The sequence below is a fragment of the uncultured Photobacterium sp. genome, assembly GCF_947039875.1.
GTDB lineage: Bacteria > Pseudomonadota > Gammaproteobacteria > Enterobacterales > Vibrionaceae > Photobacterium.
The window spans coordinates 115,344-167,063 of record NZ_CAMRAN010000002.1 but is presented as its reverse complement, the minus strand read 5'-3'; the positions used below and the strand labels follow the sequence as shown (position 1 = coordinate 167,063).

The window sequence follows — 51,720 nt, the reverse complement described above, 5'->3', positions numbered from 1 at the left end:
AGCTTAGTTATCGTGAAATTGAAGAAATTCTGGCTGAGCGAGGCATTAATGTTGATCATTCCACATTAAATCGTTTGGGTGATTAGATTTGCTCCTTTGTTAGAAATAAGAGCAAGGCAATTGAAACGTCCGGTATCTCCTTCATGGAGAATGGATGAAACATATATCAATATTAAAGGGGAATGGTGGTATTACTACCGTGCCGTTGGGCTGGAAGTCTGTAGAAGGAGCAACTGCCACTATGTCGGGCCAAGAAGTTTGGACTCAGATAAAACGGGGGCAAGTTGGTAATTTAAGTTTGCCGTTTGGAAGCGATTTATCGCGTTCGCTGCATAATGGTATCTGCAATTTGACACGTCTGTATCTAACGAAAACTTTGCGACAGAAGCATTTATCTTAATGTTGAGAGGGCTAAGACTTGATAATACACAAGGATAATGAACAATATAATTATCAAGACTTTTCTTTTTTGAGTGGCTGGTTATACTCGCGCCATCTTTGTACCGTAAAGGCGTTATTTGCATTATGTTTGATCTTGTTTACCTGCACTCTGATTTCTTAGTTATTAATAAACACCCTGGGATCAGTGTTCATAAAGATGATAATGATCAGCCATTACTGGCCGCTGTTGCTGAGCAAACAGGTGATAAAAAACTGTATCTCATTCATCGACTTGATAAAATGACGTCAGGGTTGCTATTACTTGGGCGTAATAAAACGGCAGCTGCTGCATTATGTGCTAATTTTTCGGAGCGTCGAGTTGAAAAGTTTTATGTAGCGATTGCGACGAAAAAGCCAAAGAAAAAACAAGGTGTTGTGATTGGTGATATGACCCGTTCACGTCGAAGTAGTTGGAAATTAGAAACCACTAAAGTTAACCCTGCGATTACTCAGTTTTTTTCTACTGCTGGTGGTGAAGGACGGCGCATCTTTTTATGTAAACCCCATACAGGTAAAACCCATCAAATTCGCGTGGCATTGCGCAGCGTTGGTTCTGGTATTACAGGTGATGATATTTATGGTAATGAAGCGGCAGATCGCGGCTATTTACATGCTTATGGCTTACGTTTTCCTTATCTAGGTGAGCTGCAACAATTTTTATGTCCACCTACTATCGGAGAGTTATGGTCAACCGCTGAAGCTGAGCTAGCATTAACTGAATGGCAGCAACCTTGGGCGTTATCATGGCCAGTATTAGCCTGTAAAAAATAGTAGAGTGAGTTAAATATCAATCGTTGACCTGTAACTGATGATATTATCAGCAATCGATTGGTAAAACGTGGATGTGCATTTATTTTTGGTATTGATAATTTATACTATATTGCAGAATGTATTAGTTAGAGGTTTACAATGCGCAGTGCTCATTCACGTACGCTGAAAATGCGAGTTTCTCAACAAAAACGTCAATCCCATCATCGTCGAAATCGTGCTCAACAATATTTGATATTACCTGAAACTACCCCACGTCATTTCCTTTCATCATCAGCAACATTGGCACTACATTCCACGAGTTTACTTGATTATTCGGCTGAATATGTTTTACGCGCTAAACCTGAGTAAATGATTCTATTTTATCCTGCAGTTGGTATTCTGGAGCGCAACGTATAGAATAGCCCGCCTTAATTGACCACTTTGAATGATGTTATGGAAATTAGCGCGTTACCTACTTTAGAAGTCCATTTATTAACAGCTTTAGCAACACCACCGTCAGAAGTTCGCCGATTGTTTCATGGCCGCGGTCGCTGTTGGCTAGGGTTGGAACAAATTACGGTTGATTGGCTTCAAGGGCAAGTACTGGTTTCCTTATTTAAAGAGCCTGATGCTGATTTTATGCAAGCATTGACGGATTTGTTGGCTGCATTAACGCAAACAGAAGTTTGGCAAGCAAGCGGTGCGCGTTCTTTATTACTGCAACATCGAGATCGTCAAGGTTCGCCAATGGACGTTTTGTGGGGACAAAGCTCCGATTATCAAGATGTCATTGAAAGTGGGTTAACCTATAAATTAGATTTAGGTCGTAATCAAAATAACGGTCTATTTCTTGATATGCGTTATGGCCGTGACTGGGTGCGTGAGCATGCTGCTGGCAAACGAGTACTGAATTTATTTGCTTATACTTGTGGCTTTTCTGTGGCAGCCATTGCTGGTGGCGCAGAATTTGTGGTTAATCTTGATATGGCAAAAGCGGCATTAAGTCGTGGTCGTGATAACCATCATTTAAACAACCATGATTTAAAGAAAGTGAGTTTCTTAGGCCATGAGTTATTTAAGTCATGGGGTAAAGTACGCAAGATGGGTCCTTATGATTTAATCATTATTGATCCGCCTTCGTTTCAGAAAGGCAGTTTTGCACTAACTAAAGATTACCAAAAGATTTTACGTCGTTTGCCTGAATTATTAACTGCCGAAGGTGTTGTTTTAGCCTGTGTTAATGATCCGACGTTAACCAGTCAATTTTTAATTGATGGCATGGCTGCTGAAGCGCCAGATATGGTGTTCTCTCATCGTTTAGAAAACCCTACTGAATTTAAAGATATTGAGTTAGAAGCAGGGCTTAAAGCTTTAGTTTTTACGCGCCAAAGTTAAGTTTTTAGTATCATAAATAGATTGCTAAAATAAGAGTCCCTTATCGATTATACTATTTTTAGTTAAGCGTAAATGAGGGATTTTTTGTCTGAAATTAACCGTAATTTGTTTATTATAATAAATGATATTGCCTTTATTGTGGTGAGTGTGTTGCGTTTTCTTGTTTGGTGACAAATACTACAACAAGTGATTAACGATAAAATTAATCGATTCTATTCGTAGTGCAAGGGGTGCACTCAATCTAAATACATTAAGGATGTGTAGTTATGTTTAAATCGTTCTTTCTTGATCGTCGCTGGTTTTTATGGTCGATTTTGGGTAGTGCCATTATTTTATACGTTACTTGGTATAAAGTGCAGATAGACGTAGAAGTGAATGAATGGTTTGGTAGTTTTTATGATCTTATTCAAAAGGCATTAGCTAAGCCCAATAGTGTGACATTTGATGAATTTTTGTCAGGTTGTATTGAGTTTTTCAATATCGTGTCTGTGTATATTATTATTGCCGTTATTCTTGATTTCTTCGTTCGCCATTATGTCTTTCGTTGGCGTACCGCAATGAATGATTATTATATGAAGCATTGGAGTAAAATTAGCCACATTGAGGGAGCATCACAGCGGGTACAAGAAGATACGATGCGTTTTGCTCGTATAGTTGAAAGCCTTGGGGTGAGCTTTATGCGATCCTTAATGACGCTAGTTGCGTTTTTACCTATTCTGTGGACGTTAAGTGAGAATGTTACTGAGTTACCATGGATAGGGAGTGTTGATCGATCATTGGTTTATTTAGCTATTATTTCAGCACTGTTTGGTACGGTATTATTGGCGATTGTTGGTATTCGCTTACCTGGCTTAGAGTTTAAAAATCAAAAAGTAGAAGCCGCTTATCGTAAAGAGTTAGTCTTTGGGGAAGATAATCCACAGCGAGCAAAGCCAGAAACAGTGAAAGACCTCTTTTTTAATGTTCGTAAAAATTACTTTAATCTTTATCGTCATTATTTGTATTTTGATATCGCAAAATGGTCATATATTCAATATACCGTGATCGTGCCTTATATTGCACTGGGCCCAGCCATTATTTCAGGCGCATTAACACTGGGTGTATTACAACAGATACTCAGAGCGTTTGGAAAAGTAGAAGAGTCTTTTCAATTTCTGGTTCACTCATGGAGTACAATTGTTGAATTAATGTCGATTTATAAGCGATTGCGCGCATTTGAAGTGCAGATTAATGATGCGATTGATGTGGAAAGTATCCCTGTAGAGTAGCTATGGTGGGATGAAAAAATAAAAAGCCCTAACCAGCAATGCTCAATTATATCGGAGCAATTCATTGGTTAGGGATTTTTTATAGTATACGGTGCAGATTATTTTAGTGATTCACAATATTCTTCTGAGATAGTTTGTGAGACTAACTGTCGACCGCTGACATCACGGATAGTAATGAGATAATTAACCCCCTGTTTAAACAATGGCATTAATTCATTGTTATTACAGTAATTGACACTGGCTGTTTTTATTGCGGTTGTGGGTTTTACTCGTCCATTACCACCATAGATAATGTTGATTTTTACCGTGTTTTTACTCGCATAAGCTTGAGTGATTTGGTAAGCATCTATTTGTGGGTAGGGTGCTTTATTACCAATAGCTGCTGCTCGTGATTGTGCTAGCGATTCTGCAACCATTTGTTGGTCGTGCGAAGCACAGCCACCTAGAATAAACAGACAGACAGCGGCGACTAGCCATTTTTTTGTTGTAGTTAGATTCACAAGTTGATCCTGAATATATTTATGGTAAGACTTTTTTAAAGGGTTTAACAATAACATTAGCGTAGACACCCGCATCAATATACGGATCAGCATTTGCCCATTGCTGTGCTTGTTCTAGTGATTCAAATTTAGCAATGACCGTTGAACCAGTAAAACCTGCCTCGCCTGGGTTTTCATTATCAATAGCTGGCATTGGCCCTGCGACTAATAGACGTTCTTGTTGTTGAAGTTCTTTTAAGCGTGCTAAGTGTTGTTCACGTACGCTCATGCGACGTTCTAAACTGTTTTCAATATCTTGAGAAAAAATTACATACCACATTATTGTCGGCACTCCCTATTTAGTTATGGCTTAAACAACGAATTATTCTTCGCGTTGTTTTTAGTATTCCACCATACTAACTAAAAATTGAGCATGGACAAGTACATTTGAGCAAATAATAAAAAGCACCAACCGTAGTTAGTGCTTAGTGTTCATTAAGTGTTTTTTATTGATAAGGATTATTGAGTAATTTCAATCTTACGCGGACGGCCTTCACTGTTAATAGCAACATAATTAAATGTCGCTTCACAGACGCGGTAACGTTCACCTATGCCATCAATAGCAACGGGTTTTACCCATACTTCTAAGCCTATACTCATGGATGTATTACCGATGCGCTTACATTCACCGTGACAACAAACCACATCACCAACACCAACGGGGGCTTTAAATTCTATTTTATCAACCGAAACGGTAACGACACGGCCGCGAGAAATTTCTTTGGCTAAAATCGCACCAGCAAGATCTAGTTGCGACATGATCCAACCACCAAAAATATCACCATTTGCATTGGTATCGGCAGGCATCGCTAATGTTCGCAGTAACAGCTGTCCACGAGGGATATTGTTTTCAGTAGTCATCGATTATACAACTTTATTTATCATCAGGGCTTTTAGGTAAGTGGCGATAAATATAGCCACCTGTCGCGAAGGTAAATAGCAGTGTTAACGCCAATAAACCAAATACTTTGAAATTCACCCAGACATCAAGCGGAAAATTGAATGCAATATAAATGTTTACAATAGCACAAACAACAAAAAAGATGGTCCATGCTAGATTGATACGCAACCAAACGTTCTCTGGCAGTGTCATTTCTTTGCCGAGCATCGATTTAATTAATGGCTTATTCATCAGTTGGCTTATAAGTAATGCGAGAGCAAATAGGCCATAAATGATGGTTACTTTCCATTTAATGAAGTTTTCATCATGTAAAAACAGCGTTAAACCACCAAATATTGTGACCATTGTAAAAGTGATTAACTGCATTTTTTCTATTTTTTTATAGATAAACCACGTAACGATCAATTGGATTGCCGTCGTGATAATTAATGCGCCTGTCGCGACAAAAATACCATTCGTTTTAAATAATACAAAAAAGATCAGTAACGGAATAAATTCTATAATTTGTTTCATTGGTTCCAACTCATTAAAGATAATTAACAGGAGTATACCTGTTCCACTGAATTAATGAAAAAATCGATTTCGATGGGGGGTTGGGATGCCGCTGTCATCAATATTTTATCAATGACAGCGATTAATAGCTGATTGCAGGTTATTGACGTGTTGCAGCTTTCATATCGGTTATAAATGCACTTAATGTATTGAGTAGTGTTGAATGCTCATCCACATGGTTCTCAATAATTTTAACGATAGCTGAGCCTGAAATGGCCCCCGCCGCCCCTGCTGTAATGGCTTTACTCACTTGCTCTGGGGTTGAAATACCAAAACCGAGTAATGCTGGTGGCGCATTATGGGCTTTTAATGCGGCTAACAATGGCTCAATTGGCATTTCTGCTTTCGTTTCTGCACCAGTGACACCTGCGCGTGAAAGGAGATAAGTGTAACCACCGCTAAGCTCTGAAACTGCTTTTAAGGTTGCAGCGTCAGCATTAGGTGGTGCAATAAAAATAGGATGAATACCATGTGCTTCTGCTGCTTCTCTAAATTCAAGTGAAGCATTTACAGGCACATCTGCAATTAATACTGAATCAATACCAGCATTCGCACAGCGACGATAAAAATGATCGATACCTGTAGCAAAAACCAAATTAGCGTACATCAGTAGTCCAATTGGCAATTGAGGATATTTCGCACGAATTTGAGTTAGCATTTCAAAACAAATGGTCGGGGTAGTGTCTGCGGCAAGAGCACGAATATTGGCTCCTTGAATCGTTGGACCATCAGCCAATGGATCTGAAAAAGGGATCCCTAGCTCTAAGGCATCAGCGCCAGCGGCAACTAAAGTATCAATAATATCCATTGAACGTTGCGGGGTTGGATCACCAAGAGTAACAAAAGGGACAAATGCACCTTCATTACGGGCACTAAGTTGAGTAAATAAATTGTAGTAGCGATCCATTATAAAATTCCTTTTTCCGTTAAAATATCATGCACCGTGAAAATGTCTTTATCGCCTCGACCAGAAAGATTGACTACCAGTAATTGTTCTTTTTCGGGGTCATCAGCAATCATTTTTAATGCGTAAGCCAATGCATGCGCAGATTCAAGAGCCGGAATAATACCTTCTTTTCGAGCTAATAGTTGAAACGCTTCTAATGCTTCATCATCGGTAACTGCGCCATATTCTGCGCGACCAATCGCATTAAGGTGAGCATGTTGAGGTCCGACAGAAGGGAAATCCAACCCTGCAGAAATCGAATATGACTCTTCAACTTGACCATGTTCATCTTGCATTAGTGGTGCTTTCATACCAAAGAAAATACCGAGCTTGCCGTGTTTCAATGGCGCGCCATGCATATCGGTATCGAGTCCTTTACCCGCAGGCTCAACGCCAATTAAACGGACACGACTTTCTTTGATAAAGTCAGCGAACATACCAATTGCATTAGAGCCACCGCCAACACAAGCAATAACCGCATCAGGCAACCGGCCTTCTTTAGCCATAATTTGAGTTTTCGTTTCTTCACCAATGATTTTTTGAAATTCACGCACGATGGTTGGGAACGGGTGAGGGCCTGCAGCGGTTCCTAATAGGTAATGGGCTTTGTCATAGCTAGCAGACCAATCGCGCATCGCTTCATTACACGCATCTTTTAATGTTGCTGAGCCAGAGGTTACAGGGATAACTGTCGCGCCCATTAATTTCATTCTAAAAACATTAGGGCTTTGGCGTTCAATATCTTTCGCGCCCATATAAATGCGGCACTTTAACCCGAGTAAAGCACATGCTAGTGCTGTTGCAACACCGTGTTGACCTGCACCAGTTTCTGCAATGATTTCAGTTTTTCCCATGCGTTGTGCAAGTAAAGCTTGGCCTAATACTTGGTTAGTTTTGTGTGCGCCACCATGAAGAAGATCTTCACGCTTTAAATAAAGCTTGGTTTTTGTGCCTTGAGTTAAGTTTTGGCATAACGTTAACGCCGTTGGTCGCCCCGCATATTCTTTTAATAACGTTATAAATTGCAGCTGAAAGTCGGGGTCTTGTTGAGCTTCAATAAAAGCATTTTCAAGTTGATCTAAGGCTGGTACTAGAATTTGAGGAACATATTGACCACCAAATTCACCAAAGTAGGCATTCAATTTACTCATGATTATTTATCGTCCTTAATATGTTTGATTGCCGCAAAGGCTGCCGCTAATTTATGATGATCTTTTTTACCCGGTGCGCTTTCTACACCGGAATTTAAATCTAAACCACCAAAACCGAGAGAGGCTGCATGGTGTACATTATCTGGGTTTAGTCCACCAGCAAGTAAACTGTTTGATCTGTTTTCGGATGTAATTAAAGACCAATCAAAGGTGACGCCTGTACCGCCACTTTTGCCTTCGACTTTACTGTCAAACAGGTGTTTGTCGACCGACCATTGGGTAAGATCCGGTACGCTATCGGTAATGGCGTGGGCCTTCCAGATTTGGCAGTTAGCAGGCAGTTCTTCACGCAATTGCTCTATATATTGTGGTGATTCATTACCGTGTAATTGTACTGCAACTAAGGCTAAAGTTGTTGCTGTAGTCACAATGTCTGTCAACGGGCTGTTCTGAAATACGCCGACAAAATTAAGTGGTACTGATGCGGTAACGGCCAATGCTTGGTCGAGGTTAATAGCTCGCGGTGATGATGGTACGAAAATCAAACCACCATAGGTTGCTCCTTGCAGGTAAGCTTGGTGGGCATCTTCATTTGAGGTTAATCCGCAAACTTTATGTTCACCAAATAAGACTTTTCGAACCGCTAAATCAAGGTTGTCGGCCGCCATTAATGAACTACCAATTAAAAAACCATTAGCATAAGGTGAGAGTTCACGTACTTGCTGGTGGGTATAAATCCCTGACTCAGAAATAATAATCGTACCTTCAGGTAAATCAGGTGCAAGCTGTTTGGTACGGTTTAAATCAATACTCAAATCACGTAAATTACGGTTGTTAATCCCGACAACTTTTGCTTTGAGTTTGATGGCGCGCGTGAGTTCGGCTTCATTACTCACTTCGGTTAAAATGCCAAGTTGAAGTGATTCAGCCACTGCGGCAAGTGTTTGGTATTGTTCATCATCCAGTACCGACAGCATCAATAAAATCGCATCTGCCTGATAATGACGCGCCAAATAGACTTGGTAGCTATCAATCATAAAGTCTTTGCATAATATTGGTTGGGTAACTTGGCTACGTACCTTAGGTAAGAACTCAACATTGCCTTGAAAATATTTCTCATCGGTTAACACTGAAATTGCACTGGCGTATTGGTTATAAATCGCTGCAATATCATCTAAATTGAAATCTTCTCTAATTAAGCCTTTTGACGGTGATGCCTTTTTACATTCAAGAATGAAAGCTGGGCGATGGCATCCATGTCGGTCAGTATTGGCGAGTGCGTGGTAGAAATCACGATCACTTGGTGTAAGCTGGTGACGAAAACTGGCGAGAGGTTGCGCTTCTTTACGTGCATCGACCCAGATTTTTTTATCTGCGATAATTTTAGCAAGGACTGTTTCCATGATTAACCTCGTGCTGCCAGTTGTTCTACAAGTTGATATGCGTTACCTGAACGCATGGTGGTGATTGCGCGTTGAGTATTGGCTTTAAGATCGTGATGACCAAAAAGGCGCAATAAAAGTGCAACATTGACGGCAACGGCACCTTCTTGAGCGGGTGTTCCTTTACCCGTCAGAATATGTTCAATGATGGTACGGTTTTCATCTGGCTCACCGCCACGAATGGCTTCTAAAGGGTAGCTTTGAAGTCCAAAATCAGCCGGAGTAAGCGTATATTCACTAATGACCCCATCAATAATTTCTGCCACATGGGTTTCACCATGAATGGCAACTTCATCAAGTCCGCTACCATGTACCACCGCAGCACGTTTTAATCCCATTGTTGCTAAGGTTTCAGCAATAGGGCGAACTAGAGCGAGATCATAAACCCCCATTAATTGAATATTAGGTTTGGCTGGGTTAATTAATGGTCCTAACACATTGAAAATCGTGCGAGTTTGTAATGTTTGTCGTACTGGCATCGCATGACGTACGCCTCCGTGATATTCCGGCGCAAATAAAAAACAGACCCCAAGATCATCTAACGCTTGGCGTGCCGTTTGAGCTGGCATGGCTAAATTAATCCCAAACTTATCTAATAAATCTGATGAGCCTGATTTGCTTGATACACCACGATTACCATGTTTAGCCACTTTGACCCCACAGGCGGCAGCGACAAAAGCGGCGGTAGTAGAAATGTTGATGGTATTCGCGCCATCGCCACCCGTGCCAACAATATCTGCGAAATCATAATTTGGACGTGGAAACGGGTTGGCATTTTTAACCAATGCTTTGGCGGCACCTGCAATTTCTGCGGGGGTTTCGCCTTTAATTTTTAATGCTGTTAATACGGCTGATAATACAATCGGTTCAACTTCACCGTTGATGATTGCATCAAAGAGAAAATGGCTTTCTTCTTCGCTCAAGGGGTGTTGGGCGTAGAGTTTATCGGCAAGTTTAGCAATAGTAGCGTTCATCATCTTCCTTAATGGGTATTTAGGCATGTAGTGGGTGCTTTCATAACCCAAGCCAGTGTATGAGTAAGTAGTTCTGCGCCTTGAGTAGTAAGGATAGATTCTGGGTGAAATTGAAAGCCACAGACTTTGTCGTGTTCATTAACTACCGCCATCACTAATCCATTTACATCAGCAATCGTTTCAAGACTCGTTGGAACATGAGTTGCGACCAAAGAATGATAACGGGCAACAGCGAGTGGGCTGGCAAGTTGACCAAAAACGGGGTGTTGATTGTGAGTTATCATCGCAGCTTTGCCATGGACGATATCGCCAGCGCCAGCGACGGTACCACCATAAGCTTCAACAATGGCTTGATGTCCTAAGCAAATACCCAACATTGGGATTTTGCCTTTTACTCGTTGAATAAGTTCAGGCATGCATCCGGCATCAGCTGGTGCGCCAGGGCCTGGTGATAACACTAATACCGGATTTTTATGTTCAAGCAATGCGTGTTCGATTTGTTGCGCTGATAAATGATTACGATAAATCGTGACCGGAAAACCCAGACTTCGAAATTGATCAACAAGGTTGTAAGTAAAAGAATCAAAGTTATCTAATAGCACAATATGGGCATTATGGTGATTTTTCGTGATGGTCATCTTGTGCTCCTTAACCTTGATGGGCGTGACGAATGGCATTGATTACCGCTTGTGCTTTTGATTTTGTTTCATCTGTTTCGGCTTGTGGTATGGAGTCATAAACCACCCCCGCACCCGCTTGAACACTGGCGATACCGTTTTCGACATAAGCGGAACGGATCACAATGCAGGTATCCATATCCCCATGTCCGGTGATATAGCCGACAGCGCCGCCATAACTGCCACGGCGACGTTGCTCAACTTCACGAATAAGTTGCATGGCTCTAATTTTAGGTGCGCCCGTTAAGGTGCCCATGTTCATGCAAGCTTGATAAGCGTGCAGGGCATCAAGATCATGGCGTAATTGACCCACGACTCGCGACACTAAATGCATCACATGGCTATAACGATCAACATGTAATAAATCAGCTACGTGGCGGCTTCCTGCTTGGCTAATACGGGCAACATCATTACGGGCTAAATCAACCAGCATCATATGTTCAGCATTTTCTTTGGTGTCACAACGAAGTTCTAGTTCGATACGAGTATCAAGGTCGAGATTAATTGAACCATCCTTGTTTTTACCGCGTTGACGTGTACCTGCAATCGGATAAATCTCAACTTGGTTAGACTGGGTACAATATTTCAATGCACTCTCTGGTGAGGCACCAAATAAGGTAAACTCAGTATCATGTAGATAAAACATATACGGACTTGGGTTACCAATCTTCAATGCTTTATATGCGTTAAGCGGCGAGGGGCACGGCAGCTTAAATTGTCGAGATGGCACGACTTGAAATACATCACCTCGAATAACAAATTGCTTCAAAGCGGCAACGGTTTGATTGAAATCATGATCGGTGATTGTTGGAACGGGGACACAAGTAGTGATAGCGGGTGCAACGGGTAATGACTGAGGCTTAAGACAACGGGTTTTAAGTGTGACTAAGCGTTGTTGAAGATCATCAGCAATTGCCGGGGTATTATGCTCAAACAGGGTCGCTTGTAAGTGTGCTTGTTGATGTTGATGATCGATAATCAATAATGTTTCAGCAACATAGAAAATATAATCAGGACAGCTATTATCCGCATCAACGGCGATAAGCGGTTCAAAGTCAGCCACTAAATCATAAGCAAATAAACCACCAATGAATAAAGCATCACGAGGATGATTTTCGGTATCAAAGGCATGTTGAATCAGTCGTAATGCATCAAAAGATGAGGTTTGGCGTAAGCGAGAGTCTTCATCTAATGCTTCAATATGGGTTGGAAAATGTAACCGCAGCGTATCAGTATTATAGGTCGCTTTAATATCGGATTTGAGATGGCTGTTTAGAATATGGAGGATGCGTTGACCATTATCAGATTGAGCTTCTAATACCACCTCTTTGCCACGACAAACAATACGTACGGCAGCATCAATCAATAATAAGCTTTTAAGATCTTGTTTCGAATCGACTTCGGCTGATTCTAATAGTAGATGGCAAGGGCTATCACCACACAGTGTAAAATAGGCGTCAGTAGGGTCTGCCAGATAGGGTACATCCAGGTTCAATACCTTAATTGGATGTTGGTTTTCAGGTGTTGTGTTATAGATATGCGATCCAATAGAGTGAGTTATCACAGCGTTCTCCCTGCCGTTTGTACAAATGCGATCCTGCTTTCATTGTTCGATAGTGGCGTAAACTGAGTCTTTGAGCAAGACTAGTTTTTTACTTTTATCGATAATTATTAACAAAGTATGTTGCGATGTTTTGTTTTGGTCTAATTTATAATAATCAATGTATTGGGGTGTTATTAGTAATCTTAGAATGACCCAAAAAAAGCCTTCTATAACGGTAGGCTTGAGTAAAAACACAGAATGTTACTGTATTTTACCGTTGCCATAACATTACTTGCCACTCATAAATAATCAAGAAAGGCGGTCGTTGCGTACTAATTTGCTGTAACATGGCGCTATCCTATTTGTCTGCTGCTATAGCCAAAGTTTACCAAGGTGTATAGCGGTGAATTGGTTTAAACTAGCTAAAGGTTGTGGTGATAAGAGCAATATCATCCTTAGTAATTGCGTACTAGTAAACTAGTTCATAAAAACAAAGTCAAGAAGTAAAGTTATGTTGTTTGATTTACATTGTCATACTACAGCGTCAGACGGCCGCTTATCGCCGCAAGATCTTGTTCGACGCGCCGTGGATATGCGAGTTGATGTGTTGGCAATTACCGATCACGATACGATTGATGGGCTCGCACAAGCGCATGCCGTTATTGAACAAGAACAATTACCGATTACATTAATTAATGGTATTGAGATATCAACGGTGTGGCATAACTTTGATATTCATATCGTTGGGCTTAATATAGATCCCAATCATCCTGAGTTAGTTTCATTTATTAACGCCCAAGCCGAACATCGACTTGAACGTGCAAAAGAGATTGGTGCTCGGTTAGAAAAAAATAAAATGCCAGGTGCTTTTGAAGGCGCGATGGCATTAGCGGGCGACGCGTCGATTACGCGTGCGCATTTTGCTCGTTGGTTGGTTGAACAAGGTTATGCCAAAACTATGCAAGCGGTGTTTAAGAAATTCTTAACCCGTGGTAATCCTGGTTATGTGCCACCAAGTTGGTGCTCAATTGCTGATGCTGTAGCCGTAATTCATGCCGCTGGTGGCCAAGCTGTTATTGCTCACCCCGGTCGTTATCAAATGACGGCTAAATGGATAAAGCGCTTAATTCAGCACTTTATTGATGCGAAAGGCGACGGTATTGAAGTTGCTCAACCTCAACAAGCACCGCAAGAACGACGTACTTTTGGGGATTACGCCATCCAATATAATTTACTCGCTTCACAAGGGTCTGATTTTCATTATCCATCCCCATGGACCGAATTAGGCCGCAATTTGTGGTTACCGAAAGATGTAGTGCCGTTATGGCAGGATTGGACGGTAGAGAAAAAGCGAGTAGAGGTAGAAATAACCACTGTGTTATCTGCCTCGAAGGAGGAAAAATGAGTCAGTTTTTTTATGTTCATCCAGAAACACCTCAAACGCGTTTAATTAATCAAGCGGTTGATATTATTAAAAATGGTGGGGTTGTGGTTTATCCTACCGACTCAGGTTATGCCCTGGGTTGTCAAATGGAAAACAAACAAGCGCTGGAGCGTATTTGTCAAATACGACGTTTAAACGATAAGCATAATTTTACCTTGTTATGCCGTGATTTATCTGAGCTATCGCTTTATACCCGAGTTGACAATATTGCGTTTCGTTTATTGCGAAATAATACCCCTGGTGCTTATACCTTTATCTTTAAAGGCACCAAGGAAGTCCCACGTCGATTAATGAACGCTAAGCGTAAAACGATTGGTATTCGTGTTCCTGATAATAATATTGCTTTAGCGCTGCTTGAAGCTTTGGGTGAACCGATGATGTCGACCAGTTTGATTTTACCGGGTAAAGAGACCACAGAAGCGGATCCTGATGAGATTCGTGACCAATTAGAGCATGCTGTCGATCTTATCATGCACGGTGGTTATCTCAGTGAGCAACCGACGACTGTTATTGATTTCAGCGACGGCAATATTGAGATTGTACGTGTCGGTGCTGGTGATATTACGCCGTTTGAATAAAATCGTTTAATTTCCGCAGTAAATGCATTGCTGTTATATGCATTTTTATAAACGTATCATATTGTTTATGATGCGTTTTTTTTATCGCTATTTTTATGGTAAATAACCGTTATATTTGCGATAATAATCGGCTACATATCTAGCATGATAGATAATTGATTATCGCGCTAGAATCCAAATTATTGCTATTCGCGTTATTTCCCCTCACTTTCTTTTTTTGCGCAATCATTGCAACAATAAAAAGAGTCGAGTTAAGGGAGTTTGATGAGAATTTCGACGCCTGTGAAGGCGACAAAGGTTTGTTTACAATGAGCGAAAAATTACAAAAAGTATTAGCGCGTGCAGGACAAGGATCTCGTCGTGAAATCGAATTGATGATCCAAAACGGCCGTGTGAGCGTTGATGGTGTTGTTGCTAAACTTGGTGATCGTCTTGACGATCTTAGTGTTAGCGTACGTATTGACGGCCACAATATTGCATTAATTTCGTCAGATGAAGAAATCTGCCGTATCTTGGCCTATAACAAGCCAGAAGGTGAGTTATGTACTCGTCATGATCCTGAAGGTCGTCGTACTGTTTTTGATCGTTTACCACGTCTAACAACGGGCCGTTGGGTTTCTGTTGGTCGTCTAGATGCTAACACCTCTGGTTTATTACTTTTCACTACTGATGGTGAATTAGCTAACCGGTTAATGCATCCAAGCCGTACTGTTGAACGTGAGTACATGGTGCGTGTATTTGGTGAAGTAAACGAGCAGATGATTAAGAATGTCGTTAAAGGCGTTGAGCTGGAAGATGGCGTAGCACGCTTTGAAGATGTTGTTTATTCTGGTGGTGAAGGTATGAACCATACTTTCTACGTAGTAATCACTGAAGGTCGTAACCGTGAAGTTCGTCGTTTATGGGATTCTCAGGGTGTAACGGTTAGCCGTCTGAAACGTGTTCGTTATGGTGATGTTTACTTAACGAAAGACATGCCTCGTGGCGGTTGGAGCGAGCTAGAACTAAAAGAAGTGAATGAACTTCGTGCTACCGTTGAGTTACCACCTGAAACTGAAACAGTATTAACCGTTGAAGGTCAGAAGCGTAAAAAAGGTATTCGTCAAATTCGTCGTGCTGTTCGTCGTCATGAAGAGCGTGTAGAAACAACAGGTACTGGTGGTCGTCGCGGTCGTAATAATGATCGTCGCGCACCATCAAGCTCAAGTCGTAATGCTGAAGTTGATTCACAACAACAAGAGCAACGTGGTGGTCGTGGCCGAGCTAAACCAGCACCAACTGGTCGCGATAACGCTAAACCTCGTTCAGATCGTGCTCAAGGTAAACCTGTACATATTGCAGGTAAGCCAAGAGATGATGAGAAGAAGCCTTATAATTCATCAGAGAAGCCACAAAATGGTTCTGGCAAGCGTAAGCCTTCTGGTAATGCGGCAAATCGTCGTAACCCATTAGCAAATAAGCCAGCTAAGCCTCGTACTCGTAAGTAAGTGTGCAAACAACTGCCACTAACGTGTAAAGTACGCTACTGATATTAAAAAGCCGACAGCGATGTCGGCTTTTTTATAACATATATTTATTGTTCGTTGCTAATACCAGGCTTACGCTTGGGTTGAGCATCAATACATTGCCCTGAAACATGGCGGCTTTCAGGTCCCATGAGATATAAGTAAAGAGGCATAATATCTAACGGTGTTTTGAGTAAACGGGCATCTTCCGCAGGAAAGGCTTGTGCTCGCATGCCAGTACGGGTTCCACCTGGATTGATGGCATTGACCTTAACTGGTGTAGCACTTAGTTCATCAGCTAAGACTTGCATCATGCCTTCTGTGGCAAATTTAGATATTGCGTAGGTTCCCCAAAAAGCACGGCCACTGTGACCTACGGTGGACGAGGTAAAGATAATTCTTCCATCTGTTGATTGTTTGATTAATGGTAAAATTGCTTGGGTAAGTAAGAGCTGTGCTTTTACGTTAACTTGCATCACATCGTCAAAAACAGATTCTTCAATATGATCAAGTGGGCTTAATGAACCTAATAATCCCGCATTATGTAGTACGCCATCTAAGCGTCCAAATTGCTGCTGAATAGTGTTTGCCATATCAATATAGTGCTGTTTAGTTGCTCCCATTAAATCTAACGGGATAATCGCGGCTTGCTTACTGCCATTTTTTTCTATTTGATCATAAACCGCTTCAAGCTTAGCGACAGTTCTGCCTAACAGGATCACGGTTGCACCGTGAGCGGCATATTGAATTGCCGCTTCACGGCCGATACCATCACCAGCCCCAGTTACTAATATCACGCGATCTTTTAAATTATCCGCAGCAATTTGATAATCCACAGTAGCTTCCTTTTAAATAGTGTTTTTTGTCGTTATTTGAGCGTTTTTTCATCTAAGAACGCATCAAGTCTTGAGCTTGACTGTAATATCGATTACTACTAAAACATATCAGAATTTATATTCTGAGAGAATGTCGTTTTATGTGAATATCGTGTCGATGATATTGATTTATTCTAACGATAAATCAAACTAAGTGTGGCGATAGTTATTACATTTTTATAATAAATTATGGCGATTTTTGCCTAATAGAGGATTGAATCTTGGAATTTTTGTTTGAATATGGTTTGTTTTTCGCCAAAATAGCGACAGTTGTTATTGCGATTGTGGGTGTGTTGGTATTAACAAAAGCGTTAAATGGTCGTCATGGTTCTCAAAAAGGTGAACTAGAAGTAACCGACTTGACTGAACAATATAAAGAGACCGTTGAGCAGTTAGAATTACATTTATTTGATAAAGCGTTATTAAAAGCACGCGATAAAGCGGATAAAAAGTCAGATAAAGAACAAGATAAAGCGCGCCAAAATGAAGTAAAACAAGCGGTAAAAAATGGTAATTTAACCACAACTCGTGATCCTCGTTTATTTGTTATTGATTTTCACGGCAGTATCGATGCACGTGAAGTATCGTCATTACGCCAAGAAATTAGTGCTATTTTAGCCATTGCAATTGAAGGTGATGAAGTATTGCTACGTTTAGAAACGGGTGGCGGCATGGTACATGCTTATGGTTTAGCATCATCACAACTTGACCGTTTAAAAGCCGCGGGTATTACGTTAACGATAGCCGTTGATAAAGTCGCGGCAAGTGGTGGCTATATGATGGCGTGTGTTGCGGATAAAATTGTCTCAGCACCATTTGCTATTGTGGGCTCTATTGGCGTTATTGCACAGCTACCTAACTTTAGTAAAGTATTGAAGAAAAACGATATTGAGTTTGAACAAATCACAGCTGGTGAGTTCAAGCGTACATTAACTATGTTTGGTGAAAACTCAGATAAAGCGCGTGAAAAATTCAAAGAAGAGATTGAAGAAACACACGGTTTATTTAAACAATTTATTGCTGTTCACCGTCCTGAACTTGATCTTAATAAAGTGGCAACAGGTGAGCATTGGTTTGGTCAACAAGCCCTTGAATTAGGCTTAGTGGATCAGATTAGCACCAGTGATGATTTGATCACCGAAGCTTGTAAAGCACGTGAAGTATTACAAGTGAAATATGTACGTCGTAAGAAGTTAATTGAGAAGCTATCTGGTGCGTCAAGTGAAGCTGCTGATACATTACTCATGAAGTGGGTTGCGCGTGGTCAGCGTCCATTTATGTAATAATGATTAACGTGGCTAGATGAGAAAAACCGCAGTTATTGCGGTTTTTTTTATTTAAATTTTGCTTAAACAAGTAACGTATTTAGGGTGAATTCGGGTGATAATTTATGAGCTAAGAATTTAAACATATTAAATACAGCCGTTGTTTTTGCGGTTGGTAAGCCATCATTATCAAGGAAGTATTCGCCTTTGAAGATTAGTACACCATCTTTTTCTGTTACTGATGTTGCACGCATACCCTCAACGTAATCTTTGTGATCTTGAATGATTTGATTCGCGATCATTAATAACTCATTGATAGAAATTTCAGCTTTATTAGCCATGCTTAGTACTCATTGATAGTGGAATAAATACAGTCTAAGTAAGTTGCTATGAGAAAACAAATAATAGGGTTGTCAATTGGTTAATATTTACTCAGATATGAGCACAAATTATATTAAAAAGAACAAATACTGTGATTAAATGCAAAAAAAATTAGTAAAGCTGATTAAATAATTCTATATCAATGATAATGATGTTTCGGTTTTATGGTGTTACAAATACTATAAATCATCAAAGTGGTTGTCCTATAAGGTAAAATTCAAATTTATCGCTTTGATTATCAGTCTGTTGTAAGGGTTATAAATGTCGCCTTTTCAATATTTACAAGCTAATAACAAGTGCGGAAGGTACAACCAAATAGACGAAATTAATTAAAAAGCAGTTGACCTTCTTGTTTTCTAGCCCAATATGTAAAGAGTATTTTACGTAAATAAAGTGCAATAATTAATTGCAAATATGTATCATTCTCAAATTGTAACTCATCATATTAATTCACTGCTCTTATAATTTTTCGATTAGTGACTTAATGAGATTGGTCGAATGTTGTGGCGCTAATGATTAGCTAAGCAGTTATTTATATTTTTAAAATTAGCGAGCACGAGGACGTAATAGGGTCATTATGGGTAAATCTCTCGTTATTGTGGAGTCCCCAGCCAAGGCGAAAACAATCAATAAGTACTTGGGTAAGGATTTCATTGTAAAATCAAGCGTTGGTCACGTACGTGATTTGCCAACGGGCGCCCGCAGTGGCGGTAAAAAAGCTGTGGCAACATCGACTAAAGGGTTGAGTGTTGAAGAGAAAGCAGCGATTAAACAGAAGAAAGATCGTAAAGCGTTAATCAGCAAAATGGGTGTTGATCCCTATGATGATTGGAATGCGCATTATGAAATACTTCCTGGTAAAGAAAAAGTTGTCAATGAGCTTCAAAAATTAGCTGAAGATGCTGATTGTATCTATCTCGCAACGGATTTAGACCGCGAAGGAGAAGCCATTGCGTGGCACCTTCGTGAGATCATCGGTGGCGATGAATCACGCTATAAACGAGTTGTATTTAACGAAATCACTAAAAATGCCATTCAACAAGCATTTGAACAACCAGGTGAATTGAATATTGATGGTGTAAATGCGCAACAAGCACGTCGATTCCTCGATCGTGTTGTTGGCTTTATGGTATCACCATTATTATGGAAAAAGGTTGCCCGTGGTCTATCTGCTGGTCGTGTACAGTCTGTTGCGGTAAAACTGATTGTTGAACGCGAACATGAAATCAACGCGTTTGATCCAGAAGAGTTCTGGGATATTCATGCAGATACACTAACCGTAGGCAAAGACGCTTTACGGTTAATGGTTGCACAACAGGCGGGTAAAGCATTCCGTCCTGAAAATAAAATCGATACGATGGCGGCACATGCGCTACTTGAAAAAGCAGCGTATGAAGTGATTGAGCGTGAAGATCGCCCAACCAGCAGCAAGCCTTCTGCGCCTTATATTACCTCGACACTTCAGCAGGCGGCAAGTACACGTCTAGGTTATGGTGTTAAGCGCACCATGGGCCTTGCACAGCGCCTATATGAAGCGGGTTATATTACTTACATGCGTACTGACTCGACCAACCTTTCAAAAGAGGCGGTTGAAGCAGCACGTGAACTGATTGGTAATGAGTATGGTAATGAGTATTTACCTGAAAATGCCAATGTTTATGGCAGCAAGAAAAATGCGCAAGAAGCGCACGAAGCAATTCGTCCTTCAAACGTAGAAGTGAAAGCTGAAAATTTAGAAGGCATGGATCAAGATGCCGTTAAGTTGTATGACTTAATTTGGCGTCAATTTGTGTCTTGTCAGATGATGCCAGCAAAATATGATTCAAGTACGATCAACGTTAAAGCAGGTGATTTCTTGCTGAAAGCGAAAGGCCGTACTTTGCGTTTTGCTGGTTGGACATTAGTACAGCGCCCATCAGGTAAAAATGAAGATACAACATTACCTGAAGTTAACGTAGGCGATGTACTGAAATTAGAGCAACTTGAGCCTAAGCAACACTTTACTAAGCCGCCAGCACGCTTTACAGAAGCAGCATTGGTTAAAGAACTTGAAAAGCGTGGCATTGGTCGCCCATCAACGTATGCGTCGATCATTTCAACCATTCAAGATCGTGGTTATGTACGTGTTGAACAACGTCGTTTCTATGCTGAAAAGATGGGCGAGATTGTTTCTGACCGTTTAGACAATAGTTTTCCTGATTTGATGGATTTTGATTTTACTGCCCGTATGGAAGGTAATCTCGATAAAATCGCAGAAGGTGAGAAAAACTGGAAGAAAGTACTGGATGAGTTCTTCTCTGATTTCACGGCCGAGCTTCAAAAAGCAGAGTTAGATGAAGCAGAAGGTGGTATGCAGCCTAATAATATCGTGCTAACGGATATTCAATGTCCGACATGTTCACGACCTATGGGTATTCGTACGGCATCAACGGGTGTTTTCCTTGGTTGTTCTGGCTACGCATTGCCACCTAAAGAGCGTTGTAAAACAACGATCAATTTAGGCAGTGAAGAAGGCATTGTTAATGTTCTAGAGGAAGACGTTGAAACAGCTGCATTACGTGCTAAAAAACGTTGTCCTATTTGTAACACAGCAATGGATGCTTACCTTATTGATCAAGATCGTAAACTGCACGTTTGTGGTAATAACCCAAGCTGTGATGGTTACATTGTTGAAAAAGGTGAGTTCAAGCTTAAAGGCTATGAAGGCCCGCTGATTGAATGCGACAAGTGTGGTTCTGATATGGAACTGAAGAACGGTCGCTTTGGTAAGTACATGGGGTGTACTAACGAAGAATGTAAGAATACCCGTAAGATTCTCAAGAATGGCGAAGTTGCGCCACCAAAAGAAGATCCTGTACATTTACCAGAAATTCCATGTACACAAGACACTAATGCGTACTTTGTATTACGTGATGGTGCGTCTGGTTTATTCATGGCAGCGAGTACTTTCCCTAAATCACGTGAAACACGTGCACCGTTAGTGGAAGAGCTAGTACGCTTTAAAGAACGTTTATCACCTAAGTTCTTATACTTAACTGATGCGCCTGTGGCTGACCCTGATGGTCTACCAACAGTGATTCGCTTCTCACGTAAAACCAAAGAGAATTACGTGCGCTCAGAAGTAGATGGTAAGCCAACAGGCTGGACGGGTCTATTTGTGGATGGTAAGTGGGAAATTACCGATAAGCGTAAAAAGCCTAAAAAAGAAAAATCAGCAGAAGAAGAGTAATTCGTTATTCTGTGATTAAAAAAAACCGCCAAATTTGGCGGTTTTTTTGTAGGTGTTAGTTCGTGATCTTATGATTTAAACACAAGCAATAGTGGTGATAGGAACACCGCTGTGGAACCGAAATGTATCGTCAGGGGTGGTAATTAATTCCGCTTCTTTGCTACCAATTGCGCGAATACGATCGGCAATATTTGCTCCCGCAATTTTTTCAGCCAATGTCAGGTAATCTTGATAATGGCGCGCTTCTGAACGTAATAATGAAATATAGAATTTCTTTAGTTCAGAATCTAAATAGGGTGCAAGTTTAGCAAATCGCTCACACGAACGAGCTTCGATGTAGGCACCCACAATTAACTTATCGATCAAAGTTGCAGGTTCATGAGTACGGACGGCTTTCATTAGTCCTTTAGCATAACGTCCAGCATGAAGGTTGCTATAAGGAATACCACGCTTATCCATGATCTCTAACACTTGCTCAAAGTGATGGAATTCTTCTTTAATTAATCGCACCATTTTGTCGATCAATTCTTGGCCATGAGAAAAATCACTGCGCGGCGTTAGTGGAGCGAGTAGGCCATTTTTCTTACTGTGAAACTGAGCGGTTGAGCGGTTATTGCCACCGTAAACAAAATCTTCATAAGGTTTTGACCATGCCATTAGTGCTTCACCACTCTGTTTGTCTACAGCGTATTTACGCACCATAAACATGGCCGTCTGACTTGCTTTTAATTCACAATTACAGTGATCGACTAATAATGGGATCAAATTCTCAGGTTTAATGGCTTCATTGATCCAGCTATCTGGCGTTTCACATTGAAGAAATTGGTTAATAGGCTTGAGTAATTCCTTGACCATTTGTTGAGTGTTGTCGTTATCCATAAGGCATGTCTTTATTTATTATTATCGAAGGCGTAAAAAAGGCCGCGATGGCGACCTTTATCGTTGAGCTAGTGTAAGACAAAGAGAATTAAATCACCATTTCCGTTTTGGCTGAAATAACACATCTAATTCATCATTATCTTTGTCGAGTAATTGTTGTCGTTCTTGTTCACTACTGACACTCATATTATTATTAATTTCACTCAGCATGTATTGAAGTTTCTGCTGAGCTTTTGTTGCATACTCATCATTACGAGAAGATAGAACATCAATCCCTTTCTTCAGTAATTGTTTGGCTGTACCAAATTGACGTTTTAAGCGAGCATCATTAGCGCGCTTAACGACGTTTTCAATATTAATTCTTAATTGCATGTTTTCTAAGCGTGTATTTTCAAGCACATAGGCTTGAGTGGCAATACGACCTTTACCATGCTCTCCTTTAATTACACTCTTTAAACGCTTTACGAGCTGTAACATACCGATAGCTTGACGATCTGAATTAGGTACTTGGAAAGGGACAACATTGGTTTGATCAAAGTGTGTTTCTAAATGTGATATTTGTTCGCTTACATGATGGATGCGTTGTTTCAATGAACGATCTTTAGTGTCAACTTCAGCAATAGTTTCAAGAGCGTAAAGAATGCGTTTATTGAGACAAACTAAGAGTTCTTTGCTATAAGGTAAGTGACTGGCATTACTAATGAGCTCTTCTGTGGCATCAATGATTGCGACTTGTTTTGCTAATTCTTGCTGTTTAGCACTTTCTAGCCGCTGCCGGTATTGAATGATAATGCTGTAACCAATAACTAAAACTAGCAGAAGACTGATTAAGCCAATAACGAGAGGGATACTCATAAAGTGTGTCTATCTTCCATGGTTGATGTATTACTAAGAAAGATACACTATCTCGTTGTTTAGTGGTAGTTTGTTAGTAAAAAATGCTAACTAAATAATGCGCTAGAGAAAGATATGGCTTTTTAAATTAAATGTTTTGTTTTTATGCTGAAATTACTTCAACATGCAGCACTACAACGTAATAATGAGTGCTATTTTCCAGCAATAAAAAAGACTTGAAATATAGAATTTTAACAGCGCTTCATACTTATTTGGTGATGAAATAGTATTTTTATGATTAAAAGTAAATAAAGACTATGAAACAACGTTAATTCAATATATAAAATATTTATTACATGGTTGCAGGATCATGCTTTGAGATGAAAATCAGTTGAAGATTTTAAGACTAAGTATGTAAAGGTAACGGATTATTGATTGGGCGAGACCATGAAATTACAACAATTACGTTATATTGTTGAGGTCGTAAATCATAACCTCAATGTTTCATCTACCGCTGAGAGTTTATATACGTCTCAACCGGGTATTAGTAAGCAAGTACGTTTATTGGAAGATGAATTAGGTATTCAGATCTTTGAACGTAGTGGTAAACATTTAACGAAAGTGACATCAGCTGGTGAAGATATTGTACGTATTTCACGTGATATTTTATCTCGTGTTGAAAGTATTAAAGCGGTTGCGAGTGAGCATACTCACCCTGAAATGGGGACGTTAAATATTGCTACTACACACACTCAAGCGCGCTATGCGTTGCCTGATGTGATTCAAGGGTTTACAACGAGATTTCCTAAAGTTTCATTACACATGCATCAAGGAACGCCAAGCCAAATTGCAGATGCTGTGGGTAAAGGTAATTCTGATTTCGCTATAGCAACAGAAGCGTTACATTTATATCAAGATATGATTATGCTGCCTTGTTATTATTGGAATCGCTCAATTGTGGTACGTAAAGATCATCCACTTGTGACTAAACCTACCATTACTATTCACGATTTAGCTGCTTATTCACTAGTTACTTATGTGTTTGGCTTTACTGGCCGTTCTGAGCTTGATAGTGCATTTAACCGTTCAGGTCTAACACCAAGAATTGTATTTACGGCAACAGATGCCGATGTGATTAAAACCTATGTTCGTTTAGGCCTAGGTGTCGGTGTGATTGCAAGTATGGCAATGGATCCTAATGCTGATGATGATTTAGTTGCTCTGGATGCGAGTCATATTTTTGATTCAAGTACGACGATGATAGGCTTCAAAAAAGGGACATTCTTACGTACTTATATGTATGATTTTATGGAGCGTTTTGCACCTCATCTTACTCGTAATGTTGTTGATCAGGCTATCGCATTAAAAAATGTTGCAGAAATAAATGATATGTTTGCTTCAATGGAATTACCGATTAGATAACGTCTGAGTTGTTATTAACATAATTGAAACCGCTAGTGATAGCGGTTTTTTTATTTGGTTAATGTGTCAAACGTAAGCTTGATATACACTAACCCCCAATTTTAGGTCGATTAATGGTTGTTTATGTCTAACTACGTTGAGCTTTTTCGTCGTCTCGATGCTTTATTGGTAAAAAACAGGCAATTTTGGCAGTTTATGCCTTTTGTTGAACGTGGCTTTGTCTGGCATCAAAATTTGCCATTTTGCCAATGGTTAACGGCTTTAGATGACAATCAGTTACAGTTGTTTGGTGATGATATCCATGCATTAACGGCAGCATTGACGCCATGGATTGAAGACGCTGAGGCGCTAACTCAACTTGTAACTGAAATACAACCATTAGCGCGCACTAAAACATCCATACCTCAAGGATTTGAAAGTGGGATCCCTGGACGAAAATGGCAGCAAATTATCGCATTTAATGAAGTGTTACCGCCATTAGGATTGCCATGGCTAGAGTGGTGTGCGGGTAAGGGGTATCTAGGACGTATCTTGGCAGCCTCACACCAACAGCCAGTAACAAGCCTTGAATGGCAATCGCAATTATGTATTGAGGGTGAACAAGCAGCTAAACAATTAGGGTTAGCTATTAACTTTATTCATGCCGATGCATTTTGTGCTGATAGTGATAGTGCGATCACTACTCACCAACATGCTGTCGCATTACATGCCTGCGGTGATTTACACGTATCATTATTGCAACGGGTCGCAGCGAAAAAAGCGGCGGCAGTAAGTATTTCACCTTGCTGTTATCACCTCATTCGCCAATCACACTATCAACCAATGTCTACAATTGTGAAAAAAAGCACGTTAGTGTTATCTAAGCATGATTTACGCCTCCCTTTGCAAGAAACTGTTACTGCGGGCAATCGAGTTAAGCAGCTACGATTTGTAGAAGTCAGCTTTCGATTAGGATTTGATTTATTACAACGAGAAGTTAGTCAAACTGAAACATATCTTTCTGTACCAAATGTACAAAAAGCATTGCTTAACCAAGGGTTTGAAGCCTTTTGTGCGTGGGCTGCCGCAAGAAGAAGTTTGCAGTTACCTGAGAATATTGATTTTGATAAGTGGCAGCGCCAAGGTGAAAAACGATTTGCTATTATTGAACGAATGGAATTAGTTCGACAATTATTTCGACGACCGCTTGAAATTTGGTTAGCACTAGATCGTGTTTGTTTTCTTGAAGAACAAGGATATGAGGTTGTGTTAGGTACTTTTTGTGATAAACCAATAACACCGCGTAATTTATTGATTCATGCTGAGCGACGGGATATCGTCTAAAAGACTAAGTAAGTTCCCTATCAAATTAATGATAGGGGAATAGCATATTATTATAATTGTGCAGCCATACTCATTACAGGGGCATGAAAATACGTTTCTTCAAGCTCATAAACTGGTAGCGGTCTGCTAAAGAAATAGCCCTGACAATAATCAAAACCACATTGGTTGATATAATTAAGTTGTGCTTGCGTTTCTACCCCCTCGGCCACTATTTTTAAATTGAGTTTGTCACAAATAGCTTTAGTTGCTTCAATGATCACTTTATTGCTGGAGTGTTCACCTTGAACAAAACTTTGATCAAGCTTCACCGTACTAATTGGTAACTCATGCAATTGTGATAAAGAAGAATAGCCGGTACCAAAATCATCTAAATAGAGTTCAATTCCCATTGCAGCTAATGCATCTAAGCAGGGCTTGGTTTCACAATAATCTTGTAGCATGGTAGATTCAGTAATCTCTAAGGCAAGCTGAGACGGATTGACATTATATTGGCGAATGATCTGTTCAATTGTCTGGGCAATATTTGGCTGTAATTGTGCTCGTGAGAGGTTAATACTAATAATAAATTGTTGTGCGTAATGTTGGTTCCAGTGGGCTAGCTGTTGACAGGCACTATGCAAAATCCAGAGTCCCAACGGTACTATTTGGCCAGTTTCTTCTGCTAATGGAATAAATTCAGCAGGTGAAACTTGACCGAGTAATTCATCATGCCATCGGATTAATGCTTCAAAGCCTTTTAATCGCTGACTCTTTAAATCGATAATAGGTTGATAATACAGTTCAAAATCATGGTTTTCGAGAGCTTGGGATAAATGATGACGCAAGGTCATTTTACGATATAGTGCATCGGCCATTTCTTGTAAAAAAGGATAAGAGCAATTACGACCTCGTTGCTTAGCGCGATGCATTGCCATATCCGCTTGAGTAACAAGCGTGTCAAAATTATTAGCGTCATCAGGGTAATTTGCAGTACCAATACTACAGCTAATAGATAGTTCACCAATATCTTTAATATGGAAAGGGCGACTTAATGTTTTTATTATTTGGTCGGTAAAGTTTGCAATGGTGGTATAATTACGCTTCTCTATTTGAACAATAAATTCATCGCCTCCAAAACGAGCGACAAGACCTTTATCTTTAACGACGTTTAATAAGCGAATGGCGACAGCTCGAAGTAATTTATCGCCAGCTGCATGGCCATAAGAATCATTAACAAGTTTGAAACCATCAAGATCAAGAAATAATAAATTATAATGGGAACGATGGTGATGACTTGCTTTTAATGCAGCAGAAACGCCACGGCGGTTCATTAACCCTGTTAGAAAGTCATGTTCAGCATTATATTTTTCTTTATTCAGTTTTTCTTTATCTTTGGTGACATTCACGAGTTGTAATAATAATTGTGAATTATCATTTAACCATTTAGCTTCAATATCAAACCAATTGTGGCGTTGGCCTGTCCAACATAAGCGATTGCATTTAAAGTTGTTATTTATTTTAGCATTTTCTAGCCATTGTTGTGCGACGGTAGTATCACCAATGAACTCTGAAAGATCAATTAAACTTTCTCCATAATCACTTGAAAATGCAGCGTTTGCACTAATGAACTTACCATCACCGTTAAATAGGAGTGCTAAGTTTGAACAATCAGAAAAGGCCAAATCTCGACGTAAAGAGGATTCATCAGCAATGACCTCTACAAGCATAGCCATGCGGCCATCAATCAGCGGAATACCTGAAAATAAGCACAGCATATTTTTAGTTATTTGTTTAGGACTGAAGCGCCACCATGTTTTAATTGTTTTATTTAATTTAAATGTTTGTTGGTATTCTAATAATGTTGCAGCAGCTGCAGCAGACATATCTTGATCAAAATCATGATTTAAAAGTTCTTTAATAGATGTCGCTTTCCATAAACGTAATGATTTATCATTTGCCCATAGGATTTTTTTATTATCAACATCAAATACCCATATTGGATTTTGGAGATAATAGAGAGGTGAGAATGGATCCATCTCCAACTTCTTTCTTTTTACGTGTTAATTTTAAAATAATAACGGAAATAGAAGAGTTAAGCATTATAATATTATAACTACGTGATATTAGTCCACGATTCTATATATGAATTATATGTTTTTAAACCAATTTGATTAAAAAATGAGGTTGTTAATAACCTCATTTATTTATACGTGTCACTATAATTAACCAACAGTGGGTATTATTCCAACCATTTGTAATAACTGAGCGGTGATGATAATAATACCGACGATAGTTATAATAGCTAAAGAAAATGAGCCACCTTTAACAATATAGCCAGATGAGGTGTTTGTCGTATATTGCGCTTTTCGTTGTGCTCGAACCATTGCTACAGGTAAGAATATGGCTAAAATCACTAAAGAGATAGCAGCATACCCTAATGCCATAATAAACCCTTGTGGGTAGAACACAGCAAATGCGAGTGGTGGTAAAAATGTAATTAACGCCGTTTGTCCGCGACCTGACAGGTGATTACCGCGATTTAGCGTATCTGCTAGAAAATCAAATAACCCTAAGCTCACACCTAGGAAGGATGTTGCCAAGGCAAGATCGGCAAAGATAGAAACGGATTGACCGACGATTGGATTATGAAGTAATTCACTTAAGCTACCAATAAATGCACCAAGCGTACTGTTAGTCATTAATTGTGGTTGCCCCATAATACCTTGGCTCGCTAATTGCCATAAAATATATACGGTTAGCGGTAATGCCGATCCGACGATCATGATTTTCTTTAAGGCTTTGATATCAATTCCAATGTAACGGACAATGGAAGGAATACTGCCATGAAAACCAAAAGAGGTAAAAATAACAGGCAAGGCAGATAGAATTAATCCTTTTTCTACTGGCATCTCAACCAGATGTTGCCCTTGAACATACGGTAGTAATAAGCTCAACATGACTACAAGGGCAATGACTTTTGCTGTGAATAGAACACGGTTAACCATATCAACACTGTGTGTGCCGATTGATACCACACTTGCAATCACAATTGTAAAAATAACAGCGCCAATTTGAGGTGCGATGGTTGTGCCTGTCCAAGTCGATATTTTTTCACTTAATTGGCTACCACCGCCAGCAATGTAAGCGGCACATAATGCGTAGAATAAGAAGAACATTGCTAATGTTGCGATGGTTTGCCCTTTACGGCCTAATAATTCGTAGGCTAACGTGTTTAATGTTGCCGAGGGATCGGCGTGTTGATGGACTTCCAGCATTAATAATGCGGTGTAAGTCATTAATGCCCAAATACCAATCATAATAATGGTTGCAGTGGTAAAACCTAACCCTGCTGATGCAAGGGGAAGGGCTAACATACCTGCACCTATTGTGGTGCCAGCAATAATCAGCATACTGCCGAATGTTTTATTTAAAGACATGATTATGTCGCTCCCTGAAAGATGAAAATTTAACTTGGGAGGGGGTATAAATACACCTGTGGTCGCTCCCTATTATGTAAAGCAGGCCACAATGGCATAATCAAGATGAAGTGTTTTAAAATGTTTACACCTGGATTTAGCCACTGTGGCTATCGATAGGCTGTGTTAGGACGGATTATTCGCACGTTTGCTCTCTCAAAGCTGAATATAATAACAAATTAATGATAATTTGCTGCTAAGTGCTACCTTAACGATAGAGATTATGGCTGTCAACGTGTCTTTATTGTGTAAATTATTATTTACACTCAATCTGGCATAGTAAAAAAGAAATCAATAATAATGATGATGCATAATATTCTGTTCATGGCGTAAGGTTCGGCATAGACTGTTATTAATTAATAATCTTTATATAGGACATGATAGCCATGCTAAGTGTAGTGATGATAAGTACGGGTGAAGAAGTACTGTATGGCGATATTACCGATACTAATGCAGCATGGTTATCGGCACAGTTTTTTGAGCAAGGCTTTGCGATGACACGTCGAGTTACTGTGGGTGATAACTATGAAGCATTAGCCAAAGAAATAGAAATGTGCAGTTTAAGCGCTGATATTGTGATTGTGAATGGTGGTTTAGGACCAACATCAGATGATCTTACTGCAGCGTCTGCGGCAATGGCTGCTAATGTTGGTCTTGAGCAATCAGATGCTTGGGTCGATGAAATGACAGCTAAATATCAACAAGTGGGACGAGAGATGCCTGCGGCTAATCTTAAACAAGCGATGTTACCTGAAGGTGCTGAGCTAATTGATAATCCTGTTGGTACTGCATGTGGGTTTATGATGCAGTTAAATCGTGCATGGTTATTTTTCACTCCGGGTGTACCGAGTGAATTTAAGATTATGGTGAGTGAACAAATTCTGCCGCGTTTGAAAACTATGTTTAATGTCACGGATAATAAAGTCTGTCATCGTCTTTACACTTATGGGCTATCTGAATCGGGTATTAGTGATCTGTTTCAACCATTAACATTACCCAAAACATGCAGTTTAGGTTATCGCTCATCGCTGCCTTTTATTGAAATAAAGTTATTTGCACCACAAAACGATAATCAGGTATCGACATTATTGGCACAAATGGCTGAATTGCTTGGTGATAATATTGTCGGTGATGAGAGAGGTTTACTGAGTAGCATTGCTGACTTATTAGCTGATGATGCAACGCTAGCATTATCAGAACAAAGCTCTGGTGGGTTTGCAATTAATTGGCTTCAAGACGTGCCATCATTAAGTACTCGCTTAGCGGTGAGTGAGGTTATGACTGACAAGGTTGACGATAATGCTGGTGCTGCTGAATTATCAACATTAATTGCATTACGTGCCCAGCGATTACATTTGCATGCACCTGCGACTTATACATTAACAACAGGGCCATCATTAGTAGATGGTGGGTTTATGTTAGGCCTTACAACGCCAGATGGCTGTTGGTGTCAGCAGCTAATATTTAAGCGTCAATATAGTAATTATAATCGACGTTGGATTATCTCAACGGTTCTGTTTGATATGCTACGTCGTTATCTACAAGGTAAAGAAATATTTGGGTGTTATGAGTCATTAGAGCGCGTTATAAGTGAAAGCTTATAGTTCGTGATTTTATCATTGTTACGTTTATACTTATTCTCTATTGTCATTTTGAATGCTGTATTATTGGAAAAATAAATGATAACATTCAAATAACTTAGTAGCTAATCATTGCTTTTACTATTAAAAATAAGTTTATATTTATGATTAGTTACTTAAAAATAAGCAACGTAATTTCTTCAAATAAGCATATGTAAATTTAAGGAAAAATAATGGCTTTCAAACTAAAAAAAGTAGTATTAGCAACATCAGTTATATTATCAGCATTAATGCTACAGGCATGTAATGATAATGAAGCAACAGTAAAGGCACCTCAGCAACCAACAGCTGTTATTAAAGCAGAGAAAGCCGATATGAAGCCATTAGAAGTTAGTGTTATCTATTTAGATCGTCGTATGTTATCACCGGGTGCGGTGCTGAGCGTTGCTCTTGAAGATGTGTCTCTTGCAGATGCGCCATCGGTAACGTTGAGTACTGAATCAATGGATATTGCAGGTGCGCCACCTTATCCTGTTACGCTAAATTATGACGCAAATAAAATACAAGCGAATCACCGTTATAATGTACGCGCCACTGTAAAAGTTGATGGTAAATTAATCATGACTTCAACGTCGGCTATGGATCCGTTTGCGTCTGATGCAAAACAGCCATTAGAGGTTAAATTAGATCGTGTTGCGCCACCTCAAAATGCCACTCCGCAAGCGAGTCAACCAACACTTGCTGGCCCACAATGGCAATTAGTGACATTATCTGGTCAAACTGTACAGCCTGGTGCTGGTGGCAATAATGCCTTCATTCAATTTGATGCAACAACCAACAGCGTGAGTGGTTTCTCTGGCTGTAATAATTTCCATGGTGCATTAGAAGCACAAACGACAACAACGCTAACAGTAGGTCAAGCTGCGTCAACGCGTAAAATGTGTATGGAAGGGATGGAGCTAGAACAAGCATTTTTAGCGGCACTACCTGAATTTGCCACTTATAGTATTAATAATAATATATTAAGTATTAAAAATAAGAATACTGATATTATTGCAACATTTAAAATAAAATAGTGATTTAATTAATAATATATTATGGCGTATAAAAGGAAATTTCTTTTATACGCTTTTTTTTGTGGATATTAATTGTTGATTATTAAATAAATGACAAAGTAACTTAGTTCAAAGAAGTGAAATACGCAAAAAAAACTTATTTAATTATATATTAGTCAAAACATTAAAATATATCATCAACAAATAAACCTACCTTCATATTTTAAATTATACTTATTTCGATATAACACAGCGATGGGTAATTCCATATAAATAATAGTGTTTAAATGTAATTAAATAAGCTAGAAGGTAGTTCACGTTATGAGTTCAAATAATAACAAAATGGGACTTATGGGATTAACAACCATAGTGACCGTTAATATGATGGGATCGGGGATAATATTATTACCCTCAAGTTTAGCCGCTACGGGGGGAATAGCGTTACTTGCATGGGTTGTTACTGCCATTGGTGCATTGGCGATTGCTTATGCTTTTGCTAAATGTGGCATGTATTGCACCGATGATGGAGGGATGTCAGCTTATGCTGAAAAAGCACATGGTAAATCCAGTTTTTTTATTGCCTCTTATACTTACTATGTGTGTCTTGTTATTAGTGCTGTAGCCATCGCTGTGTCATGTGTTGGCTACTTGGAATATTTTATTCCGTGGTTAAAAGAAACCCCAATACATACTTTTGTTGGTGTTATTTCTATTTTAATTATTACCATGTTTGCTAATGTTAAGGGCGCTAAAATAACCGGACAAATATCCACAATAACGGTATGGGGTATTATTATTCCAGTGTTGGGCTTATCGATTATTGGCTGGTTTTGGTTTGATGCTCAAGTGTTTGAAGAAGCTTGGAATCCGCATGACATCTCGGTTGGTAGTGCGATTTATTCAGGTATGGCGCTAACATTGTGGGCTTTTTTAGGCATTGAATCTGCTGGTGCTAACTCCGGTACAGTTGAGAATCCAAAACGTAATGTACCATTAGCATGTATGCTGGCGACTGTATTTTCTGCGGCAACCTATATTGCTTCAACGACCGTTATTCAAGGTATTATTCCTAACGAGATTTTAGCAAAATCGGATTCACCTTTTGGTCTTGTTTTTGCGCAAATGTTTAGTCCATTAGTGGGTGAAATTATTACCGCAATGGCAATCATGGCTTGTTTAGGTTCATTGCTTGGGTGGCAATTTACTAATGCTCAGGTTTCTAAAGTGGCTGCGGATATGCGTTTATTTCCCAAAATTTTTGGCGATGTAAATAAATATGATGCACCATTTAAAGGCATGATGATTATGTTAGCCTTTGAGTTAATTCTTGCCGTCATGACTATCTCTCCAACCTTATTAAAACAATTCAATGTGTTAGTGAACTTAGCCGTATTTATAAATATGGTACCTTATGTATTAGCATTAACTGCACTCGGTATTATTATGAAGAATGCAGATGTTAATCAAAAAGAATATAAGAACAGTATTATTATTGGTTCTGTTGCCGTTCTATATAGTATATATGGTGCATATTCTACTGGTGAGGAAGCCGTATTCTATGGCGCTATCATTACATTACTTGGTTATTTCTTTTATGGGTTTATTGCTAGTCGTGAAGCGGTAAAGAATAAAGTGTCATCGTAGGTTTTATTGTATTAAACGAAATCTTAATTATTAATCTTAAAGTAAGGGATTGTATATGTTGAATTATGGTAAACATATGAGAGTATTAATTTTTGATAATTCTCAAGCTACGGGGGTGGTTGCAAATGCCATTGACCGTTTAGTTGAACAATTTGAAGATGAATCAATTATTGTCGTCAAAGCATCTACTTACGATGATTGTTATTCAATGCTTAATGTCAATATGGCTGTTGATTGCTTTATGTTGACTTCAAGCATGACCGGTCAGCAACAAGAAGAGAATGATATGTTCTTTTCTCTCATTGAAAAATTAAATCAACGTCAGCAAGGTGTTCCAGTTTTCTTACTCGCAGAACGGAAGAAAATGACCTTAACGGTTGATCGCCATTTAATGTCATTAGTCAGTGAGTTTGCATGGATTTTAGAAGACACCTCTGATTTTATGGCTGGGCGAGCGATTGCGGCTATGCAACGTTATCGTGAGCAGTTATTACCGCCACTTGCTAATGCAATGATGAAATATGACAGTGTTCATGAATATTCGTGGGCAGCACCAGGTCACCAAGGTGGGGTTGGTTTTCTTAAAACACCAGAAGGTCAGCGGTTTTATAATTATTATGGTGAAGGGCTGTTCCGTTCAGATATGGGGATTGAACGAGGTTCTTTAGGATCATTACTTGATCACACCGGTGCTTTTGGTGAAAGTGAGGACTATGCTGCAAAAGTATTTGGAGCCGATAAGTCTTATTCATTGGTAACGGGTACTTCAGGTGCTAACCGTACCATTATGCAAATTTGTATGCGAGAAAATACGCTCGCAATTTGTGATCGAAATTGTCATAAATCTATAGAACAAGGACTAATGTTAACCGGGGCATTACCTGTTTATATGGTGCCAACCCGAAATCGTTATGGCATTATTGGACCGATTTATCCTGATCAAATGTCGCCAGAAGGGTTAAAGAAATCGGCACAAAGTAGTGAATTAACAAAAGATCTTGCGGGTGGAATGGCAACATATGCTGTTGTTACAAATTGTACTTATGATGGTTTATGTTACAACGCTAAGCGTGCGCAAGATATTTTAAGTGAGAGTAGTAACCGTATCCACTTTGATGAAGCATGGTATGGCTATGCACGTTTTAACCCTATTTATACCGATCATTTTGCAATGCGTGGCGAGCCACAAGATACTCCTGATGATGGGCCGACAGTATTTGCAACGCACTCAACTCATAAATTATTAAATGCATTGTCTCAAGCCTCATGGATCCACGTTCGTAATGGTAAAGATCATATTAGTTTTGAGCGTTTTAATCAGTCATACATGATGCATGCGACGACATCGCCGTTATATGCAATAAGTGTTTCAAATGATATTGCAGTATCACAAATGGCGGGAAATCGTGGTGAATCATTAACTAATGAAGTCATAAAAGAAGCCGTGGATTACCGCCAAGCAATGGGACGTTTACATCGAGAGTTTGTTGCTGATGGTGATTGGTTCTTTAAACCATGGAATGCAGAATCTATTATTGATCCTGAAACGGGGATTGAATATGGCTTTGAAGATGCACCTGCAGAACTCTTAGCCACTAACCAAGATTTCTGGATCATGAAGCCGGGTGATAAATGGCATGGCTTTGATGATATTCCAAAAGATTGGTGTATGCTCGATCCTATTAAAGTCAGTATATTAGCACCAGGTATGGGAGATGATGGTAAGTTACTTGATACTGGTGTTCCTGCGGCGTTAGTCACTCAATATCTTACTCGGTTTGGTATTGTGCCAACTCGTACTACTGATTTTCAAGTTATGTTCTTGTTCTCAATGGGGATAACCAAAGGTAAGTGGGCAACCTTAGTGAACACTTTACTGAGTTTTAAAACCCATTATGATAATAATACTCCACTGAAATCAGTATTACCTGATCTCGCTGCAAGTCACCCTCAAGTTTATGGTGATTTAGGCCTAAAAGATTTGGGTGATAAAATGTTTACTTATCTGAAAACCCATACACCATCTGAAATGTTAAATGCGGCTTATTCGACGTTGCCAAAAGCGGATATTACACCACGTGCTGCGTTTGAAGCGATAGTGGATGATAATGTTGAGATGGTGCCATCTAACAAACTGCAAGGACGAATAGCTGCAAATGCCGTTATTCCTTATCCTCCGGGTATTCCAATGCTGATGTCTGGTGAGAACTTTGGTGATGAAAATAGCCCTCAAATTGGTTATTTACATAGTTTAGAAATTTGGGATAAAGAATTCCCAGGTTTTGAGCATGAAACTGAAGGGACTGAAGTTGAAGATGGTGTTTATCATGTAATGTGTGTGAAGTAGTTATCTATAGTTATAGCTGATAATAAAAAACAGCCCTTTATTGTTTATCCTGATCTAAGATATCGGATAATTTAAAGGGCTATTTTAATGGGGTGTTGTTGAATATTTAATTGATAATTAAAATTAATTTCAATATTCTGCTGTGGCATTGAGCAACAACTTAATATTTCATTTGGACCAACAAAAGCCAACGTTTCTGGTTGAGTCACAGTGCCTGAAACCAGTTTGCAACGACAAATGCCACATATGCCATTGCGACATTGATATTCAGGTTTAATACCGGCTTTTTCTAACTGGGTTAATAAAGGTTCGTGGCGATTACCACAAACCTTAATACCGTTAACCGTTATGGTTAGTTGACTCACAATTCAAAGTCACCAAGATCATTGGCACTAATATCATTGTCGATCTGACCAACAAGATAAGAGCTTATTTCAGCTTCTTGAGGCGCAACTTGAACGTTATCTGATGATAACCAAGAATTTATCCATGGAATTGGATTTTGGTTGGCACCATCATAAGCTGGACGTAGACCCACTGCGGTCATACGTAGATTTGTAATGTATTCAACGTACTGACACAAAATTTCTTTGTTTAAGCCAATCATCGAACCATCTTTAAAGAGGTATTCAGCCCATTCTTTTTCTTGCTCTGCTGCAGCTTTAAAGATGTTGAAACATTCTTCTTCACATTCCGCTGCAATAATTGCCATTTGTGGATCGTCATGACCATTACGTAACAAGTTCAACATATGTTGAGTACCCGTTAAGTGTAATGCTTCATCACGTGCAATTAGCTTAATTATTTTTGCATTGCCTTCCATTAATTCACGTTCAGCAAAAGCAAATGAACATGCGAAACTGACATAGAAACGGATCGCTTCTAGTGCGTTAACTGACATTAGGCACAAGTACAGTTTCTTTTTGATTTCATGGAGATCAACAGTGAAAGCAATACCATCGGCAGAATGCTGGCCTTCACCATAACGGTGATAATCATTGGTTGCAGTAATTAAATCATCGTAGTACTTAGAAATATCGCCAGCACGCTTAATGATATGTTCATTTCTAACAATATCATCAAAAATAATTGATGGATTATTGATGATATTACGAATAATGTGCGTATAAGAGCGTGAATGGATCGTTTCTGAAAACGACCATGTTTCAATCCATGTTTCTAATTCTGGCAGTGAAACGATCGGCAATAATGCTACGTTTGGACTACGTCCTTGAATAGAATCAAGCAATGTTTGGTATTTTAAATTACTGATGAAAATATGTTTTTCATGATCGGGTAAATTATTGTAATCAATGCGATCACCCGATACATCAACTTCCTCTGGACGCCAAAAGAAGCTTAACTGTTTTTCGATAAGTCTTTCAAAAATTTCAAATTTTTGCTGGTCATAACGCGCAACATTGACCGATTGCCCAAAGAACATCGGTTCTTTAAGTTGATCGTTGCTTGTTTGACAAAAAGTACTGTAGGCCATGATATCCTCAAAATAAAGGGGAGCCATGCGGCTCCCTTTTAATACTTAAATTTTACAACTTGTACAATCATCGTCACTTAGATCGCTTTGGCTGTCCGCTGCGCCATCGCGAGTGTTATGGTAGTACAGTGTCTTAACACCTAATTTATAGGCATTTAGCAGATCTTTTAGTAGCAGTTTCATTGGAACTCTGCCGCCAGGTTGCTTACTTGGATCATAGTTCGTATTTGCTGAGATAGCCTGATCAATAAACTTCTGCATAATGCCAACAAGTTGTAGGTAGCCATCGTTGCTGCCAATATTCCAAAGTAACTCATAGTTATCTTTGTATTTTGCAAACTCTGGAACAACTTGCTTGAGGATACCATCTTTTGATGCTTTAACGGAAACGTATCCTCGAGGTGGCTCAATACCATTGGTCGCATTTGAGATTTGCGATGATGTTTCTGATGGCATCAGTGCTGAAAGGGTTGAGTTACGTAGACCATGAGTTTTGATCTCTTCACGTAATGTTTCCCAATCATAATGTAATTCAGCATTACAAATATTATCGATTTCTTTTTTATAAGTATCGATAGGTAAAATACCTTGCGAATAAGTGGTCTCGTTAAATAACGGACAAGCACCGTATTCTTTAGCTAGGTTCATTGATGCTTTCAATAGGTAATATTGAATAGCTTCAAAAGCTTCATGAGTTAGGTTATTTGCACTACCATCGGAATAACGAACACCGTGTTTTGCTAAGTAGTAAGCAAAGTTAATCACACCAACACCCAATGTACGGCGGTTCATGGTTGAACGACGTGCGGCAGGTAATGGGTAGTCTTGATAATCTAACAGAGCATCAAGTGCACGAACTGTTAGTTCAGCAAGCTCTTCTAAATCATCTAAGCTATCAATCGCACCTAAGTTAAATGCGGATAATGTACATAACGCGATTTCACCATTTTCGTCTTCAACATTTTTCAATGGCTTGGTTGGTAATGCAATCTCAAGACATAAGTTTGATTGACGAATTGGCGCTACTGCAGGATCAAATGGACTGTGCGTATTACAGTGGTCAACGTTTTGAATATAGATTCGGCCTGTTGAAGCACGCTCTTGCATCAATAGTGAAAATAGTTCGATTGCTTTGATCGACTGTTTTTTGATGCTGTCGTCTTGTTCATACAAGTTATATAAGCGTTCAAATTCAACTTGGTCTGCAAAAAACGCATCGTATAGCCCTGGAACATCAGAAGGAGAGAACAATGAAATGTTCTGGCCTTTGATTAAACGGGTATACATTAGGCGGTTGATTTGTACACCGTAGTCCATATGACGAACACGGTTTTCTTCAACACCACGGTTATTCTTTAATACTAATAGTGATTCAACTTCGCGGTGCCAAATAGGGTAGAATAATGTTGCTGCGCCACCACGAACACCACCTTGAGAGCAGCATTTAACCGCTGTTTGAAAGTATTTGTAGAAAGGGATACAACCGGTGTGGAATGCTTCACCACCACGAATTTCAGAACCTAATGCACGAATTCGACCAGCGTTAATACCAATACCTGCTCGTTGTGATACATAACGTACAATAGAGCTTGCTGTTGCGTTAATTGAGTCAAGGCTGTCATCACATTCGATCAACACACATGAGCTAAATTGACGAGTAGGCGTACGTACACCAGACATAATTGGTGTCGGTAATGAAATTTTGAATGTTGATGAAGCATCATAAAAACGCTTAATGTAATCAAGGCGCGTTTCTTTTGGGTATTTATTAAATAATGCAGCTGCGATTAATACATAAAGGAACTGTGCGCTTTCGAAAATTTCACCAGATACACGGTTTTGAACGAGGTATTTTCCTTCAAGTTGCTTAACCGCCGCATAAGAGAAATTCATGTCGCGCCAGTGATCGATAAATGTATCCATCACTGCAAATTCTTCTTCGGTGTAATCGTCAAGTAGATGACTATCGTACTTACCTTTTTCAACTAAGTTTTTTACGTGGCTAAACAATGTTGGTGGCTCAAATTGACCATAGGCTTTTTTACGAAGGTGGAAAATTGCCAATCGAGCAGCAAGGTATTGGTAGTCTGGCGTTTCTTCTGAGATCAGATCTGCCGCAGCCTTAATGATAGTTTCGTGAATATCATCAGTACGAATACCGTCATAAAACTGGATGTGTGACTTGAGTTCGACTTGGGATACCGATACATTTTCTAAGCCTTCTGCAGCCCAGTCTATAACACGGTGGATCTTGTCGAGATCGATAAGTTCTTTACGACCGTTGCGCTTGGTAACTGTTAGTTGTTGAGTCATTTGTTATTATTTTCCCAGTTTTCCTTGCAGATGATATTTTTTTGCAATTTATCTATTAGATTAGCAAAGAATGTGATCTTTATTATAAATATCGTTATTCAGCAAAAACACTACATGTTGGGGTGTTGAGCGAAAGTGCTTACAAGATAGTGGTGAATGCGTGGTTTTGCAAGATGGTATTTTTTGAGCAGCTGTGGATAACATGGGGATTTCAATAAAAAAGTTAGTGCCAACTCACTGATGTAGCGAATAGCATCAAATAGATAGTAAAAATCAATGCTTTTTCAGGTGTTTTTTCAGATAAATAAAATTTATTTTTATTGCTTTTTATACTTGAATTTGAGTCATTAAAAGAGTGTTTTTAGCAAAATAAAATGTTAATAGTCCTTGATCTTACTGTTTTTTTTTGATTGTTAAATTGTTGTGTTTGTTAGCGAAATGTAGCTAAAGGAGAAAAGTGCTCTCCTTTAATATTGATAGGGGCATTAGTCGGGATTAATTACAATGGTTTAATCGTATGAACGATATAATTCACATCAACGTTATTACCTAGACTATAGGTGTTGGTGAGGGGATTGTAGTGAAGCCCAATAATATGGCGATCTTGCAATGGCGTTTGATCTATCATTGTTATTAGTTCTGATGGGCGAATAAACTTTTGATGGTCATGGGTGCCTTTTGGTACTAATTTCATTACATGCTCAGCGCCAACAATCGCAAATAAATATGATTTAATATTACGATTTAATGTTGAGAAGAAAACATGTCCGCCAGGCTTGACCATTTTTGCACATGAAGCAATAACCGATGCTGGATCTGGTACATGTTCAAGCATTTCCATACAGGTTACTACGTCATAAGCGTCATGATGATGTTCAGCATGTTCTTCTGCCGTGCATTGAACATAGTCGAGTTTTACACCTGTTTCTAATGCATGTAGTTTAGCAACTATTAATGGTTCTTTACCCATATCAAGCCCAGTTACATGAGCACCTTCAATCGCCATACTTTCAGCTAAAATGCCACCACCACAACCCACGTCGAGGATTTTTTTACCAAATAAGCCATTAGCATGGTCAATGATATAATTTAAACGTAACGGGTTAATTTGGTGAAGCGGCTTAAATTCACCTTCAAGATCCCACCAACGTGAAGCTATTTGTTCAAACTTTTCGATTTCTGCAAGGTCAACATTACGTGATTTTGTCATTTTAGTGGTGCCATTTTCCTTATATTGGTAATGGCTATTATGCGAAATAAACGCGTTGTTGCAAAGAATAACTACGACAAACACAAATAGAAAAATTTGATTGCTATCATCGTTAGGATGAAACTCGCCAAGTACAACAGTGTCACTTGGCGATATTACGAATTACTCATCAAAGCTATTGATTGTGGCTGGAATGAGTTCAGGTGAGAAAATACCATCAAATAAAGTGGTAATAGTAAGGATGAGCATTAAAATGTATTTACCAATCATATTAGTTGCTGTCCCCATGACTTTATCCTCAGTAAATCTATTTTCGGTATTTATGCAGCCACCACAGAGTGTGCGTAATATTAATGATTAATAAATGGTCAAATGTCGCATTTTTGATTTTATTTTGTTAATTTTAAGCTATCCCATATATAAAGCTGTGTTATATCTTGTTTTTACAAGTGGTTACATACTCTATAAGCTAAAAAGAGTAGTTTAAGATAGTTGGTATAATGGACAATAAATAAACAATGATATGTGGTTAATCCACAGATGTGACGATGTTTGTTTCTGTTTTCTGTAAATTCCGCTAAATTACTCATAACATAAGTCGTGAAAGGTGTGCCTATTAGGGCTGAAATATGCTACATTATTGCACCTTGCACGTATAAAAATACGACAGAAATTACCTGAGGGATATTGGCTCCATGAGCGATCTTGCAAAAGAGATCACGCCCATAAATATTGAAGATGAGCTGAAAAGCTCTTATCTCGACTATGCGATGTCAGTTATCGTTGGTCGTGCTCTTCCTGATGTGCGTGATGGCCTTAAGCCTGTGCACCGCCGCGTTTTATTCGCGATGAATGTGCTAGGCAATGACTGGAATAAAGCATATAAGAAATCTGCCCGTGTGGTAGGTGATGTTATCGGTAAGTATCACCCACACGGTGATAGTGCTGTATACGATACAATCGTACGTATGGCACAGCCGTTCTCACTACGCTACATGCTCGTAGATGGTCAAGGAAACTTCGGTTCAATCGATGGCGACTCTGCCGCTGCGATGCGTTATACCGAAGTCCGTATGTCTAAAATTGCCCATGAATTATTGGCTGATTTAGACAAAGAAACGGTTGATTACGTTCCTAACTATGATGGAACCGAGCAAATACCAGCGGTTTTACCAACAAAGATCCCTAACTTATTAGTGAACGGTTCTTCTGGTATTGCGGTAGGTATGGCAACGAACATACCACCTCATAACCTTGGCGAAGTGATTGACGGCTGTTTAGCGTATATCAATGATGAGAGCATCACTATTGATCAGCTAATGGAATATATTCCAGGCCCTGACTTCCCAACTGCTGCGATGATCAATGGCCGTAAAGGTATTGTTGATGCTTACCATACTGGTCGCGGTAAAGTTTACATGCGCGCCAAAGCTGAAATCGAAACTGAAAAGAATGGTCGTGAAACCATTATTGTTCATGAGATTCCTTATCAAGTTAACAAAGCGCGTTTGATTGAAAAAATTGCTGAGCTTGTTAAAGATAAAAAAGTTGAAGGCATTAGCGCACTACGTGATGAGTCTGATAAAGACGGCATGCGTATTGTTATCGAGTGTAAGCGTGATGCGGTTGGTGAAGTTGTTCTGAACAATCTTTATGCTCAAACGCAGTTGCAAACAACATTTGGTATCAACATGGTTGCGCTTGATAATGGCCAACCAAAGATCTTTAACCTTAAAGAAATGATTAAGTGCTTCGTTAATCACCGCCGTGAAGTGGTGACGCGTCGTACTATTTTCGAATTGCGTAAAGCGCGTGATCGTGCTCATATTCTTGAAGGTTTAGCTCTTGCTCTTGCAAATATCGACGAAATTATTGAGTTAATTCGTCAGGAAAATACACCAGCAGAAGCTAAAGCTGCATTAGTTGCTCGTGGCTGGCAGTTGGGTAATGTTGCTGCAATGCTTGAGCGTGCAGGTACAGATGCTGCGCGTCCAGATTGGCTAGAAGAGCAGTTTGGTATTCGTGATAATCTATACCACTTAACTGAACAACAAGCGCAAGCTATTCTTGACCTTCGCTTACATAAGCTAACGGGTCTTGAGCACGGAAAAATTCTTGAAGAATATAAGCAACTTCTTGAAGAAATTGCTGAATTAATGTTCATTCTATCAAGCTCTGAGCGTTTGATGGAAGTGATCCGTGAAGAATTAGAGCTAGTGAAAGAACAGTTTAACGATGAACGTCGTACTGAAATCACAGCTGCAAGCAATGATATTGATTTAGAAGATCTGATCACTAAAGAAGATGTTGTTGTAACGCTTTCTCACGAAGGTTACGTTAAGTACCAAATTCTAAGCGATTACGAAGCACAGCGTCGTGGTGGTAAAGGTAAAGCAGCAACGCGCATGAAGCAAGAAGACTTCATTGAGCGCTTGTTGGTTGCTAATACTCATGACACGATTTTATGTTTCTCTAGCCGCGGCCGTATGTACTGGCTGAAAGTATACCAATTACCATTAGCGAGCCGTACTGCTCGTGGTAAGCCAATTGTGAACATTTTACCACTAGATGAAGATGAGCGTATTACTGCGATTCTTCCTGTGCGTGAATACACAGAAGACAAGTTTGTCTTCATGGCAACCGCTGACGGTACTGTGAAGAAAACACCATTAACTGACTTTAGTCGCCCTCGTAGTGCCGGTATTATTGCCGTTAACCTACGTGAAGGCGATTCATTGATCGGTGTTGATGTTACTGATGGTGACTGCGATATCATGCTGTTCTCAGCATACGGTAAAGTAGTACGTTTCTACGAAAGCCCAGTGATTGATGCTGAAGGCAATGCGAAAGGCGGTGTTCGCGGCATGGGTCGTACTGCGGCTGGTGTGCGTGGTATCAAACTTGCTGAAGGCGACAAAGTTGTTTCGCTAATTGTGCCACACAACGAAGGTGATATTCTTACAGTAACTGAAAATGGTTATGGTAAGCGTACTGGCCTTGCTGAGTACCCGGCGAAGAGCCGTGCCACTCAGGGTGTTGTTTCAATTAAAGTCTCTGAACGTAACGGTAGCGTTGTTGGTGCTGTTCAAGCTGAAGACGGCGACGAATTTATGATGATCACCAATGGTGGTACATTAGTTCGAACTCGTGTTGCTGAAGTAAGTCGTGTTGGTCGTAACACTCAAGGTGTTACACTTATCCGTACTGCCGAAGACGAAAAAGTTGTTGGCTTACAGCGTATTGATGAGCCAGCAGAAGTTGAATTAATCGAAGATGCTGAATTAGTTGATGGTGAGACTGTTGAAAATACAGAACTACCAGCAGCAGATGCAAAACCAGGCGATTCAACCGAGCAAGAGTAAGCATTATAGTGCTTTATTCTGAATAAGACGCAGCCAAATGGCTGCGTTTTTTTTTGCACACATATTTATAAACAACGAATCACTAATTAACACTTTAAAGTTGCGCAATAAAGGTGTAAAAATAAATAAATGATATTTGTCACAATGTTGGGATTTATCTTTACTGTCTGTTTTGTAATGCTAAAAGTAGTACTGATTGTGATGCTATTAGCTTTATGAAGCAGTAAATTTTTATTTTGTAACTCGAGCAGGAGCAAGTACCACATTATGGATAAGGTTTATAACTTTTGTGCCGGTCCGGCAATGATCCCCGCTGATGTTATGGCGCAAGCCCAGCAAGAATTAATTAATTGGCAGGGCTTAGGCACTTCCGTTATGGAAATCAGCCATCGTAGTAAAGAATTTCTTGCGGTTGCCGCTCAATCAGAACAAGATTTACGGGATTTACTGAATATTCCTGCCAATTACCATGTTTTATTTTGTCATGGTGGCGCTCGTGGTCAATTTGCCGCTGTGCCTCTTAATCTATTAGGTGATGCAACCACCGCAGATTATATGGATGGTGGCTTTTGGGCTCACAGTGCTGTTGAAGAAGCTGTGAAATATTGTCAGCCTAATAATGTTGATATTACTTGTGTAAAAGAGGGTAAAAAAGCCATTTTACCAGCAACAGAATGGCCACTTTCTGATGACGCTGCGTTTGTACATTATTGTCCAAATGAAACTATCGATGGTATAGAAATTCGTGATTTACCGATAACGAATAAGCCGATTGTCGCTGATATGTCATCCACTATTTTATCTCGCCAAATTGATGTCTCTAAATATGGTGTTATTTATGCTGGTGCCCAAAAGAACATTGGCCCAGCAGGATTAACCATTGTTATTGTGCGTGATGATTTATTAGGCAAAGCTAAATCAATTTTACCGAGTATTTTAGATTACACGGTATTGGTTGATAAAGAATCGATGTTTAATACACCACCGACATTCGCATGGTATTTAGCGGGTGAAGTATTTAAATGGCTGAAAAGTGTAGGTGGTGTTGCCGCAATGGAGCAGCGCAACCTTGCGAAAGCAAAATTACTGTATGATTTTATCGATAACTCTAATTTCTACATTAATAATGTTCATGCGGATAATCGCTCAGTCATGAATGTACCATTTCAGTTGAAAAATTCGAATCTTGATGAAGTGTTTTTATCTCAGGCGGATGCCGCAGGATTAAAAGCATTGAAAGGCCACCGTGTTGTTGGCGGTATGCGTGCTTCAATTTATAATGCGATGCCTTTAGAGGGGGTACAAGCATTGGTTGATTTTATGCGGAAGTTTGAAAAAAATAATGCATAAGTGCTAAAAGCTATTGCTAAGTAGAATACACACATTATGTGTGTATTTTTTAGCGCTACTTTAAAGACGTAATAACTCGTTACAATATTTTAGCTTGAGCATTTATAATTGCTCTATATAATCCAGTGCCTTTTTCTTACCACTGTGAATGTATGAACAAAAAATCAATATTAAAATCATATTACAACGACTATATCCGTGATATTTCTATTGTTTTTTTATTGTTACTGCCGTTGATTATTTGTAATGCAATTACATTATTTGTAGGGTATACATTCAAGTGGCTTGATTTTAGTGAATTAGCAAACCATTTTTTTTATTTATCTAATTTATTAATTGGAATCTATCCGATTGCGCTGTGTTTAGTTACTAGTTATTACCTTGCGACTAAGCATGGTGTTAATGCTATGGTGGTTGTGCCATATTCATTATTGTTATTAATTGTCGTCTCGGTTCCTAATGGTTTAGTTTCTGATCATAATGGATTACCTAATAATCCACTTGTGGCACTGCTTTCTGCTATTATTTCTGCATCATGCTGTATTTCCTTTCGTCTTTTTCCGCTCGATCCTTCTCGATTAGATTTTGTTAGTACGCTGTATAAGCATGTATTACATTTTTTTTGTTTTCTTTTATTAACCGTAGGGTTAGAGGAATTAACTAAGATTGTGATCTCGTTTAGTCAAAATTTACATAATTATATTGCTCCGAATCCACTGACGTTTTATGGCGGCTTAGCCTATCAATTTATTTTAGGGTTATTAGGTGCAATTGGTATTAATGGACATAATTTTCTTTTTAGAACAAAGCAACAATTATTTGAAGTTACTCAACAAAACATTGCTGATTGGCAAGCAGGAGAAGCCCCTTTAAATGTGCTAGGGCAAGGGTTTTATGATGCTTTCTTATCGATGGGCGGCTCTGGAAATATGATCAGTCTGTTGTTTTGTATTTTATTATTTTCAAAAGAAAGACGACATATCACATTAGCACTATCAGCATTACCATTGGTGATTTTTAATATCAATGAACTATTATTGTTTGGTTTGCCGATTATTTTTAATCCAATATTAATTGTACCTTTTGTTTGCGTGCCTTTGGTAAGTTTTGTGGTGGTATATGGTGCGATATCATCTGGATTAGTGCATCCAGTGACGACTATTGTGGATTGGATGACACCTCCTTTCCTTAGTGGCTATGTCGCCACTCAACACAGTGTCTCTGGCGTGATATTACAGGTAATTGTGGTTGTTATTGGGATTATTATTTACCGACCATTTTATCTGCATTATGCAGGAAAAAGTCGATCTAATAATACATCGATAAGCCAGCAATATGAGCTTGGACGTAGCACGCTTAAATCGTTTTTAGGTGATGTGAATCAAGCCATGGCGAGCTATGTAAGTAAGCATGATATTAGCCGCCGTGTTAGTCGTATGTTGAGTCATGGTGAATTTGTGATGTTCTACCAACCTCAAATTAATTTAAATCAGAATAAAGGATTATCGTTTGAATCGCTAATTCGTTATAAAGATGCCGATGGTAAAATATTGCCACCGTTATTTATTCAAGATTTTCAACAAGTAGGGGCGATGAAGCAGCTGGATCAGATGGTAATTGATTTAGTGCTAAAAGACATGCAAAAAATGCCACTTGATAATAGCTGTAAAATTGCGATTAATGTTTCTACTGAAACGATTTCAGATAAACACATTGTGCCCTATATTGTAGAACGATTAAGCTTCTATGCTATTTCACCATTAAATTTAGAAATAGAGATCACAGAAGAAGCCATACTTGATGATGATAAACTAGTTTCTGAGAACATTGCAGTATTACAAGGATTAGGAGTAACGGTTGCTATTGATGATTTTGGTTCGGGTTATGCGTCCTTTCCTCATTTATTGAAGTTTAACTTTGACAAAGTCAAGTTAGATCGCGCTTTATTGCGTAATATTGAACATGACCGTGAAAAGAACTTATATCAACTACTTGCTAAAATAAGTGAAGTGACAGGTTGTATCTTGGTTGCAGAAGGCGCTGAAACAGAAGCAGACAAACAGTTTGTGCAGCAGTGTGGTATTAATATCTGCCAAGGTTTTTATTTTGCCAAGCCAATGGCATTTAATGATGCCTTAGCGTGGATTAAAACAGTTTAAGCTCAAGCTTTAAAGTAATGATGGTGCTTATCAATCTAAGCTGGCATCTTATAATTGTAATTTATAAATAAAAATAAAGTACAGGATTAAACAAAACTTTTTATTATCGAACAATATTATGGATCCATTGATTTACTTGCTGGTCCTTATTGGTGGGTGCATAATAAAGTTAAAAACAAGCAATGTAACATGGTGTGTTAAGGCTATGCTCGTTATCTGCTGTTGTTGCATTATCACAAGGTTTTCATTTTTTAATTAGGCATTCGCGCAGTAATACTTAATTTATTGATGCATATTAATCGTTATTGATTTCTTTGTTATTGTTGTGGGTAAATGAGTTTCTCTGTATCAAATCCTGCAAGTTTAGCGCGATTAAGATAACGATCGAGTACCACAGGATCGAGTTTTTTGTTGCGTGATAATATCCATAAATAGTCGTAATTATAGCTACTGACTAATGCGGCTGAATAATCATCTTCAAGTGCAAAGATAATATAGCTGCCATAAAAAGGGCCAAAGAAAGACACTTTAAGATGGCCAAGATTTGGCTGGTCAACAAATTTAGCTTTGCCTTGTGCCTGCTGCCATTGTTGATCACTACGATTAAAACCTTTATTGATCACTTTAATTGTATTATTAGCCTCTAAGCTGTAAGTGGCGGTAACACGATCTAAGCCCCGTTCAAAACTATGGTCTAATCTTGCTATTTCATACCATTGTCCTAAATAACGATTAATATCAAAATTAGTTACTGGTTGCACATTATTGGGTTTACCCGTTGTACAGCCCATAGTTAAACTGAGTAAAATAACACTGCAACCCCATTTGATATAAGTAAACATCCCTTCCTCCTTATTTGATTATTTTGAAGCTAAAAAAACCACTTCAGCGGTAAATGTTACCTCATTATCTGTCACTGTAAATGCCCATTGCATACGCTCACAAATTCTCTGCACTATCACTAATCCACAGCCATAGCCCTGATTATAAATCTCATTGCCATCATGGCGGTTGATAATAGTAAGGCTATCATGTGCCAATTTTATTTCGATGTTGCCAATACTATAGCTAAAAGCATTTTTTATCAGATTATTAATAATAATAGTGATAAAACTCGACGGTGCACTAATTGTGGCTGAGTGATTGATCTCAAGATAGTAACTGGCATCCTGCTTGGCAAATAAGGGTTCCATTATCAATAATTGTTGGCGGAGTTCATGTGCTAGATCACAGCGACTAAAATGATGGCTTTCAATCGATTCTTTGCCTAACAATAAGAACGTTTCGGTTAAGATCCGCATATCAGCGCTGGCTTGATGTAATCTATTGATGGCTTTTTTGGCGACATTAGGTTGGTTCGGAACTTTATTGAGTAGATCTGCAGAGCCTTGAATGATCATTATCGGAGTTCTTAGCTCATGGGATGCAAAACGGCTGAATTCTTTTTCACGTTGGAAAAAACCAGCAATGTTATTTTTACTATCAAGTAATGCTTGTTCAATCTTTCGCGTTTCACGAAATTGAGTTTCAATCTCGAAACTGGGTTGGTCAGGGGGCATTTGGCGAATTTTTTGATCTATTTTTGCTAATGGTTGTGATAGTGAACGTACAAAATAAAAACTATAGCTTCCCATGACTAATGATAATAATAAGCCAAATATAAAAGTGAAGTAATGGAGGTTATCTTCATAATCATCAAGGTAATCATCGGCATCATCTTGATAGACAACGTACATTAGTCCACGACCTGAAGGATGATCAAACACTAAAAAATGCTTATCTTCAGTACCTCGTAAATGTTCAAAAAAACCGGGTTGGTTATACCTTTTTAGCCAATCAGGTAACGAACGTTCACTCCAATAGCTCTTAAATTCACTATTGTTTGGCAGCGGTGCCTCATTACCCATTGTTTTATAGTCGATAACATATTGGCTTGATTCTTTGTCTAACCAATGATGAAGACTGATCACTTCTAGTTGGTTCTCTGCAATATAAATCACGGCCCAGAATAAGATAAACATACCAAAAGCCATTAACCCAAAACTTAAACTGACTTTACGGTAAATACTAGGAAAACTAAGCAGTTTTGATGCGGTAACCTTGTCCATGAATAGTCTCTAATCGTGAAGTAGTGAAATTTTTATCAATGGCATTACGTAAACCATAAATATGGCTGCGAAGGGCATCACTAGAGGGGGATTCTTCACCCCAAACAGCGTCAATGACTTGTTGACGAGTTACAATATTAGGAGCGTGGTGTAATAAAACTTTAAGAATTTTAAATTGAATGCGGCTAAGTTTAATCGTTTTTCCATCACGACTGACTTCATCACTGCGATTATTCATTACTAGATCGGCGTATTTTAATAATCCAATATCTTGCCGAGGCCCACGATTGGCTAAAGCGTGCAGTCGTAAGCACAGTTCTTCCATTGCAAAGGGCTTTAATAAATAGTCATCGCCGCCAGCTTTAAAAGCGGCAACTTTATCGTCAAGGGTATCTTTTGCAGTTAGAAAGAGAATCGGGGTGCCACAATACAGATCGGTACGAATTTTTTGAACGGCAGCAATACCATCTATTTTGGGCATCATAATATCCATGATGATGACGTCATAATGGTTATTTTCAATAAAAGTTAATGCAGCTTGGCCATGATAGGCACAATCTGCTGTCATTCCTTCTAGCTCTAAGTAATCAGCAATCGTTTCAACAATTTGATGGTTATCATCAACAATAAGAATTTTCATCTATCTAGTTAGACTCTTCACGAATATTTCACGTTTGGCGTTTTAGTATACTTACCAATAAAACAATATTTATAATTTATTAATAAAAAGGTCTACATTCATGAACAAAATCACACTGACGGCACTGATTGGTCTAATTCTTACGGGTTGTGGTGGTGGCGGCGGTGATGATAGTACAGCACCTGAACCGCCGATTGAAATAAAGCCTCTAGCCGTTCAAGGTACAATTAATGCCGTGAATGTTCCAGCTAACACCATTGAAGTTAATGGTTATAGCTACGATGTCGCATCTATCGCGTATGGTAAAGATACTCAGTATTCTATTAAAGATCTTCAAAAAAATATGATGGTTGCTGTTTCTACTTCATCAAAAGCGGGTGCTTTAGTGCAATTAGAACCGACTATGGTGGGTATGGTTACTCATATTGATTCTGCTAACTCTACATTTGTCATTAATGGCGCGACATTGACATTTAGTCTTGAGCAAAACATTGAAGTTGGTGATTGGGTGATGGTGTCATCATTACCTCAAGCGACTGAAACTGGTTTGGGCTATAAAGTACTTTCAGTGGTGAAATTTGAGCATGAAGGTATTGTGGGTCAGTATGAGGTTGAAGGTCGTTTATCTTCGTTAAATGAGAATAATAAAACTTTTAAGCTTGGTGCTGCTACTCAAGTGCGTTATACC

The 51,720-nt window shown here is 39.1% G+C and carries 44 protein-coding genes and 1 pseudogene (1 of these 45 cut by a window edge); 21 read left to right on the top strand and 24 right to left on the bottom strand.

Annotation, left to right across the window (positions count from 1 at the left end; all coding sequences use genetic code 11):
* From Q0V26_RS01485 to sbmA, 6 genes and pseudogenes are all read left to right on the top strand, one after another.
* Positions 1-207: pseudogene (locus Q0V26_RS01485) on the top strand (DDE-type integrase/transposase/recombinase); the annotation flags it as partial.
* Positions 155-400 (top strand): hypothetical protein, encoded by a 246-nt coding sequence (locus Q0V26_RS01480; RefSeq protein ID WP_297475143.1) that lies wholly within the window; start codon positions 155-157, stop codon positions 398-400. The pseudogene Q0V26_RS01485 and the gene Q0V26_RS01480, both read left to right, overlap by 53 nt.
* A 125-nt stretch (positions 401-525) precedes the next feature.
* Positions 526-1,212: a TIGR01621 family pseudouridine synthase gene (locus tag Q0V26_RS01475; protein ID WP_297475134.1), complete on the top strand. Its 687-nt coding sequence runs from the start codon at positions 526-528 to the stop codon at positions 1,210-1,212.
* Between the two features lie 138 nt (positions 1,213-1,350).
* The gene (locus Q0V26_RS01470) at positions 1,351-1,560 is read left to right on the top strand and encodes a hypothetical protein (protein WP_297475132.1); all 210 of its coding nucleotides are present in this window, start codon (positions 1,351-1,353) and stop codon (positions 1,558-1,560) included.
* Positions 1,561-1,644: 84 nt separating this feature from the next.
* On the top strand, positions 1,645-2,586 hold the full coding sequence (locus Q0V26_RS01465) for a class I SAM-dependent methyltransferase (protein ID WP_297475130.1): 942 nt from the start codon (positions 1,645-1,647) through the stop codon (positions 2,584-2,586).
* Between the two features lie 266 nt (positions 2,587-2,852).
* The gene (sbmA, locus tag Q0V26_RS01460; RefSeq protein WP_297475128.1) at positions 2,853-3,854 is read left to right on the top strand and encodes a peptide antibiotic transporter SbmA; all 1,002 of its coding nucleotides are present in this window, start codon (positions 2,853-2,855) and stop codon (positions 3,852-3,854) included.
* Positions 3,855-3,952: 98 nt separating this feature from the next.
* On the opposite strand, the gene gspS2 is transcribed toward sbmA, so the two are convergent.
* From gspS2 to Q0V26_RS01410, 10 genes are all read right to left on the bottom strand, one after another.
* Entirely contained in the window at positions 3,953-4,354 is a 402-nt protein-coding gene (gspS2, locus tag Q0V26_RS01455; RefSeq protein WP_297475126.1) for a type II secretion system pilot lipoprotein GspS-beta, read from the bottom strand.
* A gap of 19 nt (positions 4,355-4,373) precedes the next feature.
* Positions 4,374-4,673 (bottom strand): YciI family protein, encoded by a 300-nt coding sequence (locus tag Q0V26_RS01450; protein WP_297475123.1) that lies wholly within the window; start codon positions 4,671-4,673, stop codon positions 4,374-4,376.
* A gap of 179 nt (positions 4,674-4,852) precedes the next feature.
* Positions 4,853-5,254 (bottom strand): acyl-CoA thioester hydrolase YciA, encoded by a 402-nt coding sequence (yciA, locus tag Q0V26_RS01445; RefSeq protein WP_297475121.1) that lies wholly within the window; start codon positions 5,252-5,254, stop codon positions 4,853-4,855.
* Positions 5,255-5,267: 13 nt separating this feature from the next.
* On the bottom strand, positions 5,268-5,807 hold the full coding sequence (locus Q0V26_RS01440; RefSeq protein WP_297475119.1) for a septation protein A: 540 nt from the start codon (positions 5,805-5,807) through the stop codon (positions 5,268-5,270).
* A gap of 139 nt (positions 5,808-5,946) precedes the next feature.
* Entirely contained in the window at positions 5,947-6,753 is an 807-nt protein-coding gene (gene trpA / locus Q0V26_RS01435; RefSeq protein WP_297475117.1) for a tryptophan synthase subunit alpha, read from the bottom strand.
* A complete protein-coding gene (gene trpB, locus Q0V26_RS01430) occupies positions 6,753-7,943 on the bottom strand; it encodes a tryptophan synthase subunit beta (RefSeq protein WP_297475115.1) in 1,191 nt (396 codons plus the stop codon). Before trpB ends, trpA begins: the two co-directional genes overlap by 1 nt.
* Before the next feature lie 2 nt (positions 7,944-7,945).
* Positions 7,946-9,346, bottom strand: a complete 1,401-nt coding sequence (gene trpCF / locus Q0V26_RS01425; RefSeq protein WP_297475113.1) for a bifunctional indole-3-glycerol-phosphate synthase TrpC/phosphoribosylanthranilate isomerase TrpF — start codon at positions 9,344-9,346, stop codon at positions 7,946-7,948.
* Between the two features lie 2 nt (positions 9,347-9,348).
* The gene (trpD, locus tag Q0V26_RS01420) at positions 9,349-10,359 is read right to left on the bottom strand and encodes an anthranilate phosphoribosyltransferase (RefSeq protein WP_297475111.1); all 1,011 of its coding nucleotides are present in this window, start codon (positions 10,357-10,359) and stop codon (positions 9,349-9,351) included.
* 8 nt (positions 10,360-10,367) lie between these two features.
* Positions 10,368-10,997, bottom strand: a complete 630-nt coding sequence (locus tag Q0V26_RS01415) for an aminodeoxychorismate/anthranilate synthase component II (protein WP_297475109.1) — start codon at positions 10,995-10,997, stop codon at positions 10,368-10,370.
* A gap of 10 nt (positions 10,998-11,007) precedes the next feature.
* Entirely contained in the window at positions 11,008-12,573 is a 1,566-nt protein-coding gene (locus Q0V26_RS01410) for an anthranilate synthase component 1 (protein WP_297475141.1), read from the bottom strand.
* Positions 12,574-13,090: 517 nt separating this feature from the next.
* On the opposite strand from Q0V26_RS01410, the gene Q0V26_RS01405 reads away from it, so the two are divergent.
* The 3 genes from Q0V26_RS01405 (at position 13,091) to rluB (ending at position 16,088) form a co-directional block, all read left to right on the top strand.
* Complete coding sequence (locus tag Q0V26_RS01405) at positions 13,091-13,984, top strand: PHP domain-containing protein (RefSeq protein WP_297475108.1); 894 nt, start codon at positions 13,091-13,093, stop codon at positions 13,982-13,984.
* Positions 13,981-14,601, top strand: a complete 621-nt coding sequence (locus Q0V26_RS01400) for an L-threonylcarbamoyladenylate synthase (RefSeq protein ID WP_297475106.1) — start codon at positions 13,981-13,983, stop codon at positions 14,599-14,601. Before Q0V26_RS01405 ends, Q0V26_RS01400 begins: the two co-directional genes overlap by 4 nt.
* 308 nt (positions 14,602-14,909) lie before the next feature.
* Complete coding sequence (gene rluB / locus Q0V26_RS01395) at positions 14,910-16,088, top strand: 23S rRNA pseudouridine(2605) synthase RluB (protein ID WP_297475104.1); 1,179 nt, start codon at positions 14,910-14,912, stop codon at positions 16,086-16,088.
* Between the two features lie 86 nt (positions 16,089-16,174).
* On the opposite strand, the gene Q0V26_RS01390 is transcribed toward rluB, so the two are convergent.
* A complete protein-coding gene (locus tag Q0V26_RS01390; RefSeq protein WP_297475102.1) occupies positions 16,175-16,942 on the bottom strand; it encodes a YciK family oxidoreductase in 768 nt (255 codons plus the stop codon).
* 260 nt (positions 16,943-17,202) lie between these two features.
* On the opposite strand from Q0V26_RS01390, the gene sohB reads away from it, so the two are divergent.
* On the top strand, positions 17,203-18,264 hold the full coding sequence (gene sohB / locus Q0V26_RS01385; RefSeq protein WP_297475101.1) for a protease SohB: 1,062 nt from the start codon (positions 17,203-17,205) through the stop codon (positions 18,262-18,264).
* Between the two features lie 65 nt (positions 18,265-18,329).
* Here the strand turns inward: sohB and Q0V26_RS01380 are convergent, their stop codons facing one another.
* Entirely contained in the window at positions 18,330-18,587 is a 258-nt protein-coding gene (locus Q0V26_RS01380) for a YciN family protein (RefSeq protein ID WP_297475099.1), read from the bottom strand.
* 617 nt (positions 18,588-19,204) lie between these two features.
* Here Q0V26_RS01380 and topA point away from each other — a divergent pair.
* On the top strand, positions 19,205-21,856 hold the full coding sequence (gene topA / locus Q0V26_RS01375) for a type I DNA topoisomerase (RefSeq protein ID WP_297475097.1): 2,652 nt from the start codon (positions 19,205-19,207) through the stop codon (positions 21,854-21,856).
* A gap of 75 nt (positions 21,857-21,931) precedes the next feature.
* On the opposite strand, the gene Q0V26_RS01370 is transcribed toward topA, so the two are convergent.
* Positions 21,932-22,735: a tRNA isopentenyl-2-thiomethyl-A-37 hydroxylase MiaE gene (locus tag Q0V26_RS01370; protein ID WP_297475095.1), complete on the bottom strand. Its 804-nt coding sequence runs from the start codon at positions 22,733-22,735 to the stop codon at positions 21,932-21,934.
* A gap of 93 nt (positions 22,736-22,828) precedes the next feature.
* Positions 22,829-23,590: a DNA repair protein gene (locus tag Q0V26_RS01365; RefSeq protein ID WP_297475093.1), complete on the bottom strand. Its 762-nt coding sequence runs from the start codon at positions 23,588-23,590 to the stop codon at positions 22,829-22,831.
* Between the two features lie 426 nt (positions 23,591-24,016).
* Between Q0V26_RS01365 and cysB the strand changes: the two genes are divergently transcribed.
* Entirely contained in the window at positions 24,017-24,991 is a 975-nt protein-coding gene (gene cysB / locus Q0V26_RS01360) for an HTH-type transcriptional regulator CysB (protein WP_297475091.1), read from the top strand.
* A 123-nt stretch (positions 24,992-25,114) separates the two neighbouring features.
* Positions 25,115-26,314, top strand: a complete 1,200-nt coding sequence (locus tag Q0V26_RS01355; protein WP_297475089.1) for a methyltransferase — start codon at positions 25,115-25,117, stop codon at positions 26,312-26,314.
* A gap of 50 nt (positions 26,315-26,364) precedes the next feature.
* On the opposite strand, the gene Q0V26_RS01350 is transcribed toward Q0V26_RS01355, so the two are convergent.
* Together Q0V26_RS01350 and tyrP are read right to left on the bottom strand one after the other, a co-directional pair.
* A complete protein-coding gene (locus tag Q0V26_RS01350; RefSeq protein ID WP_297475087.1) occupies positions 26,365-28,329 on the bottom strand; it encodes a bifunctional diguanylate cyclase/phosphodiesterase in 1,965 nt (654 codons plus the stop codon).
* A 186-nt stretch (positions 28,330-28,515) separates the two neighbouring features.
* Positions 28,516-29,730, bottom strand: coding sequence for a tyrosine transporter TyrP (gene tyrP, locus Q0V26_RS01345; protein ID WP_297475085.1), 1,215 nt, complete (start codon positions 29,728-29,730; stop codon positions 28,516-28,518).
* A 425-nt stretch (positions 29,731-30,155) separates the two neighbouring features.
* Between tyrP and Q0V26_RS01340 the strand changes: the two genes are divergently transcribed.
* The 4 genes from Q0V26_RS01340 to adiA all read left to right on the top strand — a co-directional run bounded on the left by Q0V26_RS01340 (position 30,156) and on the right by adiA (position 36,395).
* On the top strand, positions 30,156-31,373 hold the full coding sequence (locus tag Q0V26_RS01340; RefSeq protein ID WP_297475083.1) for a CinA family nicotinamide mononucleotide deamidase-related protein: 1,218 nt from the start codon (positions 30,156-30,158) through the stop codon (positions 31,371-31,373).
* 209 nt (positions 31,374-31,582) lie between these two features.
* Positions 31,583-32,425, top strand: coding sequence for an META domain-containing protein (locus tag Q0V26_RS01335; protein ID WP_297475081.1), 843 nt, complete (start codon positions 31,583-31,585; stop codon positions 32,423-32,425).
* Between the two features lie 300 nt (positions 32,426-32,725).
* On the top strand, positions 32,726-34,048 hold the full coding sequence (gene potE, locus Q0V26_RS01330) for a putrescine-ornithine antiporter (RefSeq protein WP_297475079.1): 1,323 nt from the start codon (positions 32,726-32,728) through the stop codon (positions 34,046-34,048).
* A 55-nt stretch (positions 34,049-34,103) separates the two neighbouring features.
* Positions 34,104-36,395 (top strand): arginine decarboxylase, encoded by a 2,292-nt coding sequence (gene adiA / locus Q0V26_RS01325; RefSeq protein WP_297475077.1) that lies wholly within the window; start codon positions 34,104-34,106, stop codon positions 36,393-36,395.
* 71 nt (positions 36,396-36,466) lie between these two features.
* Here the strand turns inward: adiA and yfaE are convergent, their stop codons facing one another.
* The 5 genes from yfaE to Q0V26_RS01300 form a co-directional block, all read right to left on the bottom strand.
* The gene (gene yfaE, locus Q0V26_RS01320; RefSeq protein ID WP_297475075.1) at positions 36,467-36,760 is read right to left on the bottom strand and encodes a class I ribonucleotide reductase maintenance protein YfaE; all 294 of its coding nucleotides are present in this window, start codon (positions 36,758-36,760) and stop codon (positions 36,467-36,469) included.
* Positions 36,757-37,890 carry a class Ia ribonucleoside-diphosphate reductase subunit beta gene (gene nrdB, locus Q0V26_RS01315; protein ID WP_297475139.1) on the bottom strand — a complete coding sequence of 378 codons (1,134 nt, stop codon included), beginning with the start codon at positions 37,888-37,890 and terminating at the stop codon, positions 36,757-36,759. The genes yfaE and nrdB overlap by 4 nt, the downstream gene beginning before the upstream one ends.
* Positions 37,891-37,935: 45 nt before the next feature.
* On the bottom strand, positions 37,936-40,203 hold the full coding sequence (gene nrdA, locus Q0V26_RS01310; RefSeq protein ID WP_297475072.1) for a class 1a ribonucleoside-diphosphate reductase subunit alpha: 2,268 nt from the start codon (positions 40,201-40,203) through the stop codon (positions 37,936-37,938).
* A 499-nt stretch (positions 40,204-40,702) separates the two neighbouring features.
* Complete coding sequence (gene ubiG, locus Q0V26_RS01305; RefSeq protein ID WP_297475070.1) at positions 40,703-41,413, bottom strand: bifunctional 2-polyprenyl-6-hydroxyphenol methylase/3-demethylubiquinol 3-O-methyltransferase UbiG; 711 nt, start codon at positions 41,411-41,413, stop codon at positions 40,703-40,705.
* A gap of 162 nt (positions 41,414-41,575) precedes the next feature.
* Complete coding sequence (locus tag Q0V26_RS01300) at positions 41,576-41,701, bottom strand: hypothetical protein (protein WP_297475068.1); 126 nt, start codon at positions 41,699-41,701, stop codon at positions 41,576-41,578.
* Between the two features lie 407 nt (positions 41,702-42,108).
* Between Q0V26_RS01300 and gyrA the strand changes: the two genes are divergently transcribed.
* The 3 genes from gyrA (at position 42,109) to Q0V26_RS01285 (ending at position 48,284) form a co-directional block, all read left to right on the top strand.
* Positions 42,109-44,775: a DNA topoisomerase (ATP-hydrolyzing) subunit A gene (gene gyrA / locus Q0V26_RS01295; protein WP_297475066.1), complete on the top strand. Its 2,667-nt coding sequence runs from the start codon at positions 42,109-42,111 to the stop codon at positions 44,773-44,775.
* Positions 44,776-45,042: 267 nt separating this feature from the next.
* Positions 45,043-46,125, top strand: coding sequence for a 3-phosphoserine/phosphohydroxythreonine transaminase (gene serC / locus Q0V26_RS01290; RefSeq protein WP_297475064.1), 1,083 nt, complete (start codon positions 45,043-45,045; stop codon positions 46,123-46,125).
* A gap of 152 nt (positions 46,126-46,277) precedes the next feature.
* A complete protein-coding gene (locus tag Q0V26_RS01285; protein WP_297475062.1) occupies positions 46,278-48,284 on the top strand; it encodes an EAL domain-containing protein in 2,007 nt (668 codons plus the stop codon).
* Between the two features lie 317 nt (positions 48,285-48,601).
* Here Q0V26_RS01285 and Q0V26_RS01280 read toward each other — a convergent pair whose 3' ends face one another.
* From Q0V26_RS01280 to Q0V26_RS01270, 3 genes are read right to left on the bottom strand one after another with little or no spacing between them, the layout of a single operon-like run.
* Complete coding sequence (locus Q0V26_RS01280) at positions 48,602-49,126, bottom strand: lipocalin family protein (protein WP_297475060.1); 525 nt, start codon at positions 49,124-49,126, stop codon at positions 48,602-48,604.
* 18 nt (positions 49,127-49,144) lie between these two features.
* Complete coding sequence (locus Q0V26_RS01275; RefSeq protein ID WP_297475058.1) at positions 49,145-50,392, bottom strand: HAMP domain-containing sensor histidine kinase; 1,248 nt, start codon at positions 50,390-50,392, stop codon at positions 49,145-49,147.
* A complete protein-coding gene (locus tag Q0V26_RS01270) occupies positions 50,361-51,032 on the bottom strand; it encodes a response regulator transcription factor (protein WP_297475056.1) in 672 nt (223 codons plus the stop codon). The genes Q0V26_RS01275 and Q0V26_RS01270 overlap by 32 nt, the downstream gene beginning before the upstream one ends.
* A gap of 100 nt (positions 51,033-51,132) precedes the next feature.
* On the opposite strand from Q0V26_RS01270, the gene Q0V26_RS01265 reads away from it, so the two are divergent.
* On the top strand, positions 51,133-51,720 hold the 5' portion of the coding sequence (locus tag Q0V26_RS01265; RefSeq protein ID WP_297475054.1) for a DUF5666 domain-containing protein. The gene runs 546 nt beyond the window's last position; the window shows 588 of its 1,134 coding nt (coding positions 1-588); the start codon lies at positions 51,133-51,135; its stop codon lies off the right edge, out of view.

Excerpts from the sequence above, each read along its gene's own strand:
- Q0V26_RS01480 (WP_297475143.1), top strand. The coding sequence starts at position 155 with ATGAAACATATATCAATATTAAAGGGGAATGGTGGTATTACTACCGTG.
- Q0V26_RS01475 (WP_297475134.1), top strand. The coding sequence starts at position 526 with ATGTTTGATCTTGTTTACCTGCACTCTGATTTCTTAGTTATTAATAAA.
- Q0V26_RS01470 (WP_297475132.1), top strand. The coding sequence starts at position 1,351 with ATGCGCAGTGCTCATTCACGTACGCTGAAAATGCGAGTTTCTCAACAA.
- Q0V26_RS01465 (WP_297475130.1), top strand. The coding sequence starts at position 1,645 with ATGGAAATTAGCGCGTTACCTACTTTAGAAGTCCATTTATTAACAGCT.
- sbmA (WP_297475128.1), top strand. The coding sequence starts at position 2,853 with ATGTTTAAATCGTTCTTTCTTGATCGTCGCTGGTTTTTATGGTCGATT.
- Q0V26_RS01450 (WP_297475123.1), bottom strand. The coding sequence starts at position 4,673 with ATGTGGTATGTAATTTTTTCTCAAGATATTGAAAACAGTTTAGAACGT.
- yciA (WP_297475121.1), bottom strand. The coding sequence starts at position 5,254 with ATGACTACTGAAAACAATATCCCTCGTGGACAGCTGTTACTGCGAACA.
- Q0V26_RS01440 (WP_297475119.1), bottom strand. The coding sequence starts at position 5,807 with ATGAAACAAATTATAGAATTTATTCCGTTACTGATCTTTTTTGTATTA.
- trpA (WP_297475117.1), bottom strand. The coding sequence starts at position 6,753 with ATGGATCGCTACTACAATTTATTTACTCAACTTAGTGCCCGTAATGAA.
- trpB (WP_297475115.1), bottom strand. The coding sequence starts at position 7,943 with ATGAGTAAATTGAATGCCTACTTTGGTGAATTTGGTGGTCAATATGTT.
- trpCF (WP_297475113.1), bottom strand. The coding sequence starts at position 9,346 with ATGGAAACAGTCCTTGCTAAAATTATCGCAGATAAAAAAATCTGGGTC.
- trpD (WP_297475111.1), bottom strand. The coding sequence starts at position 10,359 with ATGAACGCTACTATTGCTAAACTTGCCGATAAACTCTACGCCCAACAC.
- Q0V26_RS01415 (WP_297475109.1), bottom strand. The coding sequence starts at position 10,997 with ATGACCATCACGAAAAATCACCATAATGCCCATATTGTGCTATTAGAT.
- Q0V26_RS01405 (WP_297475108.1), top strand. The coding sequence starts at position 13,091 with ATGTTGTTTGATTTACATTGTCATACTACAGCGTCAGACGGCCGCTTA.
- Q0V26_RS01400 (WP_297475106.1), top strand. The coding sequence starts at position 13,981 with ATGAGTCAGTTTTTTTATGTTCATCCAGAAACACCTCAAACGCGTTTA.
- rluB (WP_297475104.1), top strand. The coding sequence starts at position 14,910 with ATGAGCGAAAAATTACAAAAAGTATTAGCGCGTGCAGGACAAGGATCT.
- Q0V26_RS01380 (WP_297475099.1), bottom strand. The coding sequence starts at position 18,587 with ATGGCTAATAAAGCTGAAATTTCTATCAATGAGTTATTAATGATCGCG.
- topA (WP_297475097.1), top strand. The coding sequence starts at position 19,205 with ATGGGTAAATCTCTCGTTATTGTGGAGTCCCCAGCCAAGGCGAAAACA.
- Q0V26_RS01370 (WP_297475095.1), bottom strand. The coding sequence starts at position 22,735 with ATGGATAACGACAACACTCAACAAATGGTCAAGGAATTACTCAAGCCT.
- Q0V26_RS01365 (WP_297475093.1), bottom strand. The coding sequence starts at position 23,590 with ATGAGTATCCCTCTCGTTATTGGCTTAATCAGTCTTCTGCTAGTTTTA.
- cysB (WP_297475091.1), top strand. The coding sequence starts at position 24,017 with ATGAAATTACAACAATTACGTTATATTGTTGAGGTCGTAAATCATAAC.
- Q0V26_RS01355 (WP_297475089.1), top strand. The coding sequence starts at position 25,115 with ATGTCTAACTACGTTGAGCTTTTTCGTCGTCTCGATGCTTTATTGGTA.
- Q0V26_RS01350 (WP_297475087.1), bottom strand. The coding sequence starts at position 28,329 with ATGGATCCATTCTCACCTCTCTATTATCTCCAAAATCCAATATGGGTA.
- tyrP (WP_297475085.1), bottom strand. The coding sequence starts at position 29,730 with ATGTCTTTAAATAAAACATTCGGCAGTATGCTGATTATTGCTGGCACC.
- Q0V26_RS01340 (WP_297475083.1), top strand. The coding sequence starts at position 30,156 with ATGCTAAGTGTAGTGATGATAAGTACGGGTGAAGAAGTACTGTATGGC.
- Q0V26_RS01335 (WP_297475081.1), top strand. The coding sequence starts at position 31,583 with ATGGCTTTCAAACTAAAAAAAGTAGTATTAGCAACATCAGTTATATTA.
- potE (WP_297475079.1), top strand. The coding sequence starts at position 32,726 with ATGAGTTCAAATAATAACAAAATGGGACTTATGGGATTAACAACCATA.
- adiA (WP_297475077.1), top strand. The coding sequence starts at position 34,104 with ATGTTGAATTATGGTAAACATATGAGAGTATTAATTTTTGATAATTCT.
- nrdB (WP_297475139.1), bottom strand. The coding sequence starts at position 37,890 with ATGGCCTACAGTACTTTTTGTCAAACAAGCAACGATCAACTTAAAGAA.
- nrdA (WP_297475072.1), bottom strand. The coding sequence starts at position 40,203 with ATGACTCAACAACTAACAGTTACCAAGCGCAACGGTCGTAAAGAACTT.
- ubiG (WP_297475070.1), bottom strand. The coding sequence starts at position 41,413 with ATGACAAAATCACGTAATGTTGACCTTGCAGAAATCGAAAAGTTTGAA.
- Q0V26_RS01300 (WP_297475068.1), bottom strand. The coding sequence starts at position 41,701 with ATGGGGACAGCAACTAATATGATTGGTAAATACATTTTAATGCTCATC.
- gyrA (WP_297475066.1), top strand. The coding sequence starts at position 42,109 with ATGAGCGATCTTGCAAAAGAGATCACGCCCATAAATATTGAAGATGAG.
- serC (WP_297475064.1), top strand. The coding sequence starts at position 45,043 with ATGGATAAGGTTTATAACTTTTGTGCCGGTCCGGCAATGATCCCCGCT.
- Q0V26_RS01285 (WP_297475062.1), top strand. The coding sequence starts at position 46,278 with ATGAACAAAAAATCAATATTAAAATCATATTACAACGACTATATCCGT.
- Q0V26_RS01280 (WP_297475060.1), bottom strand. The coding sequence starts at position 49,126 with ATGTTTACTTATATCAAATGGGGTTGCAGTGTTATTTTACTCAGTTTA.
- Q0V26_RS01275 (WP_297475058.1), bottom strand. The coding sequence starts at position 50,392 with ATGGACAAGGTTACCGCATCAAAACTGCTTAGTTTTCCTAGTATTTAC.
- Q0V26_RS01270 (WP_297475056.1), bottom strand. The coding sequence starts at position 51,032 with ATGAAAATTCTTATTGTTGATGATAACCATCAAATTGTTGAAACGATT.